56 protein-coding genes and 1 tRNA gene (1 of these 57 running past the window's edge) are annotated in these 56,555 nt (G+C 59.6%); 36 read left to right on the top strand and 21 right to left on the bottom strand.

From position 1 onward, the window contains the following. Positions 1-2,443 carry the 3' portion of a PAS-domain containing protein gene (locus C8265_RS09080; protein WP_108483692.1) on the top strand. The gene continues 5 nt to the left of window position 1, outside the view, so the window shows 2,443 of its 2,448 coding nt (coding positions 6-2,448); its start codon lies beyond the left edge, outside the window; its stop codon occupies positions 2,441-2,443. 20 nt (positions 2,444-2,463) lie between these two features. Here C8265_RS09080 and C8265_RS09075 read toward each other — a convergent pair whose 3' ends face one another. The 3 genes from C8265_RS09075 to C8265_RS09065 all read right to left on the bottom strand — a co-directional run bounded on the left by C8265_RS09075 (position 2,464) and on the right by C8265_RS09065 (position 5,790). Further along, complete coding sequence (locus C8265_RS09075; RefSeq protein WP_108483691.1) at positions 2,464-3,222, bottom strand: YaaA family protein; 759 nt, start codon at positions 3,220-3,222, stop codon at positions 2,464-2,466. A gap of 122 nt (positions 3,223-3,344) precedes the next feature. Further along, complete coding sequence (gene recQ, locus C8265_RS09070; protein WP_108483690.1) at positions 3,345-5,393, bottom strand: DNA helicase RecQ; 2,049 nt, start codon at positions 5,391-5,393, stop codon at positions 3,345-3,347. A gap of 109 nt (positions 5,394-5,502) precedes the next feature. Next, positions 5,503-5,790 carry a YggT family protein gene (locus C8265_RS09065; RefSeq protein WP_108483689.1) on the bottom strand — a complete coding sequence of 96 codons (288 nt, stop codon included), beginning with the start codon at positions 5,788-5,790 and terminating at the stop codon, positions 5,503-5,505. 127 nt (positions 5,791-5,917) lie between these two features. Here C8265_RS09065 and C8265_RS09060 point away from each other — a divergent pair, with 127 nt between their 5' ends. From C8265_RS09060 to C8265_RS09025, 8 genes are all read left to right on the top strand, one after another. Further along, complete coding sequence (locus tag C8265_RS09060; RefSeq protein ID WP_108483688.1) at positions 5,918-6,448, top strand: thioesterase family protein; 531 nt, start codon at positions 5,918-5,920, stop codon at positions 6,446-6,448. Between the two features lie 71 nt (positions 6,449-6,519). After that, positions 6,520-7,857 carry an MFS transporter gene (locus C8265_RS09055; protein WP_108483687.1) on the top strand — a complete coding sequence of 446 codons (1,338 nt, stop codon included), beginning with the start codon at positions 6,520-6,522 and terminating at the stop codon, positions 7,855-7,857. After that, positions 7,854-8,765: a penicillin-insensitive murein endopeptidase gene (gene mepA, locus C8265_RS09050; protein WP_108483686.1), complete on the top strand. Its 912-nt coding sequence runs from the start codon at positions 7,854-7,856 to the stop codon at positions 8,763-8,765. The genes C8265_RS09055 and mepA overlap by 4 nt, the downstream gene beginning before the upstream one ends. Continuing rightward, positions 8,741-9,643, top strand: a complete 903-nt coding sequence (locus C8265_RS09045; protein ID WP_240611031.1) for an esterase-like activity of phytase family protein — start codon at positions 8,741-8,743, stop codon at positions 9,641-9,643. The genes mepA and C8265_RS09045 overlap by 25 nt, the downstream gene beginning before the upstream one ends. Positions 9,644-9,733: 90 nt before the next feature. Beyond that, a complete protein-coding gene (locus tag C8265_RS09040; RefSeq protein ID WP_108483685.1) occupies positions 9,734-10,354 on the top strand; it encodes a queuosine precursor transporter in 621 nt (206 codons plus the stop codon). Between the two features lie 268 nt (positions 10,355-10,622). Further along, positions 10,623-11,099, top strand: a complete 477-nt coding sequence (gene smpB / locus C8265_RS09035; protein ID WP_108483684.1) for an SsrA-binding protein SmpB — start codon at positions 10,623-10,625, stop codon at positions 11,097-11,099. Positions 11,100-11,328: 229 nt separating this feature from the next. Continuing rightward, positions 11,329-12,186, top strand: coding sequence for a 3-mercaptopyruvate sulfurtransferase (gene sseA, locus C8265_RS09030; protein ID WP_108483683.1), 858 nt, complete (start codon positions 11,329-11,331; stop codon positions 12,184-12,186). Then, positions 12,186-13,370, top strand: coding sequence for an amino acid aminotransferase (locus tag C8265_RS09025; RefSeq protein ID WP_108483682.1), 1,185 nt, complete (start codon positions 12,186-12,188; stop codon positions 13,368-13,370). The genes sseA and C8265_RS09025 overlap by 1 nt, the downstream gene beginning before the upstream one ends. Before the next feature lie 109 nt (positions 13,371-13,479). Here C8265_RS09025 and C8265_RS09020 read toward each other — a convergent pair whose 3' ends face one another. The 4 genes from C8265_RS09020 to rbfA are packed head-to-tail and all read right to left on the bottom strand — an operon-like array spanning position 13,480 to position 16,090. Then, a complete protein-coding gene (locus tag C8265_RS09020; protein WP_108483681.1) occupies positions 13,480-13,986 on the bottom strand; it encodes a DUF1643 domain-containing protein in 507 nt (168 codons plus the stop codon). After that, the gene (truB, locus tag C8265_RS09015; protein WP_108483680.1) at positions 13,983-14,885 is read right to left on the bottom strand and encodes a tRNA pseudouridine(55) synthase TruB; all 903 of its coding nucleotides are present in this window, start codon (positions 14,883-14,885) and stop codon (positions 13,983-13,985) included. The genes C8265_RS09020 and truB overlap by 4 nt, the downstream gene beginning before the upstream one ends. A gap of 54 nt (positions 14,886-14,939) precedes the next feature. Then, a complete protein-coding gene (locus C8265_RS09010) occupies positions 14,940-15,677 on the bottom strand; it encodes a phosphodiester glycosidase family protein (RefSeq protein WP_420818855.1) in 738 nt (245 codons plus the stop codon). After that, entirely contained in the window at positions 15,674-16,090 is a 417-nt protein-coding gene (gene rbfA / locus C8265_RS09005) for a 30S ribosome-binding factor RbfA (protein ID WP_108483679.1), read from the bottom strand. Before rbfA ends, C8265_RS09010 begins: the two co-directional genes overlap by 4 nt. A 100-nt stretch (positions 16,091-16,190) precedes the next feature. Between rbfA and dapB the strand changes: the two genes are divergently transcribed. Further along, positions 16,191-17,003: a 4-hydroxy-tetrahydrodipicolinate reductase gene (dapB, locus tag C8265_RS09000; RefSeq protein ID WP_108483896.1), complete on the top strand. Its 813-nt coding sequence runs from the start codon at positions 16,191-16,193 to the stop codon at positions 17,001-17,003. A gap of 62 nt (positions 17,004-17,065) precedes the next feature. Continuing rightward, the gene (locus C8265_RS08995) at positions 17,066-17,431 is read left to right on the top strand and encodes a dihydrodipicolinate reductase (protein WP_240611030.1); all 366 of its coding nucleotides are present in this window, start codon (positions 17,066-17,068) and stop codon (positions 17,429-17,431) included. 23 nt (positions 17,432-17,454) lie between these two features. Here C8265_RS08995 and C8265_RS08990 read toward each other — a convergent pair whose 3' ends face one another. Continuing rightward, complete coding sequence (locus C8265_RS08990; protein ID WP_108483677.1) at positions 17,455-17,631, bottom strand: DUF1674 domain-containing protein; 177 nt, start codon at positions 17,629-17,631, stop codon at positions 17,455-17,457. A 94-nt stretch (positions 17,632-17,725) separates the two neighbouring features. On the opposite strand from C8265_RS08990, the gene C8265_RS08985 reads away from it, so the two are divergent. The 9 genes from C8265_RS08985 (at position 17,726) to C8265_RS08945 (ending at position 29,516) form a co-directional block, all read left to right on the top strand. Further along, positions 17,726-18,991 (top strand): RsmB/NOP family class I SAM-dependent RNA methyltransferase, encoded by a 1,266-nt coding sequence (locus C8265_RS08985; protein WP_108483676.1) that lies wholly within the window; start codon positions 17,726-17,728, stop codon positions 18,989-18,991. A gap of 199 nt (positions 18,992-19,190) precedes the next feature. After that, positions 19,191-20,900: a heparinase II/III family protein gene (locus C8265_RS08980; RefSeq protein ID WP_108483675.1), complete on the top strand. Its 1,710-nt coding sequence runs from the start codon at positions 19,191-19,193 to the stop codon at positions 20,898-20,900. Between the two features lie 22 nt (positions 20,901-20,922). Next, positions 20,923-22,506 carry a bifunctional phosphoribosylaminoimidazolecarboxamide formyltransferase/IMP cyclohydrolase gene (purH, locus tag C8265_RS08975; RefSeq protein ID WP_108483674.1) on the top strand — a complete coding sequence of 528 codons (1,584 nt, stop codon included), beginning with the start codon at positions 20,923-20,925 and terminating at the stop codon, positions 22,504-22,506. 1 nt (position 22,507) lies between these two features. Beyond that, positions 22,508-22,996, top strand: coding sequence for a signal peptidase II (lspA, locus tag C8265_RS08970; RefSeq protein ID WP_108483673.1), 489 nt, complete (start codon positions 22,508-22,510; stop codon positions 22,994-22,996). 72 nt (positions 22,997-23,068) lie between these two features. After that, positions 23,069-23,599, top strand: coding sequence for a DUF3035 domain-containing protein (locus C8265_RS08965; RefSeq protein WP_108483672.1), 531 nt, complete (start codon positions 23,069-23,071; stop codon positions 23,597-23,599). Positions 23,600-23,691: 92 nt separating this feature from the next. Next, positions 23,692-25,056 carry a M16 family metallopeptidase gene (locus C8265_RS08960; RefSeq protein ID WP_108483671.1) on the top strand — a complete coding sequence of 455 codons (1,365 nt, stop codon included), beginning with the start codon at positions 23,692-23,694 and terminating at the stop codon, positions 25,054-25,056. After that, positions 25,053-26,363: a M16 family metallopeptidase gene (locus C8265_RS08955; protein ID WP_108483670.1), complete on the top strand. Its 1,311-nt coding sequence runs from the start codon at positions 25,053-25,055 to the stop codon at positions 26,361-26,363. The genes C8265_RS08960 and C8265_RS08955 overlap by 4 nt, the downstream gene beginning before the upstream one ends. Before the next feature lie 91 nt (positions 26,364-26,454). Then, positions 26,455-28,287, top strand: a complete 1,833-nt coding sequence (gene mutL / locus C8265_RS08950; RefSeq protein ID WP_108483895.1) for a DNA mismatch repair endonuclease MutL — start codon at positions 26,455-26,457, stop codon at positions 28,285-28,287. Further along, positions 28,284-29,516: a DNA recombination protein RmuC gene (locus C8265_RS08945; RefSeq protein ID WP_108483669.1), complete on the top strand. Its 1,233-nt coding sequence runs from the start codon at positions 28,284-28,286 to the stop codon at positions 29,514-29,516. Before mutL ends, C8265_RS08945 begins: the two co-directional genes overlap by 4 nt. A 135-nt stretch (positions 29,517-29,651) precedes the next feature. Here the strand turns inward: C8265_RS08945 and C8265_RS08940 are convergent, their stop codons facing one another. Together C8265_RS08940 and C8265_RS08935 are read right to left on the bottom strand one after the other, a co-directional pair. Continuing rightward, positions 29,652-30,317 carry a ChrR family anti-sigma-E factor gene (locus tag C8265_RS08940; RefSeq protein ID WP_240611029.1) on the bottom strand — a complete coding sequence of 222 codons (666 nt, stop codon included), beginning with the start codon at positions 30,315-30,317 and terminating at the stop codon, positions 29,652-29,654. Next, the gene (locus C8265_RS08935; RefSeq protein ID WP_108483893.1) at positions 30,318-30,863 is read right to left on the bottom strand and encodes a sigma-70 family RNA polymerase sigma factor; all 546 of its coding nucleotides are present in this window, start codon (positions 30,861-30,863) and stop codon (positions 30,318-30,320) included. 214 nt (positions 30,864-31,077) lie between these two features. Here C8265_RS08935 and C8265_RS08930 point away from each other — a divergent pair, with 214 nt between their 5' ends. Genes C8265_RS08930 through C8265_RS08910 form a run of 5 tightly spaced genes read left to right on the top strand, consistent with a single transcriptional unit; the run spans position 31,078 to position 35,631 of the window. Further along, a complete protein-coding gene (locus tag C8265_RS08930) occupies positions 31,078-32,367 on the top strand; it encodes an NAD(P)/FAD-dependent oxidoreductase (RefSeq protein WP_108483668.1) in 1,290 nt (429 codons plus the stop codon). After that, positions 32,364-33,119 carry a DUF1365 domain-containing protein gene (locus C8265_RS08925; RefSeq protein ID WP_108483667.1) on the top strand — a complete coding sequence of 252 codons (756 nt, stop codon included), beginning with the start codon at positions 32,364-32,366 and terminating at the stop codon, positions 33,117-33,119. The genes C8265_RS08930 and C8265_RS08925 overlap by 4 nt, the downstream gene beginning before the upstream one ends. Before the next feature lie 35 nt (positions 33,120-33,154). Continuing rightward, the gene (locus tag C8265_RS08920) at positions 33,155-34,336 is read left to right on the top strand and encodes an MFS transporter (RefSeq protein ID WP_108483892.1); all 1,182 of its coding nucleotides are present in this window, start codon (positions 33,155-33,157) and stop codon (positions 34,334-34,336) included. 3 nt (positions 34,337-34,339) lie between these two features. Next, entirely contained in the window at positions 34,340-34,903 is a 564-nt protein-coding gene (locus C8265_RS08915; protein ID WP_108483666.1) for a DUF3833 domain-containing protein, read from the top strand. Continuing rightward, entirely contained in the window at positions 34,900-35,631 is a 732-nt protein-coding gene (locus tag C8265_RS08910) for an SDR family NAD(P)-dependent oxidoreductase (RefSeq protein WP_108483665.1), read from the top strand. The genes C8265_RS08915 and C8265_RS08910 overlap by 4 nt, the downstream gene beginning before the upstream one ends. Here C8265_RS08910 and C8265_RS08905 read toward each other — a convergent pair. From C8265_RS08905 to C8265_RS08895, 3 genes are all read right to left on the bottom strand, one after another. Next, complete coding sequence (locus C8265_RS08905) at positions 35,628-36,947, bottom strand: TrkH family potassium uptake protein (protein ID WP_108483664.1); 1,320 nt, start codon at positions 36,945-36,947, stop codon at positions 35,628-35,630. The two genes, C8265_RS08910 and C8265_RS08905, sit on opposite strands and share 4 nt — an antisense overlap. A gap of 3 nt (positions 36,948-36,950) precedes the next feature. Beyond that, complete coding sequence (locus tag C8265_RS08900; RefSeq protein WP_108483663.1) at positions 36,951-37,616, bottom strand: potassium channel family protein; 666 nt, start codon at positions 37,614-37,616, stop codon at positions 36,951-36,953. An 87-nt stretch (positions 37,617-37,703) separates the two neighbouring features. Continuing rightward, positions 37,704-38,363 carry a histidine phosphatase family protein gene (locus C8265_RS08895; RefSeq protein ID WP_108483662.1) on the bottom strand — a complete coding sequence of 220 codons (660 nt, stop codon included), beginning with the start codon at positions 38,361-38,363 and terminating at the stop codon, positions 37,704-37,706. Between the two features lie 173 nt (positions 38,364-38,536). Between C8265_RS08895 and fdhF the strand changes: the two genes are divergently transcribed. Next, positions 38,537-41,317 carry a formate dehydrogenase subunit alpha gene (gene fdhF, locus C8265_RS08890; RefSeq protein WP_108483661.1) on the top strand — a complete coding sequence of 927 codons (2,781 nt, stop codon included), beginning with the start codon at positions 38,537-38,539 and terminating at the stop codon, positions 41,315-41,317. 6 nt (positions 41,318-41,323) lie between these two features. Here fdhF and C8265_RS08885 read toward each other — a convergent pair whose 3' ends face one another. Beyond that, complete coding sequence (locus C8265_RS08885; RefSeq protein WP_108483660.1) at positions 41,324-41,623, bottom strand: SHOCT domain-containing protein; 300 nt, start codon at positions 41,621-41,623, stop codon at positions 41,324-41,326. A gap of 449 nt (positions 41,624-42,072) precedes the next feature. Between C8265_RS08885 and C8265_RS08875 the strand changes: the two genes are divergently transcribed. After that, the gene (locus C8265_RS08875) at positions 42,073-44,136 is read left to right on the top strand and encodes a peptidoglycan-binding protein (protein WP_108483658.1); all 2,064 of its coding nucleotides are present in this window, start codon (positions 42,073-42,075) and stop codon (positions 44,134-44,136) included. A gap of 62 nt (positions 44,137-44,198) precedes the next feature. Here the strand turns inward: C8265_RS08875 and ykgO are convergent, their stop codons facing one another. Next, positions 44,199-44,324 (bottom strand): type B 50S ribosomal protein L36, encoded by a 126-nt coding sequence (gene ykgO, locus C8265_RS08870; RefSeq protein WP_005850168.1) that lies wholly within the window; start codon positions 44,322-44,324, stop codon positions 44,199-44,201. 68 nt (positions 44,325-44,392) lie between these two features. Further along, positions 44,393-44,467: transfer RNA gene (locus C8265_RS08865), tRNA-Val, on the bottom strand. Between the two features lie 174 nt (positions 44,468-44,641). Between C8265_RS08865 and C8265_RS08860 the strand changes: the two genes are divergently transcribed. Beyond that, positions 44,642-45,475 carry an N-formylglutamate amidohydrolase gene (locus tag C8265_RS08860; protein WP_108483657.1) on the top strand — a complete coding sequence of 278 codons (834 nt, stop codon included), beginning with the start codon at positions 44,642-44,644 and terminating at the stop codon, positions 45,473-45,475. 23 nt (positions 45,476-45,498) lie between these two features. Here the strand turns inward: C8265_RS08860 and C8265_RS08855 are convergent, their stop codons facing one another. After that, positions 45,499-46,752 (bottom strand): DNA polymerase IV, encoded by a 1,254-nt coding sequence (locus tag C8265_RS08855; RefSeq protein WP_108483656.1) that lies wholly within the window; start codon positions 46,750-46,752, stop codon positions 45,499-45,501. Between the two features lie 30 nt (positions 46,753-46,782). Here C8265_RS08855 and C8265_RS08850 point away from each other — a divergent pair, with 30 nt between their 5' ends. The 3 genes from C8265_RS08850 to C8265_RS08840 are packed head-to-tail and all read left to right on the top strand — an operon-like array spanning position 46,783 to position 48,436. Beyond that, positions 46,783-47,235, top strand: a complete 453-nt coding sequence (locus C8265_RS08850) for an NUDIX hydrolase (RefSeq protein WP_240611028.1) — start codon at positions 46,783-46,785, stop codon at positions 47,233-47,235. A 23-nt stretch (positions 47,236-47,258) separates the two neighbouring features. Next, positions 47,259-48,155 (top strand): SPFH domain-containing protein, encoded by an 897-nt coding sequence (locus C8265_RS08845; RefSeq protein WP_108483654.1) that lies wholly within the window; start codon positions 47,259-47,261, stop codon positions 48,153-48,155. Beyond that, positions 48,152-48,436: an NfeD family protein gene (locus tag C8265_RS08840; protein ID WP_108483653.1), complete on the top strand. Its 285-nt coding sequence runs from the start codon at positions 48,152-48,154 to the stop codon at positions 48,434-48,436. Before C8265_RS08845 ends, C8265_RS08840 begins: the two co-directional genes overlap by 4 nt. 16 nt (positions 48,437-48,452) lie before the next feature. On the opposite strand, the gene pyrF is transcribed toward C8265_RS08840, so the two are convergent. The 3 genes from pyrF to C8265_RS08825 form a co-directional block, all read right to left on the bottom strand. Beyond that, positions 48,453-49,148, bottom strand: a complete 696-nt coding sequence (pyrF, locus tag C8265_RS08835; protein ID WP_108483652.1) for an orotidine-5'-phosphate decarboxylase — start codon at positions 49,146-49,148, stop codon at positions 48,453-48,455. Between the two features lie 66 nt (positions 49,149-49,214). Beyond that, positions 49,215-49,457, bottom strand: a complete 243-nt coding sequence (locus C8265_RS08830) for a hypothetical protein (RefSeq protein ID WP_108483651.1) — start codon at positions 49,455-49,457, stop codon at positions 49,215-49,217. A gap of 134 nt (positions 49,458-49,591) precedes the next feature. Further along, positions 49,592-49,933 carry a hypothetical protein gene (locus C8265_RS08825; protein ID WP_126623160.1) on the bottom strand — a complete coding sequence of 114 codons (342 nt, stop codon included), beginning with the start codon at positions 49,931-49,933 and terminating at the stop codon, positions 49,592-49,594. A 152-nt stretch (positions 49,934-50,085) separates the two neighbouring features. On the opposite strand from C8265_RS08825, the gene clpB reads away from it, so the two are divergent. Then, on the top strand, positions 50,086-52,701 hold the full coding sequence (gene clpB / locus C8265_RS08820) for an ATP-dependent chaperone ClpB (protein ID WP_108483649.1): 2,616 nt from the start codon (positions 50,086-50,088) through the stop codon (positions 52,699-52,701). 189 nt (positions 52,702-52,890) lie between these two features. Further along, positions 52,891-53,523, top strand: a complete 633-nt coding sequence (locus C8265_RS08815) for a hypothetical protein (protein WP_126623159.1) — start codon at positions 52,891-52,893, stop codon at positions 53,521-53,523. Between the two features lie 105 nt (positions 53,524-53,628). Here the strand turns inward: C8265_RS08815 and C8265_RS08810 are convergent, their stop codons facing one another. Further along, on the bottom strand, positions 53,629-54,111 hold the full coding sequence (locus tag C8265_RS08810) for a fasciclin domain-containing protein (protein ID WP_108483647.1): 483 nt from the start codon (positions 54,109-54,111) through the stop codon (positions 53,629-53,631). Positions 54,112-54,443: 332 nt separating this feature from the next. Here C8265_RS08810 and msrP point away from each other — a divergent pair, with 332 nt between their 5' ends. From msrP to C8265_RS19650, 3 genes are all read left to right on the top strand, one after another. Beyond that, a complete protein-coding gene (gene msrP / locus C8265_RS08805; protein WP_108483891.1) occupies positions 54,444-55,373 on the top strand; it encodes a protein-methionine-sulfoxide reductase catalytic subunit MsrP in 930 nt (309 codons plus the stop codon). 51 nt (positions 55,374-55,424) lie between these two features. Beyond that, positions 55,425-56,033, top strand: a complete 609-nt coding sequence (gene msrQ, locus C8265_RS08800; protein ID WP_108483646.1) for a protein-methionine-sulfoxide reductase heme-binding subunit MsrQ — start codon at positions 55,425-55,427, stop codon at positions 56,031-56,033. 195 nt (positions 56,034-56,228) lie between these two features. Continuing rightward, positions 56,229-56,555 (top strand): hypothetical protein (locus C8265_RS19650; RefSeq protein WP_206050317.1); only part of this gene is annotated, 327 nt, incomplete at its 3' end.

Below are 56,555 nucleotides of genomic sequence, written 5' to 3'. Positions count from 1 at the left end.
TACTGCAACGCTTCTTGCAAATGAACGGCGCGCCCGGTTGGCGGCCGAACGATTGCTGGAAATGCGCCAGCGGGAATTGAAGTCGGCCAATAAGAAGCTGGCCGATCACGCCCGCGCCCTGACCGGGCAGATTGTGGCCAAACGCGAAGAAATGGAGATGATTCAAACCCAGACCGAAGACCTGCACGCGGAATACGATCAGGTTCGCACGGATCTGGCCCGTGCAAATAGCGAGGCCGAGTTGGCGCAGGGGCGATTATGGTCGGCCCTGCAATCCGTGCGCGATGGATTTGCGGTGTTTGACGATGCGGATAAACTGGTGGTGGCGAACAAGGCGTATCTGGCGATTTTTGATGGGCTGGACTGCGTGCGCCCCGGCATAAGTTACCGTGAAATCACTCATATTCTGGTGGAAGAAGGCATCATCGACCCCCAGGGCCCCGCCGATGCGTGGATCGATGCAATGTTGCGGCGGTGGCAAGACGATCAACCGGAATCGATGATCTTGCGGCTTTGGAATGGTCAGTTCGTCAAATTGATGGATCGGCGCACCCCCGAAGGCGGCACCGTGACCCTGGGCATCAACCAGACCGATCAGTTGCGCATGTGGGCCGCGGTTGAAACGATTCCCGATGGTTTTGTGCTGTTTGATCAAGAGGATCGGATGGTAATGTGCAATGCGCAATACCGCACCATGTATGATATGTCAGACTCTGACGTGCCCTATGGCACAACGTTCGAGGCGATTTTGCGGTTCAGCATGGCGCGCGGCCAGATTGCCGATGCGTTGGGCCGCGAAGAACAATGGCTTGAAGAGCGGATGAGCGAACATCGCCGCGCGGATGGCGTGGTCGAACAGCAATTGGCCGATGGCCGTTGGTTGCGGATTCTGGAACAGGCAACGCCCGATGGCGGGCGCGTCGGTCTGCGCATGGACATCACCGAAATCAAGAAACAGCACGCCGCCCTTGAGGCCGAGCGTCAGCGCGCCGAGGCGGCAAACCGGGCCAAATCGGCGTTTCTGGCCAATATGAGCCATGAAATCCGCACGCCGATGAATGGTGTGGTCGGCATGGCCGATCTGCTGAGCGGCAGCGCCCTGACCCCAGAACAAACCCTTTATGTCGATACAATCCGCACGTCTGGCGCAACACTGCTGGCCACCCTGAACGACATCCTGGATTTTTCAAAGATCGAGGCAAACCACACAGAAATGCTCAGCGCGCCTTTCAACCTTGAGGACTGTCTGTTGGATGTGGTGCGCCTGTTGAAGCCCACAATTTCCGGTCAACCGATCAAATTATTGGCGTCCTTCCATCCGGATCAGCCAATCATGGTAAACGGCGATGGTGGGCGGGTGCGGCAGATTCTGACCAATCTTTTGGGAAATGCGTTAAAGTTTACCGAGGCCGGGCGCGTTGCAATCCGCGTAACGCCGGCCCCCGGCACCACCGTTCGGATTGAGGTCAGCGATACAGGCATCGGCATCCCCGAAGACAAGCTTGAGCATATATTTGGCGAGTTCAATCAGGTTGAAGACGACAGAAACCGCAGTTTCGATGGCACCGGTCTGGGCCTGGCGATTTGCCGACAGTTGGTCGCGCTGATGGGCGGGACAATCGCGGTGACATCCACCCTGGGGAAAGGCAGCTGTTTCACAGTCGATCTGCCGCTCGGCCCCGCCGACAAACAGCCTGAGGCAGTGAAACTGCACGATCATCTGGAACAGGTTCATATCTGCGGGCCCAAGGGCGAGATACGCGATGATCTGGCGGCACATCTTGCACATTTGGGGCTGACCGTCCGCATTGATGAAACGCCGCCCCGGTCCATGCCTGCCGACAGTATCGTTCTTTCGCTGTCCGATGGCCAAGGGCCGAGCGGGCAGGGCGCATCAGTGCTGATCACCTGTGATCCCGCCCTCAACGTGACGGGCCAGGATGGGTTTGCCAAACGGTTGGTCTATCCGGTGCCCCGCGGCGTTCTGGTTGAAACGTTGAACGCCCTGGCCGATCTGGCCCAGCCCGCAGCGGCAAAACAGGCCGCGCCGGGCCCGATTCATGTTCTTGCGGCCGAGGATAATCGCACCAATCAACTGGTTCTTGAAAAAATGCTGAAAACCGCGAATATCGATCTGCAGATCGTATCCAATGGCGCTGATGCGGTTGAGGCGTTCATCGCACGACAGCCACAGTTAATTTTCATGGATATTTCAATGCCGGGCATGGATGGCCGCGAGGCGGCGCGCCGCATTCGCGCCCATGAGGCGGAACAGGGTCTGCCCCACACCCCCATCGTCGCGATGACGGCCCATGCCATGGACAGCGACAAAAAAGAGATTGCCGCCGCAGGGATTGATCATCACCTGTCAAAACCGCTTAGCCGGGCGGCGTTGGTGGGCCATATCGAAACCGTGCGCGGCGCCGGTCAGGGCGTGACCTGACGGCGCAAATACCGCATCGGTTACCGCACGAAAACCGGACACTCCGACGTCGAGGTGTCCGTATCAAACGCATACCCGCCCATTTCAAACTGCGCCAGTTCGCGTGGGTCCGTATGCCGGTTCTCAAGAACCCAGCGCGCCATCGCCCCCCTGGCGCGTTTTGCGGAAAACGCGATGACTTTGCGCCGCCCCTGTCGCTCTTCCTCGAACCGGGGCGAAACCCAGCGCAAGCCCCCCAAGGCAGTCCGGTCAACGGATTTGGAATATTCATCCGATGCAAGGTTCAAGATCGTGTCAGTCTGAAGTGTGGCCGCGTCTTTTACCAAAGCGTCGGCAATTTTCGTTCCCCAGAATTTGTACAGCGTCCCGGCCGGATGCCCGGGCAGTTTGCGCCCCATTTCCAACCGATAGGGGCAGATATCATCGCCGGGGCGCAACAACCCATAAAGCCCCGACAAAATGCGCAGTCTCAGCGCCGCCTCGGCGCGCCCATCCTCGCCCAAGGTGGCCATTTCCAGATGTCGATACACATCGCCATCAAACATATCGGCGGCGGCCTGTGCTGCCCCGGAATCGCGCGACCACTGTGAAATACGCTCGGCATTCAGACGCGCGATTTTCGGGGAAACCTTCATCAGATCCGCAATCTGGTCCTCTGACCAGGTCAGCATCACCTTGTGCAGCTCCTCGGCCTGGTCAAGAAATCGTGGAACGGTGGTTGCGCGCCCTGCGGCCTGAACCTCATTCAAATTCTTGGCCGGGGATAGCAAAATCAACATTTCAGGCTCTCACTTTTCTTTCGCGGTGATCGGTCGGGGGGATGATAATGTGGCAACCAAGGCAGATAGCCCGCGCGCGGCCCTTTATCAATAATTTATGAAAATCCGTGCCTTCGGGTCCGCTATTCCGTCAAAAGCACCTCGAGAAATGCATCGCCGAACCGTTCGACCTTCAAGGCACCCATGCCCGGAACCCGCCCAAGATCATCCAAGGTGCCGGGCCGCTTTTCGGCGATCCATTTCAGCGTTGTATTCGTGCATGACAACGGTTTGTCGATCCCGTCTGGCCCCCGCGCCAGGCGCAATTGCACATCGTTCAACGCATCAAACAGCGCCCCGGCATCACGCCCGGCCAATTTGCGCCGCGTGGGGTGCATGACGGCGGGGGCGGCGCCGGTGATCACCTCCAGAAATGTCGCGCCGTAGCGTTCCAGCTTTTTCGCGCCCACGCCAGTGATGCCCGCCATCTGATCCAGGGTCTTGGGCCGCTGTTCGGCCATCTCCACAAGGGTGCGATCGGCAAAAATCACATAGGCGGGTACGCGCTGTGCCTCGGCCAGGGCGCGGCGTTTCGCCTTCAGCGCCGACAAAAGCGGCGCATCTTCATCGCTGACCATGGCCTTGACCGCGGGGCGGGCCGATTGTGCCGCCTTGATCACATCGCGGCGCAGATCAATCTGCGCCTCACCACGCAGGATCGGGCGCGCGCCTTCGGTCATGCGCAATGCCCCATGGCGTTCGGGGTCGGGGCGCACCAGATCGCGGCCCATCATCTGCCGGAAAATCGCTTGCCACTGACCTTTAGAATACTCTTTGCCAACGCCAAAGGTTGGCAGATGTTCGTGGCCGCGCTGTTTCACCTTGGCCGTGGCATTGCCCATCACAATGTCAATCAGATGCCCGGCCCCGAAATACTCATCAGTGCGCAGGATCGCCGAAAGCGCCATGCGCACGGCGGTGGTGCCGTCAAACACATCGGGCGCGGTATCGCACAGATCGCAATTGCCACAGGGGCCCGAGGTTTCGCCAAAATACCCCAGCAATTGCTGCCGTCGACACCCCAATGCCTCGGCCAATCCCAACAGCGCGTTCAACCGCCCATGATCGGCGGTCTTGCGGTCATTGGGGGCCAGCCCTTCGTCAATCTGGGTGCGGCGCAGGCGGATGTCTTCGGGGCCATACAGCGTCATGGTTTCCGCAGGCGCGCCGTCGCGTCCGGCCCGGCCGATCTCCTGATAATAACTTTCGATGCTTTTGGGCAGGTCGGCATGGGCCACCCAGCGGATGTCGGGCTTGTCCACCCCCATGCCAAAGGCCACCGTGGCGGTCACGATCAACCCGTCCTCTTGCGAAAACCGCCGCTCAACCTCGCGCCGCTCGGCCGGGTCCATTGCTCCATGATAGTGGCAGGCATTGTGCCCCTCATCGCGCAGGGCCTTGGCCAGATCGGCGGTTTTGGCCCGGGATGAGCAATAAACGATGCCCGATTGCCCCCGGCGCGCCGCCGCATAGGTCAGGATCTGCTTGCGCGGCCCGTCCTTGGGCGCAAAGGCCAGGTGAATGTTGGGCCGGTCAAATCCGCCCATGAACAGGCGCGGCGCCACCCCATCAAACAGCCGTTGCACGATTTCGCAACGGGTTTCTTCATCGGCGGTGGCGGTAAAGGCGGCCAAAGGCACATCAAGGGTGCGGCGCAAATCCCCGATGGCCAGGTAATCAGGCCTGAAATCATGGCCCCATTGCGAAACACAATGGGCTTCGTCCACGGCAATCAACCCCACTCCGATCCGGCGCAACATCCCGACCGTATTGCCCAGCGCCAGCCGTTCGGGTGCCATATACAACAGCTTCATCTCGCCCGCATTCAAGGCGGCGAACACCTCATCGGTTTCTTCCTCGGTATTGCCCGAGGTCAGCGCCCCCGCCATAACCCCTGCTTCGCGCAATCCCCGCACCTGATCACGCATCAGCGCGATCAGTGGTGAAATCACCACCGTCACCCCGTCCCGGCACAGGGCAGGCAGTTGAAAACACAGTGATTTTCCACCCCCCGTGGGCATGATCGCCAACGTGTTCTCGCCCGCCGTGACCGCGTCAACGATTTCGGCCTGACCGGGGCGAAATGCCGGAAATCCAAAGACGGATGACAAAAGGTCGGTGGCTTGGGTCATGAATTACGCTTGTTTCTTGTGAAACGAACACAGCTTGACACGCCCGTGTTCATTTTCGTTTTAAAAATATCCCGGGGAGCGCGAGGGGCCGGCCCCTCGCATCGTCGCGTTAATAAAACGCCGCCGCATTGTTAGACAGAATGATCTGCGCCGCATAAATTCCGATCAGTGTGACCAAGGGCGCCAGATCCAGGCCCCCCATGTCCGGCAAAACCCGCCGGATCGGGCCGTAAATCGGCTCAAGCAACCGGTTCAGCCCATACCAGATTTGCGCGACAAGAGGTTGCCCGAGGTTGAGCACCTGAAAGTTGATCAGCCATGACATGATGATATGCGCGATCATGATAAACCACACCACATCAAGGATCAGCATCAGGATTTGAAAAATCGAAGTCATGGGCCACCCGCCTGGTTTCAGTTGCCAAACACCTAGCCATCCGGCACGCCGGGGGCAAGCATGTGCCGCCACGTCGCGCCTTGACGTTTGCGTCACCCGGCCCGAAACCACCGCAAAAGGAGCCCTGATGTATCCCGTCATCCGCCTGGCCAAAGAGCTGTTGGTTCATCGCAACGCGCCGCCCCTGGGTTTGTTTGAAACCCATGTGTCGCACCACATCTGTTGGCCGCAAGACATTGATGTCTGGCGGGAAATGAACAATGGCCGCACTCTGACCCTGTATGATCTGGGCCGCTTTGCGCTGTTTCAACGGACCGGCGCAATCAAGGTGATGCGCGCCGAACGCTGGGCGGGCACGGTGGCGGGCAGTTCCGTGCGCTATCGTCGCAGGGTGCGGATGTTTCACCGGTTTGAAATGCGCACCCGCATTCTGGGCTGGGATGCGCGGTTCCTGTATATGGAGCAATCCATGTGGCGCAACGGTGATTGCACCAGCAACGCCTTGTTTCGCACGGCGGTGACGGGGCAACAGGGCCTTGTTCCCATGGCCGAGGCCGCCGCCGCTTTGGGCGTTGATCCGGTCAGCCCGCCCTTGCCCGATTGGGTTGCCGCCTGGACCATGGCCGAGGCACAGCGCCCCTGGCCGCCCCTGACCTGACCCAAGGCAACCTTTGCCATTGCTTCACCCCTGCGATGCGGGTTTTATCCGCATGAATCCGGGGGGCATGAATGGCCGATATTTCAAACCGCAAAAAGATATGGGGCTGGTTCTTTTTCGACTGGGCTTCACAGCCTTATAACACGCTGTTGCTGACGTTCATCTTTGGCCCCTATATCAATGAAATTCTGGGCGATGGCACGGCGGCGCAATCGGCCTGGGGGTTTGGCATTGGCGCGGCAGGCATTCTGATTGCCCTAATGGCCCCGGTTCTGGGCGCGTTGGCCGATACATCGGGGCGGCGGTTGCCTTGGATCTGGGTGTTTTCAGGGTTTTACGTGGTGGGGGCGGGCGGGCTTTGGTTTGCCGCGCCGGATGATTTCAACCTGATCACCACCATGATGTTTTTCGCGGTTGGTCTGATCGGGATGGAGTTTGCAACGATTTTCACCAATTCGATCCTGCCCGAACTTGGCCCGAAGGAACGGCTGGGCCGGATTTCGGGCAATGGCTGGGCCTTTGGATATGTTGGCGGGCTGGTCACTTTGGTGATCATGTTGGTGTTTTTTGCCGAAAGTGGGGCGACGGGCAAAACCTTTGCCGGGTTTACGCCGCCCTTTGGGTTGGACCCGGACGCGCGCGAAGGCACGCGGTTTGTCGGCCCGCTGACGGCAATCTGGTTTGCGGTCTTCATGATCCCGTTCTTTTTATGGGTGCGCGAACCGCGCCGCCCCCCCGCGCCCCCGGGGGCAGTAATGCTGGCGCTCAGGGGTCTGAAAGGCACCCTGCGCGCCTTGCCGAGAACCCCCAGCCTGTTTGCCTATCTTGCCTCGTCGATGTTTTATCGTGACGCGCTGAACGGGATTTATACGTTCGGCGGCATTTATGCCGCCGGCGTCATGGGGTGGAGCGTGGTGGACACGGGCATGTTCGGCATTCTGGCGATTGTCGCGGGGGCGGTTTTTGCCTTTGTCGGGGGCTGGGCCGACAGCGCGTTTGGCCCCAAACCGGTAATTGTGTTATGTATTCTGGTGCTGATCGTCATGGCCATCACTGTGGTCACGATCACGCCGCTCACCGTGTTGTGGATCACGGTCGCGCCCGAATCGAACCTGCCCGATCAGGCATTTCTGGCGGTGGGTGTGGGCATTGGCGCGGCGGGCGGGGCGTTGCAATCGGCCAGCCGTACGATGTTGGTGCGGCAGGCAAACCCGGCCCGCATGACCGAGGCATTCGGCCTGTTCGCTCTTGCGGGCAAGGCCACATCTTTCATGGCGCCATTGGCCATTGGCGCGGCCACCTATTTCAGTGGCAGCCAACAGATTGGCGTTTCCCCCCTGATTGGGCTTTTCGCATTGGGGCTTGTTCTGTTACTCTGGGTGAAACCCGACGGAGATCGAGCAGTATGAAACCCATTTTCGCCCTGGCAGTTCTTTGCCTTCTTGCGGCCTGTGGCGGGGGCGAGCGCCCCGGCACCGCCCTTCCTACCCCGGCGTTTCAGGCCGATGTCGCCACGCGCAACGCCTTGGCCAAACAGATGTTTGGCGCCGAACAGTTTGGATCAAATCAGGCACCCGCCCCCTATGGTTCCTATGCCAAGGGGTGTTTGGCGGGCGGCGTGCAATTGGCCGAAACCGGCCCGACATGGCAGGCCATGCGCCTGAGCCGCAATCGCAATTGGGGGCACCCTGAAACCGTCGATTACCTGCAGACCCTGTCGCGCAAGGCCGCCCAGCAGCCCGGCTGGAACGGGATTTATGTGGGTGACATCAGCCAGCCGCGCGGTGGGCCGATGTTGACCGGCCATGCCAGCCATCAAATTGGCCTGGATGCCGATATCTGGCTGTTGCCTGCCAATCGGTTGAATCTGTCGCGCGATGAGCGAGAAAAGATTTCGTCAATTTCTATGCGCCGTTCGAACGGGGCCTATACCAACGGCAATTGGACCCGGGCGCATCATGAAATCGTCAAGGCGGCGGCATCCGATCCCCGCGTGGCGCGGATTTTCATCTTTCCCGGTGCCAAAGTGCAGATGTGCAATGACGAGCGTGGCTCAAAGGCGTGGTTGAACAAGGTGCGCCCGTGGTATGGGCATCACTATCACTTCCATGTGCGTCTGAAATGCCCCAGCGGCGCGCGCGGTTGTGTTGATCAGGCACCACAGCCCGCGGGCGACGGATGTGCCGATGCACAGGCCTGGGTGAATAACATTCTCAACCCACCGCCGCCCGACCCGAACTATAAGGCACCCCCGAAAAAAGGCCCCATTCGCGTCGCTGATTTACCGAACCAGTGCCAAGCCGTCTTGTCGCGCTGATCCTGGCGGGAACGCTTTGTTCGGCCTCGATGGCATATGCCGCCGGGGCCGAATTTTTGTCGCGTTTCATCTGGGAAACAGCCAACGCCAATCACGGTGGCTTTTCAGGTCTGGAATTGGGCGCGGATGGAAACAGCTTTGTTGCAATTACCGACCGGGGCTATGTAGCGCAGGGAACGCTGCGCCGAACCAACGGCGAAATCACGGGCGTGGAAACACAGCGGTTTCATAGGCTGCGCGCCAAGAATGGCGCGCCACTTGCCGCCCATCTAAAGGGCGATTCGAACAGCTTTCAGGATGCCGAAGGCTTGGCGCAGGCGGCGGATGGCACGTTGTACGTGTCGTTTGAGGGCGTGCACCGGGTGTGGCGCTATGCCGGTGTTGATGCAACAGCGCAAAACATCCCGCCCCATCCGGATTTTGCAAACTTGCAAGGCAATTCGGGCCTTGAGGCATTGGCAATTGATGCCCAAGGCGCGCTTTACACCCTGCCGGAACGGTCAGGGCAGTTAAGCCAACCCTTTCCGCTGTATCGGTTCGAGAATGGCGCATGGTCGATTCCCTATGTTCTGCCGCGCAGGGGCGAATATTTGCCCGTGGGCGCGGATTTTGGCCCCGATGGCAAATTGTACCTGTTGGAGCGGCAATTCAGCGGGCTTTTAGGCTTTTCAAGCAGGGTGCGCCGGTTTTCCCTGGGACCGAAAGGCACGATTGGCGAAGAACAGCTGTTGGTCACGCCAAACCTGCGCCACGGCAACCTTGAGGGGCTGTCGGTGTGGCGCGACGGGGCGGGACATATCAGGCTGACAATGATCGAAGACGATAATTTCAGCATATTTCAGAACACCCAGTTCGTGGAATACCGGGTGGGCGAATAGCTTGCGCATATGCTGTTGGGGCGGTAAATGGCGATGTCGCCCCGTGGGACGGCCAAGTGTCCGAACCCCTTGTCAAAACGGAACAACCTTATGACACGCATTCTTCCCGGCATTCTTGCCATGGCCGCCATCGTGTTGGCCAGCAATATCCTTGTGCAATTCCTGTGGGGCGAATGGCTGACGCTTGGGGCGTTTACATACCCGTTGGCATTTTTGATCACCGATGTGATGAACCGGGTGTACGGCGCGGCAACCGCGCGCCGGGTGGTGTTTGCCGGGTTTTTGACCGGCGTGGTCTGTTCGGTGGTCGGCACACAGATCATCGGCGAATTCGGCCCCTTGGTGACATGGCGCATTGCACTGGCATCGGGCGTTGCGTTCTTGACGGCACAACTGGTGGATATCGCGGTGTTCAACCGGTTGCGCGCGGGGCGATGGTGGCGCGCGCCGCTGGCGTCGTCGCTGGTGGGATCGGCGTTGGATACGGCGCTGTTTTTCAGCATCGCGTTTTCGGCCACACTGATTTTTATCGAGCCGGGCAACGATGTATCTTGGGCCGGTTCGGCGGTGCCGCTGTTGGGGCTTGGGCCGACGGCCCCATTGTGGGTCAGTCTGGCCGTGGCCGATTGGGGCGTGAAACTGGCGCTGGCACTGATTGCTTTGGTGCCATTCCGGATGATCGTGGCGTGGTTGACGCCACGGGCCGTGTAAAAAGATTTGACTTACCCCGGATCTGTGCCACCTTCGCCTTATCGGCAATTTTTGAAAGGAGGTGGTCTAGTGTCTAGAATGAACCAGGAGTTTGTGGTCGGAACAGTCATGGGGGCCGTCGCCCAAGGGCAATCCTGAGGGTAGAACATCCATGATTGGGTCATCCTAACCGGACCCATCTCTGTAACATTCGAAGGGCCACCGATATCCGGTGGCCCTTTTCGTTTGATGTGTTGAAGAAGCGCGGTTTGACCGCTATTTGAATGCCATGGCCAAAGATAAAGAAAAAACAAATTACAAAGTCATCGCCGAAAACCGGCGGGCGCGGCATGATTATGCCATCGAATACGATATCGAAGTGGGGATCATCCTGCAGGGGTCCGAAGTGAAATCCCTGCGCGTGAACAGCGCCAATATCGCCGAAAGCTATGCCGAGGTGAAAGATGGCGAGCTGTGGCTGGTCAACAGCTATATCGCGCCCTATCTGCCGGCGAAAACCTGGGGCCATGAAGACCGGCGGCGGCGCAAACTGTTGGCCAAGAACAAAGAACTGTCGCGGATGTGGAACGACACCCAGCGCAAGGGCATGACCATCGTGCCACTGGTGATGTATTTCAATCACAAGGGCCTGGTGAAAATGAAACTTGGCGTCGCCAAGGGCAAGCAGAACCACGACAAGCGCGCCGATGCGGCCAAGGCCGATTGGAACCGCCAAAAAGCCCGGCTGTTGCGCCATAGCGGCTGACGCCTGACCAAACGGAGGCGCTGCCGCGCCACGATATTTTTGTTTGGTGGCTGTGGTTCAGGGTGTTTGCAAATTTTTGCTGGCGCGATTTGCTGCGCTGACGGGTTTTGGATATTTATAGCAAGAAAAAACCCAAGCGCGGTTTTCGTTTGCAGCGGCGCGCCCTTGTCATGGGGGCGTGTCGGGAGTAGGCAGATTGCGGTATTTCACAGCCTTTGGGGTGCGCAGTATGGCCTATGACGATCCGACGACTTTGGTATCGACCCAGTGGTTGGGCGATCATCTGAAAGACCCTGATTTACGGATTTTGGATTGCAGTTGGTATCTGCCGGACATGGGACGTGATCCGCGCGCCGAATACGATGCGGCGCATATTCCCGGGGCGCGGTTTCTGGCGCTGGACGATGTGTCAGACAGTCGGTCGGATTTGCCCCATATGGCACCGCCACCCGAGAAATTCATCAGTCGGATGCGCGGAATGGGGGTGGGGGATGGCCATCAGGTGGTTGTCTATGACGGCATTGGCATGTTTTCAGCGGCACGTATCTGGTGGCTGTTTCGGTTGATGGGCAAGACGGATGTTGCCGTGTTGGACGGTGGGTTTGCCAAGTGGCAGGCCGAGGGGCGCCCGGAAGAGGATATGCCGCCGATCATGCGTGACCGTCATATCACCGTGGCGCGCCAGAACCATCTGGTGCGCGATGTGACCCAGGTGGCGGCGGCGGCCAAATTGGGCGATCATCAGATTGTCGATGCGCGTGGCGCCGAGCGGTTTGCCGGAACCGCACCTGAGCCGCGCGAAGGGTTGCGCGCGGGGCATATTCCGGGATCGCGGAACGTTCCTTATAAATCGTTGCTGAATGGTGATGGCACGATGAAAGGCCCCGATGATTTGCGCCGGGTCTTTACCGAGGCGGGGATTGATTTGAACCGGCCTGTGATCACCACCTGTGGATCGGGGGTGACGGCGGCGATCCTGTCATTGGGGTTAGAGATTTTGGGGCATCGGGATCACGGTCTGTATGACGGATCCTGGGCCGAATGGGGCATGTATAACGACCTGAAGGTCGCGACCGGAGACGCATAATGTTAGAGAATTTGAAACCGCAACCTGCCGATAAGATCCTGGCGCTTGGGCAGGCCTATCGCGCTGATCCGCGCGCCGACAAGATTGATTTGGGCATTGGTGTTTACAAGGATGCCAGTGGCAAGACCCCGGTGATGCGCGCCGTCAAAGAGGCCGAGCGTCGGTTGGTGGCCGAGCAGGACAGCAAGGCCTATACCGGACTGCTGGGTGATCCGGCCTATACTGACGCGTTGCGCGATATGATCCTGGGCGATGCTGTGCCGGGCGATCGGGTGTCGTGTGCCGCGACGCCGGGGGGCACCGGGGCGATTCGCCAGGCTTTGGAGCTGATCAAGATGGCGTCCCCCGGCGCCACGGTTTGGCTGTCGGCCCCGACCTGGCCCAACCATCCGTCGATCATTAAATATCTGGGCATGTCGATGGCCGAGTATCGGTATTTTGACGCGGCCACGCGCGGCGTTGATTTTGCCGGGATGATGGCCGATCTGGATCAGATCAAATCAGGCGACGTGGTGTTGTTGCACGGCTGTTGCCACAACCCCACCGGTGCCAATCTCACGCTTGAGCAGTGGCAGGCGGTGTCGGACCATTTGAACGCCAAGGGCGCTGTGCCGTTTATTGATATTGCCTATCAGGGGTTTGGTGACGGGCTGGAGGCCGATGCCGCCGGCACACGGTTGATGGCCGCCAATGCGCCGCAGATGTTGATTGCCGCGAGTTGTTCGAAAAACTTTGGCATTTACCGCGAACGCACCGGAATGGTCATGGCCATCGCCCCCGAGGCGGGGATGAAGACCGTGACACAAGGCACCCTGGCTTATCTCAACCGGCAGAATTACAGTTTTCCGCCCGATCACGGGGCGCGGGTTGTCACCATGATTTTGACCGATCCGGAGCTTAAGGCCGATTGGATGGCCGAACTGGAGGCGGTGCGCCTGGGCATGTTGGAGCTGCGCAAGCAGTTGGCGGATGAGTTGCGCAAGCGGTCAAATTCGGACCGGTTTGATTTTATCGCCGATCATCGCGGCATGTTTTCGCGGCTGGGGGCGACGCCCGAACAGGTGGAAAAGATGCGCGTCGATAACGGGATTTACATGATTGGCGACAGTCGGATCAACATTGCCGGGTTGAACGCCAAAACCATTCCGGTACTGGCACAGGCGATCATCGACGCTGGAGTTTAGAGCCTGTCGCGCTCACATGAATTCACCTATCCGAGTGAACGCGCTTGCGTTGCAAGCACTGCCTCGCTCGGACAGGTAAATGTCTGAATCAGATTAAGCGCGGCACGCTTTAGACCCAAAGGCGGGGCTGTTCGGCATATCCGATATACAGCGGATGTTTCGGATGCCCTGCCTTGGACAGCCCCAGATGCGACAGGGGTTTGCCGGTGGCGCGCAGCAGGGTTTCAACCTGTGCGCCCCGGCCCAAATGCGCGCCATGGGTGCCCCAGGCGCAGAGCACCGTTTCGGCCCAATCTGCCGCCGCCAGAATCGCCGCATCATTGGCCGGGCCAACCGGATCGGGGGCGGCGCGCATTTTCTTTGGGTCAGTATCGCGCCAGGCGAAAATGTTGGTGACGCTGAACGCCCCATAGCCCAGTGCGCGGGCGCGGCGTTCGCAACGTTCCACCGTCGGGTCATTTTGCACCTCGGTCGCGGTGGAGGGGTTTAGCATGACAAAGGCGATCCTGCGCCCGGTGTCATCCCAGGTGCGGGTCAGATCGTAGCGGTAGAATTCGCAATCGGAATAGGTGGCGATGCTGGCGGCATCGCCCTTTAGATGCTGCCGGGTGATCACGGCACGAACACCCGGTTGGGGTGCAATTCGCCCGCGCGGTAAATGCCAACGGCCACGGCGCGGCCTTCAAAGCTGGCCCAAGCCTCATCGCCATATTCGGCGTCTGAAGATATCACCATGCCCGGATTGCCATTGCGCAGCTTTGCCGCCCCTTCGGGGGTGCAGCGCACCTCGGGCAGATCGTCCAAACCCTGCTCTAGCGGGCGCAGCCATTCATCCAACGCAGGGGTGCGGGCCAATTGTTCGACCAACTCAAGGCTCATCGCCTCGTCCGCCTCAAACGGGCCTGACCAGACCCGGCGCAGCGATACGACATAGCCAAAACAGCCCAGCGCCGCGCCCAGATCCCGCGCGATCGAGCGGACATAGCCGCCCTTGCCACAGACCATTTCCAATTCAACATGGTCGGGGTCTGGGCGCGACACCATGTTCAATTCTTCCACGAACAGGGGCCGCGCGGCGATTTCCATGGTTTCACCGTCACGGGCGCGTTTATAGGCGCGTTCGCCGTCAATTTTCACCGCCGAAAATTGTGGCGGCACCTGCATGATATCGCCGGTCAGGGGCAACAGCGCCTGACGAATATCATCATCGGTGGGGCGCAGATCGGAGGTTTCAATCACCTCTCCTTCGGCGTCGTCGGTATTGGTGGCCTGGCCCAAACGCACGGTGAACCGGTATGCTTTCATCGCGTCGGTGATATAGGGCACGGTTTTTGTCGCCTCACCCAAAGCAATGGCCAAAACGCCGGTTGCTTCGGGGTCAAGCGTGCCGGCATGACCGGCCTTTTTGGCATCAAAGGCCCAGCGCACCTTGTTCACCACGGCGGTTGAGGTGAGGCCGGCAGGTTTGTCGATGATCACCCAGCCGGATATGTCACGCCCTTTGCGTCGGCCCATTGTCTGCTCCTATGAAATATGTGTGCGCCCGGTTATCTGCCGGCGCGGCCCGGGTCAATCAAGCGGGCGCACGGTGCCCAGAATCGGCCCCATGGGAAACCCGCCATCGGATCGGTTTAACGAAGGCGCGTGAAGCCGCGAAATATTGCCATCAAGAAACAGCGCATTGGGGGTTTGCAATTCGTCACGAAACAGCCGCCCAAATTGATGAAAATTCACCGGTCGGTCGGAAATGGCAAACACCACCTCGTGCCCATTTTCTGACACGCCCACACCGTTGCGGATGTATTTCGATGTGCCGTCTTCCAGAAACCTTGGGTGCAATTCGCCGTCAATCACCAACATTGGCCCCGATTGGGTGGCAAATTCGCACGGTTCGGGTTTTTCGGCAAAACTGCGGCTTTCCACCACTGCGGCGCGGTTGCCCATGGCGCAGAATACCCCGTTGGGCAAAAGGCCAAAGTTGCCCGGCCCTTCGCTGGTGATCACGCGCATTTCTTCCTTACCGTTTTCGATATAGAGGCCGACCGGCGCGCGATCTGCGTGATACATGCCGCCATTCATCGCCACGCCAAGGGTTAGGCCCTGATCGGCCAAGGCACGGTTGATCTGGCGAAAACTGCCATAGGGCGCGCCGGTTTCATCGCGCAGCCACAAGCGCAGCGGATCATCGGCCAGGGTGATTCGGCAGGTGGTGAACGGCGTCCCGTCGAATTCGACACGCCCACAGGCCGGATCTGCCTGTGCCGGTATCGGCCACAGCACAATCAGTGCCAGCAGCCGCCACATCATTCGCTCTCGTCTGAATCGGGCGTGTCCAGATCGCGGCGCACCTCTTCGCGGGCCAACAATTCGCGCGTGGCATCCATGCGATCAAACGTATCGTCGATCAGGAACCGCAGCTCGGGCGAATGTTTCAAGGTCATTTCCTTGTTCAGGCCCCGGCGCAATTCATAGGTGTTGCGCGCCAATGCCTTGATCGCGCCTTCCTTGTCCTTCCCGCCCAAAGGCAGGACAAACACGGTGGCGATGCGCAAATCGGGCGACACCCGTACCTCGGATACGGTGATCGACATGCGGTTCAGATCGGGGTCATGGATCGCGCCCTGCATCAACAGATCAGACAGGGTGCGGCGGATCAATTCCCCCACACGAAGCTGACGTTGCGACGGGCCTGCGCCACTTGAAAAACGGTTCTTTGCCATACCCCCGATTTAGGCATGAACGCCGCCCGGTGCAACAAGGGGTTTGCGTTGTCCGTTTGGCGCGCTAGACCAAGGCGCAATGTCGCGCATGGGGGATAATATGGCACAGACACCGGGAATCGTGATCACAGGCGTATCAGGGCGCATGGGCCAGATGTTGGCGCGCATGGTAACCGACAGCGATGCGATGTATCTGGCCGGCGCGTTGGAACGGTCGGGCCACCCCTGGATCGGTCAGGATCTCGGCCTGGCCATGGGGGGCGTCGAATCTGGCATCCCGGTCGAAGACGATCCAACCGCCGCCTTTGCGCGCGGCGATGTGGTGATTGATTTCACCGCGCCTGCCGCCACGGTTGCCTTTGCCCGCGCGGCAGGTGAGTCAGGCATTGCCCATGTGATCGGCACCACCGGATTCAGCGATGAAGACATCGCCGCCATCGACAAAGCGTCACAAAACACCGTGATCGTGCGCGCGGGCAACATGAGCCTGGGCGTCAACCTGTTGACCCAACTGGTAAAACAGGTCGCCGCCGCGCTTGATCCCTCATACGATATCGAGGTGATCGAATATCATCACCGTCACAAGGTTGACGCGCCATCCGGCACCGCGCTGATGCTGGGCGAAGCGGCGGCTGAGGGGCGCGGCGTTGCCCTGCCCGATGTGGCGGATCGGGGCCGCGATGGCATAACCGGTGCGCGCACACCGGGTGACATCGGGTTCAGTGCCATTCGCGGCGGTGATATTATCGGCGAACATGATGTGATGTTCGCGGCTGAGGGTGAACAGATCATCCTGTCGCACAAGGCCACCGACCGGTCCCTGTTTGCGCGCGGCGCGCTGAAGGCGGCGCTTTGGACCAAGGGAAAAAACCCCGGTGCCTATGATATGTTGGATGTTCTGGGTCTGAAGTGATCTGAAGCCCGGAATTGGCCGTATTATTCCCGTGCAAGGCGAAGAACCGCGGGAGAATGCCAATGATTGTTCGAACCTTCTTAACCCTGATTTTTGCCGTATCGGCAACGTTTGGGGCACCTGCAATGGCCGAAACACTTCAAACCGTCACCAGCAAATCCCAATTCGTGAACCTGGTCAGCGGACGAGAGCTAAGCCGCTTCGGCATCCGCCTGTCGGTGTCGCCAGGCGGTTCAATCAAAGGCCGGGCGTTCGGTCAGCCGGTGACCGGCGCGTGGACCTGGAAAGGCAATTATTTCTGCCGTGATCTAACCTATGGCGCCACGACATTGCCCACCAATTGCCAATTGGTTCAGGTGGGTGGTGGCACAATCCGGTTTACCTCTGATCAGGGCGCAGGCGAATCTGCCGATTTGCGCCTGCGCTAAGCCACAGTTGGCAAAGGGTGCGATCAGAAATCGATCGCGATGCCTTTTTTCTCCCAATCGCCATAACGCACCGGCTCGGGGCCATCGCGCCCGCCCAATTCCACGGGCAATTCCACCACTTTCGCCTTGGCGCGGCGCTCTTGCGCCTCGGCCAGTGCGCGCTGTGCTGCGGGGGGCAGATCTCTGGTTTCTTCGGTCATTGGGTGTCCTTTCGGTGCGGGCCGCTTGTTCCTGCGTTCTGCATGATATACGTCGCGCCAAGTTTGTCTCAAGTCTTGCAAAAGGATAATCGCCATGGCGCAGCCTGTCGATGCCCCCCGCCGTGCGGCGCTGACCCTGCTGATGGGTGTGACCGAAGAGGGCGCGCTGCTGTCCGAATTGCTGCCCAAGGTGATGGCGCCCTTGGCCCCTGCGGATCGTGCGCGCGCGCAACGTCTGGCCACCGGCACCCTGCGCTGGGCCGACCGCGCCGACCGCGCCCTGGGGCCGTTTTTGCGGATGAAACCCTGGCCGCGCACCCATAACGCGATGCGCTTGGCGCTTTATGAAATCTACGTCGAAGGCGCGGCAGAACACGGCGCAGTCAACGCCGCAGTTGAATCGGTGCGCAGCCTGCCCGACACTGCACATCAGGCAGGGCTGACCAATGCCGTATTGCGCAACGTGATCCGCAAAGGCGGGTGGGATGCCTTGCCAATGCCACAGCTGCCGAAATGGTTGCGCAAACCGCTGATTGCTGATTTCGGCAAGGCGCGGATCGCCGAAATGGAACGTGCCTTTGCCAAAGGCGCGCCGCTTGATCTGACGGCGCGGGGTGGCGATGGTGCCGCGTTGGCTGAACGGCTGGGCGGAACCTTGCTACCCACCGGATCGGTGCGGCTGACCAACCCGGGCCAGGTGTCTGCCCTGCCCGGATACGACACCGGCGATTGGTGGGTGCAGGATGCCGCGGCCGCCTTGCCCGCGCAAATCCTGAATGCGCAGCCCGGCGAACGGGTGCTGGACATGTGCGCCGCGCCGGGCGGCAAAACCATGCAGCTGGCCGCCACCGGGGCTACGGTCACTGCCATTGACAGCTCCGAAACCCGCATGGCCCGACTGCGCGCCAATCTGACCCGGACACAGCTAACGGCAGACACAATCGTCGCCGACGCGCTGGCCTTCACTTCCGAAACACCCTTCGATGCGATCCTGCTCGATGCGCCCTGTTCGGCCACAGGCACCCTGCGCCGCCACCCCGATCTGCCCTATGCCAAGGATGGCAGCAATTTTCCCGATCTGTTTTTGCTGCAAGAACAAATGATCGACGCCGCGCTGGCTCTTCTGAAACCCGGTGGCAGGCTGATCTATTGCACCTGCTCGCTGCTTATCGACGAAGGCGAAGAGCAGGTGCGCGACACGCTCGAACGTCACCCGACCCTCACGATCGAACCCATCAGTCATCCGGCCATTCCGCCTGAGTGGCACACGCCCGAAGGCATCCGCATCACCCCGGAATACTGGCCCGATCTGGGCCATCTCGATGGTTTCTTCATCACCATCCTGCGCCGCCCTACCTGACATACTCATTTCTGTTTCGGTAAATATCCCGGGGGTCCGGGGGCTGGCCCCCGGAACGCCAGACACAATGCAAACACATTTGCGATGACAGCGCGCCGATACGTGCGTATAGTCAAGCCAAAGCAGACCCCGCACCACAGCGAGGCTAAACAGGCACGTGTCCACATCTGAACCCTGGAAAGTGCGAAAAACGCGCTGGATGAACCGTTTGCGCGCGCGCCTCAGCACCCTGAGCGCGCCGGCCACCGGGCTGGTCAGCCAGCCCGAGCCGCGCACCATCGGCAGTTTCGCCCGGGGGCGGCAAATTTCCGCCGGAAATTTCCTGTTTGCCGGATATCTGGTCGAGGCGCCGGACACCGCGATCTGGGATTTGCCGATGCCCGATCTGTCGTTCGAACAGGAATTGCATGGGTTCACCTGGGTTGATGATCTGGCCGCCGTGTCCGATGGCGCGGCCAATCTGCGGATGCGCAACTGGACCCATGCCTGGGTCACGCGGTATGGCCGGGGCACCGGGCCGGGCTGGACGCCCGATCTGACCGGTCGCCGTCTGATCCGGTGGATCCACCATGCGATGGTTTTGCTGAACGGGGCCGATAAGGCGACAAGCGATGCCTTTTACCGCTCGCTTGCGCAACAGACGAATTTCCTGTCGCATCGCTGGAGCGCGGCCTCGCCGGGACTGGCGCGGTTTGAGGCGCTGACCGGGCTGATTTACGCCGGAATCGCCCTGACCGGCATGGAAAAACACATCGCCCCGGCGGTCAAGGCATTGGGGCGCGAATGTACCAGCCAGATTGATGAACAGGGCGGCATTCCCACCCGCAACCCCGAAGAATTGATGGAGGTCTTTACCCTTTTGTCCTGGGCGGCGGCGGGGCTGCGCGAAACTGACCGGGTGCCGGGCGCGGCGCATTTGGCCGCACTGGCGCGGATCGCGCCCAGTTTGCGCGCCCTGCGCCATTCCGATGGCGGTCTGGCGCGGTTTCACGGCGGCGGGCGCGGTGCCGAAGGACGGTTGGACCACGCCCTTGCCGCGTCTGAGGTGAAGGGGGCCAAACGCGCCGGGTTGGCGATGGGGTTTGCCCGGCTCAGCCATGGGCGCACCACGATGATCGTCGATGTCTCGCCCCCGCCCGTGCGCGAGGCCAGCGCCCAGGGCCATGCCAGCACCCTGGCGTTTGAACTGACCTCGGGGCGGCGGCCCCTGATCGTGAATTGCGGGTCCGGGCGCACCTTTGGCGAAAAATGGCGTCGGGCCGGGCGCGCCACCCCGTCCCATTCAACCCTGGCGATTGAGGGGTATTCATCGGCGCGCCTTGGGGTTTCGGGGTTGATGTCGGGGGAGAATGCCGAACTTCTGGTCGATGCGCCGCGCGATGTGCGGATGGAAACCCGCGAAAGCGATCTGGCAAATGGGTTGATCGCTGGGCATGACGGATATCTGGCCACCCACGGTTTGACCCATGTGCGCCAATTGTATCTGTCAAACGATGGGCGCGGTGTGCGCGGCGAAGACGTGTTGGCCACTGTCGAAAAATCCGACGAGCGGCAATTTGACCGCGCGCTGGATCGCTCGGCGCTGAAAGGGATACCGTTCAAGGTGCGGTTTCATCTGCATGCCGATGTGGATGGCGAACTGGATATGGGCGGTGCGGCGGTGTCGATGGCGCTGAAAAGCGGTGAAATCTGGGTATTTCGCCACTCCGGCGATGCCAAGCTGACACTGGAGCCTTCGGTTTATCTGGAACGTGGTCGATTGGCGCCGCGTGCGACAAAACAGATCGTTTTGTCGGCAATTGCCGTTGATTATGCCACGCGCCTGTCCTGGACGCTTGCCAAGGCGCAAGATACCCCCGATACGATCCGCGACCTTGAGCGTGAGGATCTTGCGCTTCAGGCCCGATAAGATCGCAAAAAGGACACCTGCCATGACCCAGACCCACCCCATTCGCCGCGCCCTGCTTTCCGTATCTGACAAGACGGGGCTGGTGGATCTGGCCCGCGCCCTGGCCGACCGGGGGGTTGAATTGCTGTCAACCGGCGGGTCTGCGGCGGCGTTACGCGGCGCGGGGCTGGATGTGCGCGATGTGGCGGATGTGACCGGATTTCCCGAAATGATGGATGGCCGGGTGAAAACACTGCATCCGATGGTGCATGGCGGGCTGTTGGCCCTGCGCGATGACCCAAACCATGTGGCCGCGATGGAGCAACACGGAATCGGCGGCATCGATCTGTTGGTGGTCAACCTCTATCCGTTTGAGGAAACCGTGGCCAAGGGCGCCGATTACGCCACCTGTATTGAAAATATCGACATCGGCGGCCCGGCAATGATCCGCGCGGCGGCCAAAAACCATGGGTTTGTGACCACTGTGGTGGATGTGGAAGATTACGACGCGTTGTTGGCGGAACTGGCCGAACATGGCGGCACCACCTATGGTTTTCGCCAGAAGATGGCGCAAATCGCCTATGCCCGTACGGCGGCCTATGATGCGGCAGTCAGCACATGGATGGCGGATGCGTTGGGCGATCCGGCACCGCGCCGCCGCGCCGTGGCGGGCACCCTGGCGCAAACCATGCGCTATGGCGAAAACCCGCACCAGAACGCGGCGTTTTACACCGATGGATCGGCGCGGCCCGGCGTGGCCACGGCGGTGCAACATCAGGGCAAGGCGCTGTCGTATAACAATATCAACGATACCGATGCGGCGTTTGAGCTGATCTCGGAATTTGCCGGCCAGGGCCCGGCCTGTGCAATCATCAAACACGCCAACCCTTGCGGTGTGGCGACGGGCGCGACATTAGCCGAGGCCTATCAAAAGGCGTTCGATTGCGACCGCACCAGCGCGTTTGGCGGGATTGTCGCGCTGAACCAACCTTTGGACGTTGAAACCGCCGAATTGATCAGCGGTATTTTTACCGAAGTTGTGATTGCGCCCGGCGCTGATGCCGGTGCAATGGATATTTTCAGCAAGAAAAAGAACCTTCGCCTGCTCACCACCACCGGTCTGGCCGATGCGGCGGCGGCGGGGCGAGTGATTAAACAGGTGTCGGGCGGGTATCTGGTGCAGGACAAGGATTGTGGCCGGGTATCGCGCGATGATCTGCGGGTGGTGACCAAGCGCCAGCCAAGCGAGGCGGAAATGGACGATCTGCTGTTTGCCTGGACCGTCGCCAAACATGTGAAATCCAACGCCATCGTTTATACCAACGGCGGCGCGACAGTGGGCGTTGGTGCGGGGCAGATGAGCCGCGTTGACAGCACCCGGATTGCCGCGCGCAAGGCGGAGGATATGGCCGAGGCTTTGGGGTTGGATGCCCCTTTAACCCAAGGGTCGGTCGCGGCATCGGATGCGTTTTTCCCGTTTCCCGATGGCGTGCTGACTGTGGCCGAGGCCGGCGCGACGGCGGTGATCCAGCCCGGCGGATCGATGCGTGATGACGAAGTGATCGCCGCCGCCGATGCGGCGGGTCTGGCGATGGTATTTACCGGCATGCGGCATTTCCGGCACTGATATGGGGATGATGTTCAAAACCGCGGGATTCGTTTTCATTCTGGACCAGATCAGCAAATATGTTGTCGTGCATATGATGAATCTGGCGTCGGTCGGCGAGATCGACGTTTGGCCGCCCTATCTGAATCTGCGCATGGCGTGGAACCGGGGGGTGAATTTTGGCCTGTTTGCCAGTGATGTGAACATCATGCGCTGGGTGTTGATCGCCGTTGCGCTGGCAATCACGGTTTGGGTGATTTGGTGGATGCGCGCCGAACGCCCGGGCCGGTGGGGCATGATTTCGGCCGGATTGCTGATTGGTGGTGCGTTGGGCAATGTGGTCGACCGCCTGTTTTACGGCGCTGTGGCGGATTTTTTGAATATGTCCTGTTGTGGCATCGAAAACCCCTATGCCTTCAATGTGGCCGATATTTCGATCTTCATCGGTGCGGTGGGGTTGGTTTTATTCACCGGCAACGGCAAGAAGCGCAAATCGGCCCGTGCGAGATAAGCCCCGGAAATTCGTCGTGACGCGGGTTCGGCGATGGGGTAAACCAAAGATCAAAGAGTGAGGGAGGCGCAGATGTCAGGCGCAACGCTGGGCAAAATCGGAGCAGGACTTGTGGCGCTTGGGCTGCTGGCCGCCTGTGGTGGCGCAAATGAGCCGCAGCTGATGAACCTGAAATCGCCGGGCAACGGGCCGGATGAATTTGCCATTCTGCCCACCAAACCGCTGCAGGCGCCGGAAAGTTACGCCAGCCTGCCCGCGCCAACGCCGGGTTCGGCCAACCGCACAGACCCCACGCCAAAGGCCGATGCGGTTGCCGCGCTGGGCGGAAACCCCGGGCGCCTGTCGGGGGGCGGCGTGCAAGACCCTGCCTTGATCGGTCACACCACGCGGTTCGGGGTGCAACCCACGATTCGTCAGGAATTGGCAGCGCTTGATCTGCAATATCGCCGTGACAACGATGGCCGTCTGTTGGAGCGGTTGTTCAATGTCAGCGTTTATTTCAAGGCGTACCGCAAATTCGAGCTGGACCAGTACCGCGAGTTGGAGCGGTTCCGCCGGGCCGGTGTGCGCACCCCTGCCGTTCCGCCCGAACAGAAACGCTGAATCACTTCCCTGTCACCGAGGCCAGAGATGGGTTGATCCGGGCGCGGGGTCGCACACATATGATACGATGTACCCCGCCTGAAGGAGCCTTTATGCGCCGCCTGTCCCGTTTTCTGTCTTCGCTTGCGTTGATCTTGGCCCCCCTTGGCGCAATCGCCGCCAGTGCCGATGATACCGTCACCACCTATACGCTGGACAACGGCATGGATGTGGTGGTGATCGAAGACCCCCGCGCGCCGGTTGTCGTGCATATGGTGTGGTACAAGGTCGGCGCGGCGGATGAGCCGCCGGGGGCCTCGGGCATTGCCCATTATCTGGAACATCTGCTGTTCAAAGGCACCGATAAATTGGCCCCCGGTGAATTTTCGCAAGTGGTGGCCGACAATGGCGGGTCGGACAATGCGTTTACCAGTCAGGATTATACTGCCTATTTCCAACGGGTTGCATCCAACCGGTTGGAATTGATGATGGAAATGGAATCTGACCGGATGCGCAATCTGCAACTGGATGGCACCGACATTCTGACCGAACGCCAAGTGGTGTTGGAAGAGCGCAATCAGCGCACCGAAAGCGATCCGGGCGCATTGTTTGGCGAACAGCGCAATGCGGCGCAGTACCAAAATCACCCCTACGGCACCCCGATCATCGGCTGGAAACATGAAATGGCATCCCTGACGCTGGATGATGCCCTGTCGTTTTACCGCACCTATTACGCGCCCAATAATGCGATCCTGATCGTGGCGGGTGATGTGAACCCCGATGAGGTGCATGAATTGGCGAAACAATATTACGGCGTGTTGGAGCCCACCGCCGATCTGCCCGACCGGGTGCGCCCGCAAGAACCGCCGCAATTGGCCGAACGCCGGTTGGTGTTTGAGGATCCGCGCGTCGCGCAGCCCTATGTCATTCGAACCTATCTTGCGCCCGAACGTGACCCCGGCGCACAGGAAAAGGCCGCCGCGCTGACCCTGTTGGCCGAGGTTCTGGGCGGATCTTCGCAAACCAGCGAACTGGGCCGCCGGTTGCAATTTGAAGAACAGACCGCGCTTTATACTTCGGCGTTTTACAGTGGCACGTCATACGACACGACAACCTTTGGTTGGATCATCGTGCCCGCACCGGGCGTGACCCTGCAACAGGCCGAGGATGCGATGGACCGCGAAATCGCCGCGTTTCTTGATCGCGGTGTCGACGCAGCACAGCTTGAGCGGATCAAAATGCAACTGCGCGCCGCACAAATCTATGCGCTGGATTCCACCCAAGGGCGCGCGCGCAATTACGGCGTGGCGCTGACCAGCGGTCTGACGCTGGAGGATATCGCCACCTGGCCTGACCTTCTTCAGGCGGTAACGGCCGAAGATATCATCGCCGCCGCGCGCGAAGTGTTTAACCGCAACGCTGCCGTCACCGGCTGGTTGACCGCCCCCGAAACCGTCACTGAGGAGGCGATTCAATGATCCGTTTTGCATTTATCCTGGCCGCGGCGGTGATGGTTTCATTGCCCGCACGCGCCGCTGTTGAAATTCAAGAGGTGACATCGCCCGGCGGTATCACCGCGTGGTTGGTGCAAGAGGATTCGATTCCGTTCACCGCCTTGGAAATCCGGTTCAAAGGCGGCGCAAACGTCGAAGCGCCCGATAAACGCGGCGCGGTCAATCTGATGATGGCCACGCTTGAGGAAGGCGCCGCCGATCTCAACGCTCAGGAATTTGCCGCCGCGCGCGAAGCGTTGGCTGCCAGTTTCGGGTTTGAGGCATGGAATGACAGCGTTTCAATCTCGGCGCGGTTTCTGAGTGAAAACCGCGATGCGGCGATGGCGCTGTTGCGCACCGCGATCATTGACCCGACGTTTGAACAATCGGCCATCGACCGGGTGCGCGAACAGGTGTTGTCGGGCCTGCGCTCGGACGCGACCGATCCGGGCACCATTGCATCAAAGACCATGGCACGCCTTGCCTGGGGCGATCACCCCTATGGGTCCGATGCCAGCGGCACGATTGAAACCGTAACCGCCCTGACGCGTGACGACATCGTGCAGGCGCGGCGCGATGTGTTGGTGCGTGATCGGATGTTTGTGGGCGCTGTGGGCGATATCACCCCCGAAGAATTGGGCGTATTGCTTGACCGATTGCTGAGCGATCTGCCCGAAGAGGGCGCGCCATTGCCGGTTGAGGCCCAGTATCAACAGGGTGGCGGGCTGACCGTTGTGCCGTTTGACACGCCGCAATCGGTGATCGTGTTTGGCCATGATGGCATTGATCGTGACGATCCTGAATTTTTCCCGGCCTTTGTCGCCAACCATATCTTTGGGGCGGGCGGATTCAGTTCGCGCCTGATGACCGAAGTGCGCGAAAAGCGCGGGCTGACCTATGGCATCGGCACCTATCTGGCCACCTATGATTTTGGCGAGGCGGTGATGGGCCAAGCCTCGACCGAAAACGCCCGGGTGGGTGAAACAGTGGATGTGGTGCGGGCGGAATGGGCGAAAATCGCCCAAGGCGTCACGGCGGACGAGTTGGAAGCGGCGAAAACCTTTTTGACCGGGGCGTATCCATTGCGCTTTGATGGCAACGGGCAGATCGCCGGGCAACTGGTCGGGATGCAGGCGCAAGGGCTGCCGATTGATTATATCGATACCCGCAATGACAAGGTGAACGCCGTAACATTGGACGATGTGAACCAGGTGGTGAAGCGGGTGTATCGCCCCGAAGATCTGCATTTTGTCATTGTTGGGCAACCGGTTGGGGTTGAGCCGACCAACTGATCCTGCCGCGGCACGTTCACCCCGAAAAATTATGATTTCCGCCATTGGCCCCCATGGCGGAATCAAACCTGACTATGCTATCCATTGTGGCATGGCACAGAACTCCCCCCAGATAAGCGAAACACAGCCGGTGATCCGGCAGCTTGACGATACGGCGATCAACCGGATCGCGGCGGGCGAGGTGGTGGAACGCCCCGCCTCGGCCGTTAAGGAACTGGTTGAAAACGCGCTGGATGCGGGGGCGCGGCGGGTTGAAATTGCCTATGCCGATGGCGGTAAAACTCTGATCCGCGTTACCGACGATGGCTGTGGTATTGCGACCGATGCGCTGACCCTTGCGTTATCACGCCATGCCACGTCGAAAATCGACGGATCGGATTTGTTGAACATCCACACCTTTGGGTTTCGCGGTGAGGCGTTGCCCTCCCTTGCGGCGGTGGGGCGGTTGACCCTGACATCGCGGGTCGCCGGGGGTGAGGGCGCGTGTTTGCGGGTGTCGGGGGGCGTGGCCGATCCGGTGCGCCCGGCGGCGATCACCGGCGGCACCGTGGCCGAATTGCGTGATCTGTTTCATGCCACGCCCGCGCGGTTGAAATTCATGCGCACCGACCGCGCCGAGGCCCAGGCCATTGGCGATGTGGTGAAACGTCTGGCCATGGCCGAACCGTTCGTCAGCTTCACCTTGCGCGATGTATCGGGCGGGGGCGAGGGGCGCGTGGTGCTGCGCGCCGATTCGGGCACGGGCGATTTGTTTGATGCGCTGCATGGCCGTTTGGCGCGGATCATCGGCGCGGATTTTGCCGAAAATGCCCTGCGGATCGAAGCCGAGCGTGAGGGCCTGATCCTGACCGGATATGCCGCCTTGCCAACCTATTCGCGCGGATCGGCCACCACGCAATACCTGTTCGTCAATGGCCGCCCGGTGCGTGATAAATTGATCTATGGGGCGCTGCGCGGGGCCTATAACGATTTTCTGTCGCGTGACCGGCACCCGGCGGCGGTGCTGTTTTTGGAATGCGATCCGCAATTGGTGGATGTGAATGTGCATCCGGCGAAATCCGAGGTGCGGTTTCGCGATCCGGGCATCCCGCGCGGTTTGATCGTTTCGGCCCTGCGCCATGCCCTGGCGAATGCGGGGCATCGCGCGTCAACCACCGTGGCGGATGCAACATTGGGCGCGATGCGGCCCGAGGTGCCACAAGGCCGGGTGTACCAAATGGATCGCCCCGCGCCCGGTATTCTGCGTGCCGCCCACACCGCCCAGGCCCCCGGTTTTGACGAAGCGATGCCGGTGATGGCCCGCGCACCCGAAACGCCGGCCCCGACCGAAGAGGAACGGCGCGACTATCCATTGGGCGCGGCGCGCGGTCAGGTGCATGAAAACTATATCATCGCGCAAACCGCCGATGGCATGGTGATTGTCGATCAACACGCCGCCCATGAACGGTTGGTCTATGAAAAACTCAAACGGCAGATGGCGGCGGGCGGGGTTGCGGCGCAAGCGCTGTTGATTCCTGAAATCATTGATCTTTCCGAGGGCGATACCGCCCGGCTGATGGAGATTGCCCCCGACCTTGCCCGCCTTGGCCTGACGATTGAGCCGTTTGGCGGCGGCGCGGTGGCGGTGCGTGAAACCCCCGCGATCCTGGGCACCGTCAACGCCGAAGCGATGGTGCGCGATATTCTCGACGAACTCGATGATCTGGGCGACAGCACCACGGTGCAAACCCGGATCGAGGCGGTGCTGAGCCGCGTCGCCTGTCATGGCTCGGTCCGGTCGGGGCGCTGGATGCGGGGCGAAGAAATGAACGCCCTGTTGCGCGAAATGGAGGCAACCCCCCATTCCGGCCAATGCAACCACGGGCGGCCCACCTATGTTGAACTGAAACTGGCCGATATCGAACGGTTGTTCGGGCGCACATGATCACGATTGGCGCGACGGTTCTTGATTTCAACGATCCGGCGGTTTTGGCGGGCGCGGTGGCTTTGGCGCTGGCATTGCTGTTTCTGGTCCTGATGATTGTGGCTTTGCGCCGGGCCGGGCGCACGGCAAATATGATCGCGCCCTTGGCGCAACAGGTGCAGTATATGAACCAACGGGTGCAGGCCTTGGGCGATGGCCAGCAACAATTGTCGGGCGGGCTGACCGGAGTGGCCGAAAGTCAGGCGGCGGCGCAGGCGCGCACATTGCAATTGATGGAGGCCCGGTTGGCCGAAGTTTCGGGGCGGATGGATGCCAATCTGCGCGAGTCGGCCGCGCGCACGGCACAGGTGATGGCCGACCTGTCGGAAAAAATGAATCAAAACCTGGCCGGATCGGCCACCAAAACCGCGCAATCCTTGGGCGAATTACAGCAGCGCTTGCAAACAATTGACAAGGCTCAGGCGAATATCGAAAAACTGTCGGGCAATGTATTGAGCCTGCAGGACATTCTAAGCAACAAGCAGACGCGCGGGGCGTTTGGCGAAATCCAACTGCATGATATCGTTGGCAAGGCGCTGCCGAAAGACAGCTTTACCTGGCAGGCGACGTTAAGCAACGGCAGGCGCGCCGATTGCCTTATTCACCTGCCCAATCCGCCTGGCCCCATCGTGATCGACAGCAAATTCCCACTTGAGGCTTATGAGGCCCTGCGCCGCGCCAGCACCGATCACGAAATGCGCACGGCGGTGGCGGGGATGCGCACGGCGGTGCGCGCCCATATCCGGGCGATTTCGGAAAAGTATATTCTGGAAGGCGAAACCGCCGATGGCGCGCTGATGTTTCTGCCGTCTGAGGCGGTCTATGCCGAATTACACGCCAATTTCCCCGAACTGGTGCGCGACGGGTTTGCGGCGCGGGTATGGATCGTATCGCCCACCACCTGCATGGCGACGCTGAACACCATGCGCGCGATCCTGAAAGATGCGCGGATGCGCGAACAGACCGGCGCAATTCGCAAAACGTTGAAACACCTGCACCGGGATGTGGAAATTGTGGTGGAACGGGTGGCAAAGCTGGATCTGCATTTCACCCAGGCGCGCGCCGATCTGGATGGTATCGGCACCGCCGCCGAACGGGCCGGCAAACGCGCCGCCCGGTTGGATAATTTCGACTTTGAGGAACTGGAGGCCGACGTTTCGTCAGTGGCCGCAATCGGCGGGCCGGAATAACCGTGAGTCGTTGGGCGGCGAATGCGGAACTTTGGATATTTGAAGCAAGAAAAAACCAGGGCCGGGATGCGGCCATGGGGTCTATAATGTTTGGCGCTCACTCGGATAGGTGAGTTCGATTGAGCGCGACACGCTTTAGATCCGCAGGAACGGTTGCGCGAGCCTTTGAAGAAGGCCGTTGAACACAAGCGGCGCATCGGTTGCGGCCAAGCAAATGCAATCGGCCCCGTCTTCGGCGATGGGTGTGTGATGGGTGTCTTCATTGGCCAGATCGATATCGCCCCGGGCAAAGCGGTCATGTTCGTCGTGAAACGCCCCTTGCAATACCAATGTCATTTCAAGGCCCCGGTGGCCGTGATCGGGCAGGTGGGTGCCTGCCGGAATATACAACAGGCGCGCGGTTGCGTCTTTTGAGGTGGGCAGGCGGGCATCGCGCACGCCCCCACCAAGGGAACGCCATTTGACCCCCGATGGATCGGCACCGGCGTAATCGCGCAAGGGGGCGGGAAATACCGCCTTGGCAACGGCGCGCGGTTTCATCGGTTCCTGCGGCTGCTGGTGGATCAATGCCATGGTTTTGGCCAAGGCATCATCGCCTACGGGGGCCGCCGCACATGCGTTCATCAACGCGCCGCCCACTGCCTCAAATTCGCCCAGACGGGCGCGGCATTCATCACACAGCGAAATATGGGTCGCCACCACAAGGCTGAATGCCTCGGGCAGGGTGGCGGCGGCATATCCAATCAGAAGTTGATCGGACAGGTGGTGATTGATCTGTGCCATTTCGGTTCGGTCTTTCATTCACTGCATGGCATGGCGCAACCGTTCCAGCGCCAACCGTATTCTTGATTTGATCGTGCCAAGGGGCAGGCCGGTCTGTGCCGCGATCTCAGAATGGCTGAGATCGGAAAAATACGCCTGTTCTATCAATGATCGTTGTTTTTCGGGCAGTTGTGCCATGGCCTGAGTCAACAACTCGGTTTCCTGTTGCAAGGCCAGAACATCGCCCTGATCGGGTTCTTGTTCGGGGCCCCATGTCACCTCTTCGGGTTCGGGGCGGCGTTGTTTGCGCAGGGCATCAATGCGTTTGTTGCGCGCGATCGTAAAGATCCAGGTGGACACGCCGGCGCGCGATCCGTCAAACAGATGCGCCTTGTGCCAGACGGTTGCCATCACTTCTTGCACGCATTCTTCGGCCAGGGTTTGCGAGGCGCCCGACCGGATCAAAAATCCTTTTACCCGGGGGGCAAAGTGGCCAAACAGCGCGGCGAACGCGGCCTCATCGCGCATCTTGTGGATGCGGCGCATATGGTCGGCCCAGTCTGGCGTGTTGCTGGGATCGGTCATGGTTGTGTCGCACACTCCGGCTGGGCTGAAATCACCAAAGGTCGGCCCCTGCCCCGGGAGGGGCGGTGCCACATATGTGATATGATGTACATTTTCAGTCAGCATGTATCAATTACGCAGGACGCGAAAGGTTGGATCACATGACTGTGGAACTTTGATTTGATCTGGTGTCTGGGGGCTGCCGTATATACTGCGACATAACTTCGGAGACACCATGCCATTTGAACTACTTAACGCCGCGCCCCAACGGATTGCCGTGATTGGTGCAGGGATTTCGGGCATGGGCGCCGCGCATTATCTGGCCGATCACAATCACGTCGTGATGTTTGAGGCGGCGCCGCGATTGGGCGGCCATGCCCGCACGGTGATGGCAGGCAAGCGCGACGATCAGCCGGTCGATACCGGGTTTATCGTATTTAACCGGGTGAATTACCCCCATTTGGTGAAACTGTTCGAAACCCTGGATGTGCCGATTGCCGACAGCAACATGAGCTTTGGCGCGTCAATCAATGGCGGGGCTTTGGAATATGGGTTGCGCAGTTTCAATTCGGTGTTCGCGCAAAAGAAAAACATGGCCAACCCCAAATTCCTGCGGATGCTGTGGGATATCAACACGTTCAACCGTCGCGCGGTCGACGTGGCCAATGATCCGGAAATGACCATCGGTGATTTCCTGCGCAAGCTGGGCACCGGGGCGTGGTTTCGTGATTTTTATATCCTGCCGCTGTCTGGTGCGATCTGGTCAACCCCGACCCATGGCATTCTGGATTTTCCGGCGCAGACAATGGTGCAGTTTTTCAAGAATCACGCATTGTTGTCGGCCACGGGGCAACACCCCTGGTTCACGGTAAAGGGTGGATCGGTTGAATATGTGCGCCGCTTGGCCGCATCATTGGAGCAGCGCGGCGTGGATATTCGCCTGTCGGCCCCGATACAGCAGATCACGCGCGATGGTGTCGGTGTGACAATAAAGGCCAAAGGCGGCGTGCCCGAACGGTTTGATCAGGTGATTCTGGCCACCCATTCCGATGACAGCCTGGCGATGCTGGGCGATCCATCGCCCGAGGAAACCGCCGCCCTGGGCGCGGTGCGGTATCAACCCAATCAGGTGGTGCTGCATTGCGATGACACGATGATGCCGCGCAGCCGGCAGGCCTGGGCCAGCTGGGCCTATACCGAACCGGCAGGCCCGCGAAACGACCGAATCGATCTAACCTATTGGATGAACTCCTTGCAACCGATCCCACATGATGATCCGTTGTTTGTGACGCTAAACAGCAAGCGGCCCATCGACCCGGCCAAGATTTACGATCAGGTGGAGTTTCGCCATCCGGTATATGATCTGGCGGCGTTGCAGGGCCAAAAGGATGTGCGTCGGTTCAATGGCGCCAACAACACCTGGTATTGCGGGGCCTGGATGCGCAACGGATTTCACGAAGATGGATTGGCCAGTGCCTATGACGTGGCCGAGCGGATCGCGCGCGCCGGGGTCGCCGTGGCGTGAGCGGGCGCGTCGATCATATCGACGGGGTTACCTATCACGGGCGGCGGGGCGCTGTGGAAAACGCGTTTCGCTATAGCATCGACTATGTGTTGTTTGAGCCTGAGGCAAAGCCCGCCTGGCCCAGTCTGTTTCGCCGCAATCGCCGCGGGCTGGCGGGGTTTTATGATGCCGATCATGGCGGCGCGCCGGGCAAGGGGCGCGGTGCGCCATGGGTGCGCGATGTGTTGGCGGCTCACAACCTGCACGATATGGGGCGGATCGAATTGCTGACCCAGCCGCGTGTTTTGGGCCATGTGTTCAACCCGGTTTCGTTCTGGCTGATTTATCAGGGGGATGCGTTAACCGTGGTGATTGCCGAGGTCACGAATACTTTTGGCGACCGCCACTCATACCTGTGCCATCATCCCGATCTGCGCCCGATCACGGCGCAGGACACGTTGGAGGCGCAAAAGATCTTTCATGTCTCGCCGTTTCAGGATGTGACCGGCAGTTACAGCTTTCGCTTTGATATAAGGCCCGACAAGATCGGCGTCTGGATCGATTATCGCGCCGGTAATGGCGGGATGCTGGCCACCCTGACCGGGCCGCGACGCCCGCTGAGCAATGCCACGATCCTGCGCAGTTGCCTGCGCCGCCCATTTGGGTCGCGCCGGGTGTTGGCGTTGATCCATTGGCAGGCGCTGAAGCTGTGGATCAAACGTGCCGGATACCGCCCGCGCCCCGAACCGCCCCAAGATGAGGTCAGCCGGTGACCTTTGGGTTGCCCCGCTATTCGATCTTTGCGGCGATGTTGGCGATGGCGGGTTTGCCGATCTATATTCACGCGCCAAAATTCTATGTCGATAGTTACGGTGTCGGTCTTGCGGCGCTGGGCGCTGTGCTGGCCGGGCTCCGGTTGATTGATGTGGTGCAAGACCCGGTGTTGGGCTGGTTGGCGCAACGTGTGCGGCGGTATCGCGGAGCATCCGTCATGGTTGGCGGGGTGTTGATGGCGGTGTCGATGGTGGGGCTGTTTGCCGTGCCCCCACCGTTGCCGCCGGTGGTTTGGTTTGGGCTGACGTTGACGGGCCTGTTTTCGGGGTTCAGTTTTCTGACCATCACGTTTTACGCCCAAGGGGTGCAGAAAGCGGATGTCATCGGCGCAGGCGGCCATGTGCGCCTAGCCACATGGCGCGAAACCGGGGCGTTGTTGGGCGTGTGCATTGCCGCCGTGGCCCCCACGGTTTTGATCGGAACAGGCGCGCCCTTTGCGCTGTTTGCCTGGGGCTTTGTCGGGTTGGCCGCGCTGGCGGTGTTTGCCATGGCGCGCGAATGGCAGGGCGCGCCGGTGGCGCAGATGGAAACCGGGCTGGCGCATATTCTGCGCGACAGGCTGGCGCGCCGCCTGTTGTTGATTGCGCTGGTCAATGCCACGCCGGTTGCCGTCACCTCGACCCTGTTTTTGTTTTTCGTCGAAAGCAGGCTGGCGGCACCCGGGGCCGAGGGGCCGCTTTTGTTGCTGTTTTTCCTGTCGGCGGCGGTGTCTGCGCCGCTGTGGGGGCGGATCGCGGTGCGAATCGGGGCCAAACGGGCACTATTGGCAGGCATGGGGCTGGCCATTTTATCCTTTGGCTACGCCGCGTTTCTGGGTGCGGGGGATGTGGCGGCGTTTGCGGTGATTTGTTTCGCCTCGGGCGTGGCTTTGGGCGCGGATCTGACCCTGCTTCCTGCGATTTTTGCAACACGCATGGCGCAAATTGCCCCGAACCCGGAACAAGGGTTCGGGTTGTGGTCTTTTGTAACCAAGGTGACACTGGCGATTGCTGCGCTTACGTTGTTACCTGTTCTTGAATTTTCCGGATTTCAGCCCGGTCAACCCAATGCAGAGCCCGCGCTTTTTATGCTGACGGCGCTCTATGCCGTGTTGCCCTGTGTGTTGAAATTTCTTGCGCTTGCGCTCTTTGCAGGCACGACGATCGAAAGAGGCTGAGTTATGGACGCGGTAATGTTGGTTTTTGTCGGAGGTTTTCTGACCCTGTTGGTATGTTGGGGGCGCCGCCGTTTTGCGGCCTTTCCGGCGCAGACCCCCGGTGATTACGATGATATCGGGCCAGAATTCGACATTCGCACACATCTAAGCGGCCCGTTGCAATGCGAAGGCGTGATTTACGGCCCGTTTGGGCGCGTCACCTCGCGGTTTACCGTCGACATGGACGGCACATGGGACGGTGATACAGGCACCTTGGCCGAAACGTTTCGGTATGATGATGGATCGGTGCAAAAACGCGCCTGGCATCTGACCGTTGGCGAAGATGGGCATTTCACGGCCTTGGCCGATGATGTAAACGGCGCGGGACGGGGGCGGCAAATGGGGCCGACTGTGCAGCTTTTGTATCAAATTCGTCTGGCAGAGGATGCCGGCGGCCACGTCTTGCGCGTGGTGGATTGGATGTATCTGGTGGGGGAAAAAACCATCATCAACCGCAGCCAATTTCGCAAATTCGGAATAAAGGTGGCCGAACTGGTGGCCACAATCAGACCAAAGGACATGTCATGAGAGAGTGGAGCGGGAAACGGTATTGGTTGGTGGGTGCGTCCGAAGGGCTGGGCGCGGCCTTGGCCCATAAACTGAGCCGGGTCGGGGTTGAGCTGATTCTCAGCGCGCGATCCGAGGATAAGTTGAATGCATTGGTGGCCGATCTGCCGGGCAAGGCGCGCGCCGTCGTGTGCGATGTGTCCAGCGATGAAAGCGTGGCACAGGCCGCCGCGGACGTTGGTGAGGTGGACGGCGTGGTTTACATGGCCGGCGTCTATTGGCCCCAGGGCCCGGCCGATTGGACTGCTGATCAGGTGACGGCCATGTGCGACATCAATTTCACCGGCTGCGCGCGGGTGTTGGGCCAGGTTGTGCCGGGCATGGTGGCGCGCGACGCGGGGCATATCGTGTTGACCGGGTCATTGTCGGGCTTTCGCGGCTTGCCCGGCGCCATCGGATATGGCGCGTCAAAGGCCGGTGTGATGTATCTGGCCGAATCCATGTATGGTGAACTGCGCAAATCGGGTGTGGATGTGCAATTGGTCAACCCCGGTTTCATCAAGACCCGCCTGACCGACAAGAACGATTTCACCATGCCGTTCATCATGTCGCCCGAAAAGGCCGCGCAGGAGATCATCGACCATATGTCGACCGACCGGTTCAAGAAAAGTTTCCCGTTCGCCTTTGGGGCCATGTTCCGCCTGTCGCAGTTTTTGCCCGACTGGCTGTATTACCGGATTGCCGGTTAACCCAGATAAATCTGGCCCTCGGGGAAACGCACTTGGGGGCGGCTGCGGGTGGCCAGGAAAAAGCCCAGGGTCAATGGCCCGACCCGGCCCAGAAACATCACGATGATGATCACGATCTGACCGCCCATGGTCAGATTGCCGGTGGCGCCCATCGACATGCCCACGGTGCCAAAGGCCGATGCCACCTCAAACGCCAACACGATGAATTCATCGTCTTGCAGGATGGTCAGCACAAACAGCGAAACCATCACCAACACCAGGCTGATCATGGTCAGGGCCAGCACCTTCATCACCTCTTCGGGGCCGATGCTGCGCCCAAAGGCGCGCAATTCGCTGTGGCGGCGGAAAAATGCGATGGTGGCCAGAATAAGCACGATGAATGTTGTCACCTTGATCCCGCCCGCGGTTGACGTGCTGCCGCCCCCGATCACCATCAGCGTCATTGTGGCCAGTGCGGTTTCATCGCGCATGGCTGTGGTGTCGATCGTATTGAATCCGGCGGTGCGGGGGGTAACCCCCTGAAACCACGCGGCGATCAAACGCTCCCACGCCTGATCGAATTGGCCCAGGGTGCCGGGGTTTGTCCATTCAAGCACTGCGAACATCGCCCAGCCCCACAGGATCAACCCGAATGTGCCGACGATCATCAGCTTGGAATGCAGCGTCAGCCGGTGCCACCGCCGCCGTTGCAACACATCGGCAATCACCACGAACCCCAGACCGCTGAGGATAAAATTGAACGGAATCACCAGATTGATGACCGGATTCGTGGCCCATTGTGACAAACTGTCGGGAAACAGGGCGAAACCGGCGTTGTTGAAGGCAGAAATGGTGTGAAACACCGCGTGCCACGCGCCCTGTGCCCAGCCAAATTCAGGCACGAACACAATCGCCAGCACTGCGGCACTGATCACCTCGACCACGATGGCGACCTTCAGCACCGTGCGCGCCAGTGGGCCAAGATTGGCCAGGCTGGATTGGTTCAGTTCCTGGCGCAACACCATCCGCTGTGGCAATCCGATGGGCAGGCCCAGGGCCGATAATAACAGCACGGCAAACACCATCAGCCCCAATCCGCCAAATTGAATCAACCCCGCCACGACCATTTGGCCAAACAGGGTAAAGGCGGTGCCGGTATCGACCACGATCAACCCCGTTACCGTCACCGCCGAGGTTGAGGTGAACAGCGCCTCCATCCACCCCACGGTGCCGTCATTGGCCATCGGCAGGCGCAAAAGCCCGGCGCCAAGCACGATAAACATGAAATACAGCAGCGCCAGAACGGCCGGTGGCGACAGATGGGGAAGGCGGGGCATGGGTTATACGGTATCGGCAAAGCGGCGCAGATTTGTCCTCTCGCCCAGTATCATCAGCCTGTCATTTTGTTCCAAGGTCGCGTCATCCCCATCGCGCCCCTTGAATTGACTGCCCTGCATCAGGCCGACACAGCGCAGTTCGAACCGTTCGAACAGATCCAGTTCTTTCAGCGTTTTCCCGGCCATTCGTTCGGGCACCACGATATTGACCAGATGAAATCCGTTTCCCAAACTGACATAATCGCGCACCAACGGATTGTGCAGCATTTGCGCGATATGCAGGCCGATTTCCTGTTCCGGGTGAATCACCCGTTCCACCCCGACCTTGGTTAAAATCCGGTGGTGCATCTTGGTTGTTGCCTTGGCCCAAACGGTGGGCACGCCGGCCATTTTAACGGTGATTGCCGAAACGATGCTGGATTCCAGATCATCGCCCATTGCAATTACCGCCACGTCATAGCCATCAAGCCCCAGTTCGCGCAGCGCCGCCTCGTTCGTGGCATCGGCGACCACCGCTTGCGACAGATCGTTGGCCAGCCGGTTCACCACGACCGGATCACGGTCAATGCCCAGAACGTAATTGCCAAACCGTGACAGTTCCTTGGCGACGGTGGTGCCAAAGGTGCCCAAACCGATGATAACGAAATTGCGGGTTTTCAGTTTTGGCATCGGGCGCTTTCGGGCTGGGAGCAGGGCGCGTGACGGTCTGCCCTGACGGTACAATCATCACAGGCGGCCCGTGGTTCCGATCAGACGTCAAATATGGGTGCGGGCATGGGCGCGATCGGCGCGTTCAAGATGGGGCAGGGAATTGAATGTATCCAACAGCAGGGAATTGCCGCCTTTGACATAGCGATGCACCGACGTGTTGTTGATTTGCAGCAGAACATTGGCATAACTTGCCACCTCAAGGCGCAGCAAGACGCGCATTGCCATCCCGATCAGCCCACCGGATGTCACCAGCATCACCCGCCCGCCCAACGTTTCGGCATGGGCGATGATGGCGCGCACGCGGCCCTCAAAGTCGGCGAAACTTTCCAGATTGCTGTGCAGGCGCCCGGCCTCCCAGGCGGTCATCAGTTGCGGCATATGATGCAGAAACTCATCGCGGTCTTGCGGCATGGCAATCGAGTGATCATCACGCAGCGATGTGGCCAGCCCGTAATAATCCAGTTCGTTCAGGCGCGGATCTTCGGTAAAGCCCATATCGATCCGGGGCGCGATTTCGGCGGCGGTGTCACGTTGGCGATTCAGTGTGCCACAGATCATGTGGTCGTATCGCGCGCCCAGATCCTGCAGGTGTTCGCCCAGCCATACCGCCTGTTGCCGCCCCAGATCCGACAGGTTGTCATATCCGGCCTCGTCGGTTGCGGCGGCGTTGGCCTGACCGTGGCGCACCAATGTGATTTCGACCATTTCGCGTCTCCTTTGATCTGTGCGATGTGGCGCAACTGCCGTGCATGTGCAACACAGGTTTCCGATGTTGGCCCGTGATGGCGCAAATGATCGCCTGCTTGTCGCGGCTATCCATCGCCAGAGCCGTTTTGATTGGTTAGAGTTGGGGCAACCATCACTGCGGAGCCTGTGCCATGTCCGATCCCCTGCGTTTTACACTGGATGGAAAAGAGGTTGAAGCCGCGCCCGGTGAAACCATCTGGGCTGTGGCCAAACGGGTTGGCACGCTGATTCCGCACCTGTGCCACCGGGATGAGCCGGGGTATCGCGCCGATGGCAACTGCCGCGCCTGCATGGTTGCGATTGATGGCGAACGGGTGTTGGCCGCGTCATGCATCCGCGAACCGGCCGAAGGCATGGTCGTGTCATCCCAAGGCGCGCGCGAGGTGAAGGCGCGCAAAATGGTGATGGAAATGTTGGTGGCAGATCAGCCTGCGCCGGATCTGGCCCATGATAAATCGGCGCATTTGTGGGATATGGCCGCGCAGCAGGGCGTTTGTGACAGCCGTTTCCCCCCGCTGGAAAAACCGCGCATTCCGCTGTTGGACGATTCGCATATCGCCATGGCGGTGAATATGGATGCCTGTATTCAGTGCGGGTTGTGCGTGCGCGCCTGCCGCGAGGTACAGGTAAACGATGTGATCGGCATGGCCGGGCGCGGCCACGATAGCTGGCCGGTGTTTGATTTCAACGATCCCATGGGCGACTCCACCTGTGTGGCTTGCGGCGAATGCGTGCAGGCCTGTCCGACGGGCGCATTGATGCCCGCAACCGTGGTGAACGCGGCGCAGGTGGGCGACCGCGCCGATTTTGACAGCGAAACCCAAAGCATTTGCCCGTTTTGCGGTGTCGGTTGCCAAGTGTCGGTCAAGGTAAAGGATGGCCGGGTCAAATATGTCGAAGGTATCAACGGCCCGGCGAACGAGGGGCGGTTATGCGTAAAGGGGCGGTTTGGCTTTGATTATATTCACCACCCGCACCGGTTGACCAAACCCCTGATCCGCCGCGATGATGCGCCAGAAAAGGGGCTGAATGTTGATCCCAACAATCCCTGGACCCATTTTCGCGAGGCGACATGGGATGAAGCACTGGAAAAGGCCGGTGCCGGTCTGGTCGATCTGCGCAGCTATTTCGGCGGCAAATCGGTGGCGGGATTCGGCAGCGCAAAATGCACCAACGAAGAGGCGTATCTGTTCCAGAAACTGATCCGTCAGGGATTTGGGCATAACAACGTCGATCACTGCACGCGGCTGTGCCATGCCAGTTCGGTGGCGGCATTGATGGAAAACGTCGGCTCGGGCGCTGTGACCGCCACGTTTAACGAAATCGAAAATGCCGATGTGGCGATTGTGATTGGCGCCAATCCGACCGAAAATCACCCGGTCGCGGCGACATTTTTCAAACAATTCGCCAAACGCGGTGGGCAATTGATGGTGATGGACCCGCGCGGTCAGGCGTTGAAACGCCATGCCTCGCACATGTTGCAATTTCGCCCCGGCACCGATGTGGCGCTGTTGAACGCAATCATGAACGTGATTGTCGAAGAAAAACTGTATGATCGCCAGTATATAGAAGGGTTTACCGAAGGGTTCTTTGAATTTCGCGATCACATTCGCGCCTTTACCCCCGAACGCATGTCTGAACTGTGCGGTGTCACGCCGGAAACCATCCGCGATGTCGCGCGCACCTATGCAGGTGCGCAGCGGGCGATGATATTTTGGGGCATGGGCGTATCGCAACACATTCATGGCACCGATAATTCGCGCTGTCTGATTTCGCTGGCGTTATTGTGCGGGCAGGTGGGCCGCCCGGGCACGGGTTTGCATCCGCTGCGCGGGCAAAACAACGTGCAAGGGGCCAGCGACGCCGGGCTGATCCCGCAATTCCTGCCTGATTATCAGGCGGTGGGCGATGTTGAGGTGCGCGAACTGTTTCGCCACATCTGGAAGGGCACAGCCATTCAGGAAACCCCGGGCCTGACCGTGGTGGAAATTATCGATGCGATATATCGCGGCGAAATCAAGGGCATGTATATTGTGGGTGAAAACCCGGCAATGTCCGACCCCGATGTGGAACATGCCCGCGATGCCTTGGCGAAACTGGATCATCTGGTGGTGCAGGATATTTTCCTGACCGAAACGGCGAACTTTGCCGATGTGATTTTGCCCGCCAGTGCGTTTCCGGAAAAAACCGGCACAGTCACCAACACCAACCGTCAGGTGCAAATGGGCCGCGCCGCCCTGGACCCGCCGGGCGAGGCACGCCAGGATTTGGCGGTCATTGTCGATCTGGCGCGCCGGATTGGGCTGGATTGGGATTATGACAGCCCGCGGTCGGTGTTTGACGAGATGAAAATGTCGATGCGCAGCTTGCACCATATCACCTGGAACCGATTGGAAAATGAGGGGGCGGTGACCTATCCCTGTCTGTCGCCCGAAGATCCGGGGCAGGCCGTGGTGTTTGGCGATGGTTTTCCGCGCCGCGCCGGACGGGCAAAATTCACCCCCGCCCGGGTGACACCGCCCGCCGAGGTGCCAAACGAAGAATACCCGATGATCCTGACGACAGGGCGGCAATTGGAGCATTGGCACACCGGATCGATGACACGGCGCGCAACGGTTCTGGATGCGATGGAACCCGAGGCAAACTGTTCACTGCACCCCAAAACCCTGCGCAAACTGGGTGTGGCACCGGGCGATCATGTGCGCCTGACCACACGGCGCGGCACGATCGAGGTGATGGCCCGGGCAGACCGCGCGGTGGCCGAAGATATGGTTTTTCTGCCCTTTGCCTATGTCGAGGCGGCGGCGAATATCCTGACCAATTCGGCGTTGGACCCGTTCGGAAAAATACCGGAATTCAAATATTCGGCGGTGCGGGTGGAAAACCCCAAAGGGGAAATTGCCGCGCAGTGATTGCGCCTAACCTTCGGTTTGGCGAAATTCGGCGACAAGGATTGCTGCCAACACCGTTACCCCAAGGGTCAGGGCAAGCATCGCCGGGATGCCAAGGGCGTATACCACACCCCCGATCAGCAATGGGGGCAGGATGCACCGCGCGCCCATGGCGATGGCTTCACCAAGGGGGGTGGAGCCGGTGAATTCTTCTGCCTCGGGCACCTCGTCCAGGATCGCTTTTTTGGCGGCCTGAAATTCCGAGTCTGACAGGGTGCCATCCGCACGCAGCCGCGACAGGGTTTCGATTTCTTTGACAAGAGGCATGGTGGCATCTTTCCGGTTATGGTGTGGTCAGGATGCGCGGGAATCGGGGCGGAATCGGGGCGGCATGTTGTCAAAATCGTCACTGGTTAATATCCGGTTAACGGTGCCGGGTGGGCGACTGCGCCGCGCTTTGCTTGGCGACACCCGCCCACCCGGCGCCTTCGTGAAACCCCATAAATCCTGCGTTTGGAGCGCGTTCTGATCGCGTGTTATGCAATAACCGACCCCGGTTTTTGCATGACAGCAAGGCAGTGCGATACCCAAGCTGTGCTACGGTGTTTTGGCACCCCCGGACCGTGCCGCGTAACATTTGGGAAAATTGTGAGTGTTGGGCGGCACCGCGTTCTTTCTGTTCGGGGGAACAGGATCTGTTGGTTGGGTGTTTTACAGGTACCGTACGTTATTTTGGCTTAGCCAGGGTGGAATGAGAAACAAGGGGTTTTTTGAATATGGGACGTTGGACAAGACGAACATGGGCGGCCTTGGTCGTGGTCGGGTTGGCCGCACCCGTCTGGGCCGAAGACATCGCATTGGTCATCGGTAACAGCGATTACCGCGATCTGGGCCGGGTTGCGGGGGCAAATCGGGTTGTCACTGCTGCGGCCGCATTACGCGACGAAGACGTGGCCGTGATTGCCGGGCAGGATGTTTCCCTGATCGATATGCGCGATCTGGTAAGCCAGTTTGAACAGATGGCCACCCAGGCTGACGCGCTTTTGGTCGTTTTGGCGGGGCAATTCGTGACTGGCGGGAATGAGACATTCTATCTGCCGATCGACAGCGATCTGCCCGGTCTGACCGCCCTGCCGGGGCAATCTTTGCCGTTGTCGTTGGTGATGCAACTGTTGGCATCGGCGCCGGGGCAGGCATTTCTGGTGCTGGCCGAAGATGGGCGTGACGAAGAGCGCGGCCCGTTCCTGCGCGATGGTATCGGTGATCTGGCGATCCCGCAGGGCGTGACCGTTTTGCGCGGTGAATCTGCTGAGGTGGCGGATCTGTTGCGTGATCAATTGGCGATGCGTGGTGGGGTGGTGAACCGGGTCAAAGACATTCAGGTTTCGGGGTTTCTGCCCGACAATCATGGGTTTTTGCGTGATGAAACAGGCGTCAACAGTGCCGCCCTGGCCGAGGCCCGTACAGCCCAGGCCCAAGCCGAACAAAGGGCATTGACCGCAGAGCGCGCGCTGCGCGCATTACGCAGTCAGTTGGACCGTATCGATGACGCCGCCTGGACCGCAGCACAAAAGCAGGACGATGCCGATGGCTATGTGCGCTATGTTGAGATGTTTCCCCAAGGTGCGCATGCCGACGAAGCAGGGCGTTTGATTGACCAAATCAGCGGTGATCCGTTTCGCAATGCCCGCATGGCCGAAGAGGCATTGAATCTGACGCGGGCGCAGCGGCGCAGTGTTCAGCAGGACCTGACCGCGCTGGGGTTCAATACCCGTGGGATTGATGGAATTTTCGGTCAGGGCACCCGCACGGCAATCAGGAATTGGCAGGCGCGCATCGGGCGCGAGCAGTCCGGTTATCTTGACAGCGCCCTTTTGCGCACATTGGACAACGAAGCGCGCGCCGCCGAAGCGGCAAAGCGGGCCGAGGAGGAAGCGCGCAAAGCCGAGCAGGAACGGGAAGACCGGGCATTCTGGCGGCGTTTGGGTTCGGGGGCCACGGAATCAGGTTTGCGCGCCTATCTTGACCGATATCCCAAAGGGCTGTTTGCCGCAGAGGCGCGCAGTCAACTGGCACGGATCGACCGGGATCGTCGCGCCGAAGAAGAGGCGCGCCAAGAACAAGAGCGCCGCCGTCAGGATATCGCGTTCTGGCGCGCCCAGGGTGAAGGCGGGAGCGAGTCCGGTTTGCGGGCCTATCTGAACCGTTTCCCACGGGGCGAGTTCGCTAAAGAAGCCCGGGCGCGGCTGAACCGGATTGAAAAGGCCCGAGAGGAAGAGGAAAACCGCAATAACGCCGAAGAGGCCCGTCAGCGGGAAGCGTTGTTTTGGAAATCGCGCGGGTCGGGCGCCAGTGAAAAGGGTGTGCGCGAATATTTGTCGCAATATCCCAACGGACGCTGGGCCGACGAGGCGCGCCGCCGCCTGGCGGAATTCGAGGCCGACCGTGAACCTGTTGCCAAGGGCGAAAGCGTGGCCTGGGCAATGGCGCGAAAGACCGACAGCGTGTCGGGCTATCGCAATTTCCTGAATAACTATCCCAACAGCACCAACGTCGAAACGGCGCGGGCCCGCATTGCGGAGTTGCAAGGTAACAATGATCAGGCGCGAGAGACGGAAGAGGCGCTGGGCCTGAATCAGTTGACGCGCACCGCCGTTGAAGCACAACTGGCAAAGCTGGGTCATGATCCCGGGCCGGTGGATGGCACGTTCGATGGCCAGACGCGGCAAGCGATTCGCGCCTATCAGCGGGCCAATCGCATGGTGGAAACCGGATTTCTGACCAAATCCATGGTTGTCGGCATGACAATCGGATCGGTTTTTGACCGTATCGGCCGCTAAGATGGAAAAAGCCGCTTTGGAGGTATCCAAAGCGGCTTTTAATCTGTCTCAGTCAAAGCTGATCAGCCCTGGCGGGCTTTGAACCGGCGCTGAGTCTTGTTGATCACGTAAACGCGACCTTTCCGACGGACCACACGGCAATCCCGGTGGCGGTTCTTCAGCGAGCGGAGCGAGTTGCGGACTTTCATCGGCCGTATCCCTCATATCGCGGCGCTGGCGCGCCAGTTTCATTTACCGGTTTCCCGGGTCGAATTCATGGTGGGCGATACTGGGATCGAACCAGTGACCCCTTCGATGTCAACGAAGTGCTCTACCGCTGAGCTAATCACCCCTATGGCCCCGTTTCCGGCCCATTCTAACAGAATGAGGGCGCAGACAACCTGCACCGGTGAGCGGTCTATAAAAGGAGTTGCAGAAGTGTTCAAGGGCTTTTGGCATTGTGAGATTTAAGTCTATACTCTGTGGCAACCGGAGTAGTCGCTTGCCACGTCCTTACAAATTATTCATGCCCCGCAATCGTGACACCAGCGTGGTGTTTGCATCGCCCCATTCTGGCGCTGAATACCCCCATTCAATGTTGCATAAAACGCTGTTGGATGGCACCGCGATCCGATCATCAGAGGATGCGTTCGTCGATCATCTGTTTGATCTGGCCCCGGCGGTGGGGGCGCCGCTTTTGGCGGCACGCGCGCCACGGGCCTATGTGGATCTGAACCGCGCCTGCGATGAATTGGACCCCGCCTTGATCGCGGGCGTGCGGCGCGGTGTCAATAATCCGCGGGTGGCGTCGGGGCTGGGGGTGATTCCCCGGGTCGTGGCCGGGGGGCGGGCGATTTATCGGGGCAAGCTGAGCCTGGACGAGGCCCACGGGCGAATCCGCGATGTCTGGCGCCCCTATCATGACGCGCTGTATGATCTGTTGCACAGTAACATCGCCGAATTTGGTCAGGCGATTTTGATCGATTGCCATTCGATGCCGCACGAAGCGATCGAATCACTTTCTCATCACCCCGGCGGGCGGCCCGATGTGGTGTTGGGGGATCGCTTCGGGGCCTCGGCCAGCCGTGATGTGATCGAACAGGTCGAATCGGCGTTCACCGCGGCCGGGCTGAAGGTGGCGCGCAACGCGCCGTTTGCCGGGGCCTATATCGCCCAGACCTATGGCCATCCGACCCGGGGTCAGCATGTGGTTCAGATTGAAATTGACCGCGCCCTGTATATGGATGAGCAAAACATCACGCCCCATCCCGGCTTTGCCGATTTCAAGCGGGTGATTGATGGCATCGTTGCACAGCTTGCCGGGATCGGCCGGGTCGAAATGCCGCTGGCGGCGGAATAGCCGGCCAAGGGCACACCAGATCACTAGCGCAGGGCGCGCCCCTTGAGGATTGCCTTGTCGCCAAACCGCGCCCGAATCTTGTCGGCGGCACGCTCGGCCTTTTCGCGCTGTTCGGCCTGAGGATCGAGCAGATCGGCGGATGTGGCGTCGATATCGGCCTGTTCCAGAGCAGACAGCCCCACCCCCAACAGGCGAAACGGGCCTTCGCTGGCGACCGGGTCATACAGGGCCCGCGCGGTGCGATAAATCTTGTCGGCGAATTGGGTGGGGGCGTGCAATGTGGTGCGGCGTGTCAGGCTGGTATGATTGGCACGCTTCAGTTTCAGGGTGACGATCCGGCCGGAAATGCCTTTGGCCTTGGCGCGGGCCGAAACCTTTTCCGACAGGCGCCACATATGACCATCCAGAATGTCACCATCGGCGGTATCGTCGTGAAACGTGGTTTCGTTTGAAATGCCTTTGACCGGTGTGTGAGCCGAGACGCGCCGCGCGTCCTGACCCCGCGCCAGATGCCACAGGCGTTCGCCCATGCCGCCAAACCGGGCGATCAGATCCTGCTGATCCCAGCGCAGCAAATCGGCAAAGGTGCGGATGCCGGCCTTTTCCAGCGCGGCCTTGGACACCGCGCCGATGCCCCAGATCAGGCTGACGGGTTTGGGGCGCAGAAATTCCATGGTTTCGGCCTGGCCAATCACCGAAAATCCGTTGGGTTTATCCAAGTCTGATGCGACCTTGGCCAGAAATTTATTGTGCGACAGCCCGATTGACCCGGTGATGCCGATTTCATCGCGGATGCGTTTGGTCAGCCGCGCCAACATTACGGCAGGTGGCGCGCCGTGCAAACGGGCGGTGCCGGTGAGATCCATGAAGGCCTCGTCCAGCGACAGGGGTTCGACCACCGGCGTCAGTTCATCCATCAACGCGCGCACCTGTTTCGAAACCTCGACGTAAACATCCATGCGGCCCCGCACGACCACCGCTTCGGGGCACAGCTTCAGCGCCTGAAACATCGGCATCGCGCTGCGCACCCCTTTGATGCGGGCAATGTAACAGGCGGTGGACACAACGCCGCGTCGCCCGCCGCCAATAATGACCGGTTTGTCGCGCAGCGCCGGGTTGTCGCGTTTTTCGACGCTTGCGTAAAATGCATCACAGTCCATATGTGCTATGGAGAGATGCCAAAGCTCGGGGTGTACCACCGTGCGCGGGCTGGCACAGGCGGGGCAACGGGGGCCAGTTTCGAACTGACACAGGCAGTCGCGGCAAAGGACAGGCATAGGTATGAGTTTACGACAAGGAGCGATGGGTTGACCATAAGAGGTTTCACATCTGACGTACCAGAGCGGTTCACCGGCGCAAAGCTGGCATTGCTGATTGGCGATTCGATCATTTCGATCCTGCGGGACAACAAACCGGATATTCCGTTTCCTGCCTGCTGGGATTTTCCGGGCGGGGGGCGCGAGGGCGATGAAACCCCCGCCGCCTGTGCCCTGCGCGAAACCCAGGAGGAATTGAACCTGCGGTTGCCCGAATCGGCGCTGATCTGGCAGCGGGCCTTTGTTTCCACCATCGATGACGACGCGGCGGCGTGGTTTTTCGTGGCTGAAATCGCGCCTGACCAGGTGGCGCGCATTCGTCTGGGCAGTGAGGGGCAGCGTTGGCGACAGATGGGCGTGGCGCAATATCTGCGGCTCAGTGATGCCGTGCCCTATTTGCAAGACCGCCTGAGGGTGTATCTGGAAGATGTCGAATATGGGTGACGGCCCAGATTTTGGAGTAGGTGATGGATATTGAAACGGCGCTGATCGATCTGATCGGTGGGAATATCGTGCTGATCATGTTGGCGCTGTTCATTCTGTTGTGTGTTTTGCTGGGCGTGCGAATCGTACCCCAGTCGGATAAATTCGTGGTCGAACGGTTTGGCCGATTGCGCAGTGTTCTGGGCCCGGGAATCAATCTGATCGTGCCGTTTCTGGATAAGGTGGCGCACAAGGTGTCCGTTCTGGAACGGCAATTGCCCAATGCCGAACAAGACGCGATCACCCGTGACAACGTGTTGGTGCGGGTCGAAACATCGGTGTTTTACCGGATTTTGCACCCGGAAAAAACGGTGTACCGAATCCGCGATGTGGATGCGGCGATTGCCACGGTGGTGGCGGGGATCGTGCGCGCCGAAATCGGCATGATGGAGCTGGACGAGGTGCAATCCAACCGCGCCGAATTGATTGGCAAGATCAAAATACAGGTTGAATCAGCGGTGGATGATTGGGGCATTGAGGTGACGCGCGCCGAATTGTTGGATGTGAATCTTGATCAATCCACCCGCGAGGCGATGTTGCAACAGCTGAATGCCGAACGCGCCCGCCGTGCGCAAGTGACCGAGGCCGAAGGCGCCAAACGCTCGGTCGAATTGAACGCCGATGCGCAATTGTATCAGGCGCAAAAGGTCGCCGAAGCACGCCGCATTCAGGCCGACGCCGAAGCTTATGCAACCGCCGTGGTGGCCCAGGCCATTCGCGAAAACGGCATGGAGGCGGCGCAATACAACGTCGCCCTGAAACAGGTCGAGGCCCTTGGCAAAGTCGCGGAAAAGCCCGGCAATCAAACCATCGTTCTGCCATCGGATGCGGTCGACGCCTTTGGTGATGCGTTCAAGATGATGTTCGGGCGCAAACCATGATCTGGTCAGATTGGTGGATCTGGGGCGCCGCCGCGTTGGTGCTGGGGTGTCTGGAAATGTTGCTGCCGGGATTTATTCTGTTGGGCTTTGCCATTGGGGCGGGGATCGTGGCGGTGCTGTTTCTGGTTGGCGGTCCGGTTGCCCTGTGGATGGCGGGATCATTGCCGATCACGCTGGTGATATTTGCGGTGCTGTCTTTGCTGGCGTGGGTCGCGCTGCGCCGGATCGTGGGTTTGCGCCATGGTCAGGTGAAACTGTTTGACCATGACGTTAACGACTGAATGGCAGGCCCCGCCCTTACGGCAGTGACGACAGCATCGCCTGTGCGGCCTGTGCCGGATCGGGCGCGCGCCAGATCGGGCGACCGACCACGATATGATCGGCACCATTGGAAATTGCCTCGGCGGCCGAGGCGGTGCGTTTCTGATCGTCTTGCGCGACGCTGCCCAATCGCACACCGGGCGTAACGATCAGCCTGCCTGCGGCTTCGGGCAAGGCGCGGATCGCCGCCGCCTCTTGTGGTGAGGCGACCACACCATGCGCCCCGGCCTCAAACGCGCGGGCGGCGCGGTCGATCACCATTTGTGGCACCGCACCATCGCGCAGCAGGCATTCATCCAGATCGGGCCGTTCAAGCGACGTGAGAATGGTGATGCCAAGTATTTTAAGGTTGCTGTTTTCGGCACCGATCCGGGCGGCGCGTATCACGTGGGGGTCGCCATGCACGGTGAGGAAATCCAGATCAAACTGGGCCAATCCGCGCACTGCAGCCTCGATCGTGGCGCTGATATCGAACAGTTTCATATCCAGAAAGATACGTTTCTGGTGCTTTTCCTTTAGTTCAATCGCCAATGCCATGCCGCCGCCCGTCAGCATCCCAAGCCCGATCTTATAAAAACCGACGGCGGGTCCGATTTTTTCGACCAATTCCAGCCCTGCAACGGCATTTGGCACATCCAGTGCAACGATCAGGCGGTTGTCGGGGGGTGTCATGGCGTGTCCTTGTGTTGGAGGCGGTCCGGCCTGTTGATGGGCAAGGCCGCGCCATATTGCAAGGGGTTACGCCGCCCGGTGCAGCGGGGTTGTTTTGGGCTGTTGCATCAAATACCGGGCCATCAGGCTGGCATCGGCCACCAAACGCGCGCGCAGATTGCCACCGCGGGCCGGGACATGGGTATGTACCGAGATGGGCCGTGGCGGTTGCCCGGTCCGGGTTTTGGCGTACAGGGTGACGCGCGCTTCGATCATGCCAAAATCGCGGTCACGGGTGATATTGCTGATATTTGCCTCAAGAATGATCATCTGCTTGATCCTTTAGGGTAATGTTATCGCCGTGTCTTATGGTTGGGGGAAACGATGAACGTGACACCGCCTACCTCGGGTCTTGCGCTGTTGTGCGCTCTTGCAAATACAATGCCGGAACCTGTGGATAAGTTTCACGGGCCATAGGGGAAATTCGATTTTGCAGGCATAAAATTTGCCGGTGTCGCGGCAGTGCGAAAGGTAAGCTGTGCCTCACCCAGCCACATTTCGGGCATGCGGCGCAGTTGCCCGATGGCGTTGTCGATCAAGGCGTCGCGCACCTGTTCGGGGGCGGCGTTTATCGGCAAATCGGAATGACACAGGCAGTCTGTGGTGCCGGTTTCTTCGGTATCGGTCAGATCATAACGAAATTGCACCCGGGCGCGGTGCCGTCCCGGTGCCGCCTCAAACCGCAGATCATCAATGTTGATTCCGATGATTTGCATTTCTTTCGGTGGTTTAGCCTGTCTTCTCATCTTGAAAAGCCCCCTTGCCATTGGCCCAAAATGGGCCTGTTGCGATCTTGACACAGGCGCGACGGCTTCCCATTTCTTGGTAACAAGGCCCAAACGATCACATGCCGCCAAAGCGGGTGTTTTCATCGGGCGCTTAACCAAAGGAGAGACCCATGAACCTTGATAAGTTCACCGAGCGGTCGCGCGGATTCATTCAGGCCGCCCAGACGATCGCAATGCGCGAAAGCCATCAGCGGCTTGCGCCCGAGCATCTGCTAAAAGCGTTGCTTGATGATGAACAGGGATTAGCCACAAACCTTATTTCTTCGGCGGGCGGCGCGCCTGCGCGGGTGGTTGAGGCGGTTGAACTGGCCATGGGCAAGATGCCCAAGGTGACAGGTGATGCCGGACAAACCTATATGGATCAAAGCACCGGAAAGGTGTTGGCCGAGGCTGAAAAACTGGCGACCAAGGCAGGCGATGCCTTTGTTCCTGTTGAACGAATCCTGATGGCGCTGACCATGGTGAAATCCAATGCCAAAGATGCATTGGACGCGGGCGGCGTGACCGCCCAGGGGTTGAACACCGCAATCAACGACATTCGCAAGGGCCGCACGGCGGATTCCGCCAGCGCCGAAGACAGCTATGATGCATTGAAGAAATATGCGTCGGATTTGACTCAACGTGCCGAGGAAGGGAAGATCGACCCGATCATCGGCCGTGACGAAGAAATCCGCCGCACGATGCAGGTGCTGTCGCGCCGGACCAAAAACAACCCGGTGCTGATTGGTGAACCCGGCGTGGGTAAGACCGCGATTGCCGAAGGTCTGGCCCTGCGCATCATAAATGGCGATGTGCCTGAATCCCTGCGCAACAAACGCCTTTTGGCGCTGGATATGGGCGCGCTGATTGCGGGCGCGAAATATCGTGGTGAGTTTGAAGAGCGGCTGAAGGCGGTTCTGAACGAAGTCACTGCCGCTGCGGGTGAGATCATTCTGTTCATTGACGAAATGCATACATTGGTTGGCGCCGGTAAGGGCGACGGCGCGATGGATGCCGCGAACCTGATCAAACCGTCGCTTGCGCGGGGTGAATTGCACTGTGTTGGCGCGACCACGTTGAATGAATACCGTAAATACGTTGAAAAAGACGCGGCTTTGGCGCGGCGGTTCCAACCGGTGATGGTTGAGGAACCAACGGTTGAAGACACCATTTCAATTCTGCGCGGGATCAAGGAAAAATACGAACTGCACCATGGTGTGCGGATTTCCGACAGTGCCCTGGTGGCAGCGGCGACGCTTTCGCACCGTTACATCACCGACCGGTTTTTGCCGGACAAGGCGATTGACCTGATGGATGAGGCCGCCAGCCGGTTGCGCATGGAAGTCGATTCAAAACCCGAAGCCCTGGATGCGCTTGACCGCGACATTCTGCAAAAACAGATCGAGGCAGAGGCGCTTAAGAAAGAAGACGATCAGGCATCGAAAGATCGTCTGGACGCGTTGGAAAAGGATCTTGCCGAATTGCAGGAACGCTCAAGCGAGCTGACCGCGAAATGGCAGGCCGAGCGTGACAAGCTGGAAGGTGCGCGTGGGCTGAAGGAACAGTTGGATCGCGCCCGTGCCGAATTGGACATCGCCAAACGCGAGGGCAATTTGGCCAAGGCTGGCGAGCTTTCGTATGGTGTGATTCCGCAGTTGGAAAAGCAGCTTGAGCTGGCCGAAGACAGCGAAGCCGACATCATGGTCGAAGAGGCCGTGCGCCCCGAACAGATTGCCGGGGTCGTCGAACGCTGGACCGGGATTCCGACATCCAAGATGTTGGAGGGCGAGCGGGACAAGCTGTTGCGCATGGAAGAGCAGATCGGCAAGCGGGTGATCGGACAGTGCACGGCGGTCAAGGCTGTGGCAAATGCGGTGCGCCGGGCGCGTGCGGGCCTGAACGACGAAGCGCGGCCTTTGGGCAGCTTCCTGTTTCTTGGGCCAACGGGTGTGGGTAAAACCGAGCTGACCAAGGCATTGGCCGAATATCTGTTTGATGACGACAGCGCCATGGTGCGGATCGACATGAGTGAGTTCATGGAGAAACACGCCGTGTCCCGTCTGATCGGTGCCCCACCCGGCTATGTCGGATATGACGAAGGTGGCGTGTTGACCGAGGCCGTACGCCGCCGCCCTTATCAGGTGGTTTTGTTTGACGAGGTCGAAAAAGCGCACCCCGATGTGTTCAACGTGCTGTTGCAGGTGCTGGATGATGGGATCCTGACCGATGGTCAGGGGCGGACCGTGGATTTCAAGCAAACGTTGATTATCCTGACCAGCAACCTTGGCGCGCAGGCGCTGAGCCAGTTGCCAGAGGGGGCCGATGCGAGTGCCGCCAAACGCGATGTGATGGAGGCGGTGCGCGCCCATTTCCGGCCCGAATTCCTGAACCGGCTGGATGAAACGATCATCTTTGATCGGTTGGGCCGCGAGGATATGGGCGGAATCGTCGATATTCAGCTTGGTCTGCTGGAAAAGCGCCTGATTGGGCGCAAGATCACGCTGGATCTGGACGACGGTGCCAAGAAATGGCTGGCGGATGAGGGGTACGACCCCGTGTTCGGCGCCCGCCCGTTGAAACGGGTGATCCAGCGCGCGCTGCAGGATCAGTTGGCCGAAATGATCCTGGCCGGTGATGTCCGCGATGGCCAGACGGTGCATGTCAGCGCCGGGGCCGATGGGTTGATGGTGGGCGACCGCGTATCCACCAGCAACCGCACACCGCCCGAAGATGCGGTTGTGCATTAAGCGGATCAGTTGAAAAAAATGGGGCGCCCTAGATTGGGGCGCCCCTGTAACTTTTGAGTTTCGTGTGGTGTTTTATCCGAAAAACCATAAAGGTGGGTAGTATGTTGACCCTACTGATTTATAGTGGTTGCTTCGGTCGGTGCATATTGCATGAAGGAGTTTCGATTCCAATTTGTTAGGGAGATCACGATGAAAATTGGATTGGTTTCAACTTTGGTTGTGGCTTCAATTGCATTTGCAAGCGGTGCATGTGCCGGGGTATGTGACTACAAACCCTCGAGTCTTGTCGGGAAAACAACAGCATCGGTCGGGACAGCCATCGCAGGGGGTGGTGCCGCCGCCGGTATCGGCATGAAAGCTGCGGGTTACTATACGCTCGTGCATGCCGGCTCCGGCCTTACTATGCTAGGATCGACCGCTGCAGGAGTTTCCGGCGCGGGAACTGTGGGTATCATAGCAGGAACTGCCGGTGCAGCAGGCACCATAGGGGCCATTTTAATGGCTCCGGTAACTGTAATAGTTGGTGGAATTACTCTGGTTGGCGTCGGCGCTTTTGAAGGCGCTTGTTATTTCTCGATAGAGCGCGTTACGGACCCCTATAAAGTTCGTGAAATCACTGAAAATATCGCGCTGCAAGATGACACGGTGTCAATAGTCGCATCAGATGATGGCGACGCATTGGCGCTAACCATTGCAGATGAAACCGAATTATATCTTCTTCGCAATTTATACATCGCGGATGGGTACCTTATGCATCGGGATTTTGGGCCAAATACAAATCTTGGACAGGTATTGTTTTCATCTGAGCCTGAGGAAAAGTAATTTTCTGATCGCCTATAAAGATCCAATTGTTCAGGGTCACCCACATGGCCAGCAAAAAAGGCGCCCCTTTGCGGGGGCGCCTGATGTGTTGGGTGAAAACCGATCTTACATCGGGGGCATGATCACCGCGTCGATGACGTGGATCACACCGTTGGAGGCTTCGATATCGGCGGATGTTACGTTGGCGCCGTTCACGGTTACGCCGCCTTCGGTCATGATGGTGACATCGCTGCCTTGTACGGTCGTGGCCATCATGTTGTTGGACAGGTCGCCCGACATCACCTTGCCCGGCACAACGTGATAGGTCAGGATCGCGGTCAGCTGATCCTTGTTCTCGGGCTTGAGCAATTCTTCGACGGTGCCTTCGGGCAGGGCGGCGAATGCGTCATCGGTGGGCGCGAAAACGGTAAAGGGGCCGTCGCCCTTCAGGGTGTCCACCAGGCCGGCGGCGCCCAATGCGGCGGCCAGCGTGCTGAACGAACCGGCATCAACGGCGGTATCGACGATATCTTTTGAATGACCGGCGGCAAACACCGGGGCGGCAAGGGTGGCGGCGGCGGTCAGTGCTACAAAGGTTCTGCGAAACATCGTGTTCTCCAATTTTAAGCTCTGCCAGATGCGGCATTGAAAGGGATACGGGGGAACGGGGTTTTGGTTCACCCGGGGAAACCTGCCGATGGCAAAAGCGGGGCATTGATTTTTGCCCGCCGCCGCCTAAGCCAGCGGCGTGCGATTTGACCACTCACAATAAAGTCAACGAACCGGGGCGTGTTGGTGAAACTTTTTGCGCTCTGACGCGTGGATTTACAAAAGAATGTTACAACGTCTGAACGGCAACGTGACTGCTGAATATTTGGCGCATGGCCCTGCCCGCGCTACATATAACCAAAGCAACCGCACAACAGATCAAGGAGAACAGGATGGCCGGACGATACAAAAGCGATTTGAAATGGTCGGATGTCACCCCAAAGGCCGCATTCATGGATCGGCGGCAATTGATGGTTGGGGCGGGCGCGTTGGCCATGGGCAGCATCGCGGCACCGGCGCTGGCAAAGCTGAACGCCGCACCGTCGAAATTTTCGACCGATGCCACGCCAAACAGCCTGGAAGAGATCACCAGCTATAACAACTATTACGAATTTGGTGTCGGCAAGGAAGATCCGGCGCGCAATGCCGGTGCGATGTCCACTGATCCCTGGTCGGTCAAAATTGACGGTCTGGTCGACAAACCGGGCGATTATTCCTTTGACGACATCATGAAAGGTGTCGATCTGGAAGAGCGGATTTACCGGTTTCGCTGTGTCGAGGCATGGTCGATGGTCATTCCGTGGGTCGGATTTGAACTGGCCGATCTTTTGAACCGCGTCGGCGTACAGCCGGGTGGTAAATATGTGGCCTTTGAAACCGCAGTGCTGCCGGATGTGATGCCGGGGATCAGCCGTGGATATCTGGAATGGCCCTACCGCGAAGGGTTGCGCATGGATGAGGCGATGAATCCGCTGACGATTATCGCGACCGGCCTGTACGACGACCCGATCCCAAACCAGAACGGCGCGCCTTTGCGGTTGGTGGTGCCATGGAAATACGGGTTCAAATCCATCAAAAGCATCGTGCGCATTTCGGTCATGGATAAAGAGCCGCCCACCAGCTGGAACATGGCCAACGCCCGTGAATACGGATTTTATAGCAACGTAAACCCCGAGGTCGATCACCCCCGGTGGAGCCAGGCCAGCGAACGTATGGTTGGCGGTGGATTTTTTGCCAAACGTATCCCGACGCTGAAGTTCAACGGATACGAAGAACAAGTGGCATCGTTGTATACCGGCATGGACCTGAGCAAGAACTTTTAACCCAAGGGGCGCCACGTGCGCCCCTTACTATATACATGCAGCGAGAATTTCATGCCCCTGGCAAGCACGATCAACCAATTCCAACGCAAAGTGCCCACCTGGCCTTTTTATCTGGTGCTGGGCGCCATTCCTTTCTGGTGGCTCTATCTCGGGTTTACCGGGGGTCTGGGTGTTGAGCCGATCAAAGAGTTGGAGCATCGGTTGGGCGAGCTTGGCCTGCAGGTTCTGATCGCGTCCCTTGCGGTGACGCCGCTGCGCAAATTTGCGGGCGTCAACCTGATCCGGTTTCGCCGGATGTTGGGATTGATGACGTTTTACCTCATCTCGCTGCATTTGTTGGTTTGGTTGGTGCTGGATGTGCAGATCGTCAGCCAGATCTGGGCCGACATTCTCAAACGGCCCTATATCACGGTCGGGATGGTGGGTTTTGTGTTGATGATCCCGCTTGCACTGACGTCGAACAACTGGTCGATCCGTCGGCTTGGGCCGGTGCGTTGGCGGCGGCTGCATCAACTGGTGTATATAACGGCGATCCTGGGGGCCGTGCATTTCGTACTTTTGGTAAAGGGCTGGCAGATCGAGCCTTTGATTTACCTTGGCGTGATTCTGGCATTGCTGGCCACGCGCCTGCGCCTGCCCCGCGCATTGGTCCGGGCCTGACCCGGCACGATACCCCACAGACTGGCGGCGCCCTTCGTAAAGAGGGCGCCGTTTTTCGTTGGTGGCGCAGAATCACATCCCTGACGGTTGAAGGCGCCGGCCAACAGGGGGGGCGATTCTGAAAAATTACCGGCCAATCCGGGGAATCGGCTGGAAAAGCGAGTCGGAGAACCGAGTCGGCAGCGGGATTCGCGATTGATTCTGGCAGAATCGCCCGGCGTTTCGGTAAAAATTGACCGTTTGGACAAACCGACTCGGCAAAAACCAGACGCACCCCGTTGTGCGGCGCGTTCTGCGGGAACGAAAGCTGCGCAAACTGGCCCGTATTCATTTCAAAAATTGCGCGAAACCGTTGTTTTCATAGAAAAAACAGAGAATGTCATAAAAAGTGCAAGTTTCCCAAAAAAGGGGTTGCGGGTATGTGCTACTAACCGTAGAACCCCTCTCACCGGCGGCGCAGAGATGCAGCGGCGGGGCGCACGGGACGGACGGAAGCGGAGACGCGGAGGTTGGTTCTGGGGC

Source organism: Oceaniglobus ichthyenteri, assembly GCF_003057885.1.
Taxonomy (GTDB): domain Bacteria; phylum Pseudomonadota; class Alphaproteobacteria; order Rhodobacterales; family Rhodobacteraceae; genus Oceaniglobus; species Oceaniglobus ichthyenteri.
This window is presented reverse-complemented; position numbering and strand designations above follow the sequence as displayed.

Excerpts from the sequence above, each read along its gene's own strand:
- C8265_RS09075 (WP_108483691.1), bottom strand. The coding sequence starts at position 3,222 with ATGTTGATTTTGCTATCCCCGGCCAAGAATTTGAATGAGGTTCAGGCC.
- recQ (WP_108483690.1), bottom strand. The coding sequence starts at position 5,393 with ATGACCCAAGCCACCGACCTTTTGTCATCCGTCTTTGGATTTCCGGCA.
- C8265_RS09065 (WP_108483689.1), bottom strand. The coding sequence starts at position 5,790 with ATGACTTCGATTTTTCAAATCCTGATGCTGATCCTTGATGTGGTGTGG.
- C8265_RS09060 (WP_108483688.1), top strand. The coding sequence starts at position 5,918 with ATGTATCCCGTCATCCGCCTGGCCAAAGAGCTGTTGGTTCATCGCAAC.
- C8265_RS09055 (WP_108483687.1), top strand. The coding sequence starts at position 6,520 with ATGGCCGATATTTCAAACCGCAAAAAGATATGGGGCTGGTTCTTTTTC.
- mepA (WP_108483686.1), top strand. The coding sequence starts at position 7,854 with ATGAAACCCATTTTCGCCCTGGCAGTTCTTTGCCTTCTTGCGGCCTGT.
- C8265_RS09040 (WP_108483685.1), top strand. The coding sequence starts at position 9,734 with ATGACACGCATTCTTCCCGGCATTCTTGCCATGGCCGCCATCGTGTTG.
- smpB (WP_108483684.1), top strand. The coding sequence starts at position 10,623 with ATGGCCAAAGATAAAGAAAAAACAAATTACAAAGTCATCGCCGAAAAC.
- sseA (WP_108483683.1), top strand. The coding sequence starts at position 11,329 with ATGGCCTATGACGATCCGACGACTTTGGTATCGACCCAGTGGTTGGGC.
- C8265_RS09025 (WP_108483682.1), top strand. The coding sequence starts at position 12,186 with ATGTTAGAGAATTTGAAACCGCAACCTGCCGATAAGATCCTGGCGCTT.
- truB (WP_108483680.1), bottom strand. The coding sequence starts at position 14,885 with ATGGGCCGACGCAAAGGGCGTGACATATCCGGCTGGGTGATCATCGAC.
- C8265_RS09010 (WP_420818855.1), bottom strand. The coding sequence starts at position 15,677 with ATGATGTGGCGGCTGCTGGCACTGATTGTGCTGTGGCCGATACCGGCA.
- rbfA (WP_108483679.1), bottom strand. The coding sequence starts at position 16,090 with ATGGCAAAGAACCGTTTTTCAAGTGGCGCAGGCCCGTCGCAACGTCAG.
- dapB (WP_108483896.1), top strand. The coding sequence starts at position 16,191 with ATGGCACAGACACCGGGAATCGTGATCACAGGCGTATCAGGGCGCATG.
- C8265_RS08995 (WP_240611030.1), top strand. The coding sequence starts at position 17,066 with ATGATTGTTCGAACCTTCTTAACCCTGATTTTTGCCGTATCGGCAACG.
- C8265_RS08990 (WP_108483677.1), bottom strand. The coding sequence starts at position 17,631 with ATGACCGAAGAAACCAGAGATCTGCCCCCCGCAGCACAGCGCGCACTG.
- C8265_RS08985 (WP_108483676.1), top strand. The coding sequence starts at position 17,726 with ATGGCGCAGCCTGTCGATGCCCCCCGCCGTGCGGCGCTGACCCTGCTG.
- C8265_RS08980 (WP_108483675.1), top strand. The coding sequence starts at position 19,191 with ATGAACCGTTTGCGCGCGCGCCTCAGCACCCTGAGCGCGCCGGCCACC.
- purH (WP_108483674.1), top strand. The coding sequence starts at position 20,923 with ATGACCCAGACCCACCCCATTCGCCGCGCCCTGCTTTCCGTATCTGAC.
- lspA (WP_108483673.1), top strand. The coding sequence starts at position 22,508 with ATGGGGATGATGTTCAAAACCGCGGGATTCGTTTTCATTCTGGACCAG.
- C8265_RS08965 (WP_108483672.1), top strand. The coding sequence starts at position 23,069 with ATGTCAGGCGCAACGCTGGGCAAAATCGGAGCAGGACTTGTGGCGCTT.
- C8265_RS08960 (WP_108483671.1), top strand. The coding sequence starts at position 23,692 with ATGCGCCGCCTGTCCCGTTTTCTGTCTTCGCTTGCGTTGATCTTGGCC.
- C8265_RS08955 (WP_108483670.1), top strand. The coding sequence starts at position 25,053 with ATGATCCGTTTTGCATTTATCCTGGCCGCGGCGGTGATGGTTTCATTG.
- mutL (WP_108483895.1), top strand. The coding sequence starts at position 26,455 with ATGGCACAGAACTCCCCCCAGATAAGCGAAACACAGCCGGTGATCCGG.
- C8265_RS08945 (WP_108483669.1), top strand. The coding sequence starts at position 28,284 with ATGATCACGATTGGCGCGACGGTTCTTGATTTCAACGATCCGGCGGTT.
- C8265_RS08940 (WP_240611029.1), bottom strand. The coding sequence starts at position 30,317 with ATGAAAGACCGAACCGAAATGGCACAGATCAATCACCACCTGTCCGAT.
- C8265_RS08935 (WP_108483893.1), bottom strand. The coding sequence starts at position 30,863 with ATGACCGATCCCAGCAACACGCCAGACTGGGCCGACCATATGCGCCGC.
- C8265_RS08930 (WP_108483668.1), top strand. The coding sequence starts at position 31,078 with ATGCCATTTGAACTACTTAACGCCGCGCCCCAACGGATTGCCGTGATT.
- C8265_RS08920 (WP_108483892.1), top strand. The coding sequence starts at position 33,155 with ATGTTGGCGATGGCGGGTTTGCCGATCTATATTCACGCGCCAAAATTC.
- C8265_RS08915 (WP_108483666.1), top strand. The coding sequence starts at position 34,340 with ATGGACGCGGTAATGTTGGTTTTTGTCGGAGGTTTTCTGACCCTGTTG.
- C8265_RS08910 (WP_108483665.1), top strand. The coding sequence starts at position 34,900 with ATGAGAGAGTGGAGCGGGAAACGGTATTGGTTGGTGGGTGCGTCCGAA.
- C8265_RS08905 (WP_108483664.1), bottom strand. The coding sequence starts at position 36,947 with ATGCCCCGCCTTCCCCATCTGTCGCCACCGGCCGTTCTGGCGCTGCTG.
- C8265_RS08900 (WP_108483663.1), bottom strand. The coding sequence starts at position 37,616 with ATGCCAAAACTGAAAACCCGCAATTTCGTTATCATCGGTTTGGGCACC.
- C8265_RS08895 (WP_108483662.1), bottom strand. The coding sequence starts at position 38,363 with ATGGTCGAAATCACATTGGTGCGCCACGGTCAGGCCAACGCCGCCGCA.
- fdhF (WP_108483661.1), top strand. The coding sequence starts at position 38,537 with ATGTCCGATCCCCTGCGTTTTACACTGGATGGAAAAGAGGTTGAAGCC.
- C8265_RS08885 (WP_108483660.1), bottom strand. The coding sequence starts at position 41,623 with ATGCCTCTTGTCAAAGAAATCGAAACCCTGTCGCGGCTGCGTGCGGAT.
- C8265_RS08875 (WP_108483658.1), top strand. The coding sequence starts at position 42,073 with ATGGGACGTTGGACAAGACGAACATGGGCGGCCTTGGTCGTGGTCGGG.
- ykgO (WP_005850168.1), bottom strand. The coding sequence starts at position 44,324 with ATGAAAGTCCGCAACTCGCTCCGCTCGCTGAAGAACCGCCACCGGGAT.
- C8265_RS08860 (WP_108483657.1), top strand. The coding sequence starts at position 44,642 with ATGCCCCGCAATCGTGACACCAGCGTGGTGTTTGCATCGCCCCATTCT.
- C8265_RS08855 (WP_108483656.1), bottom strand. The coding sequence starts at position 46,752 with ATGCCTGTCCTTTGCCGCGACTGCCTGTGTCAGTTCGAAACTGGCCCC.
- C8265_RS08845 (WP_108483654.1), top strand. The coding sequence starts at position 47,259 with ATGGATATTGAAACGGCGCTGATCGATCTGATCGGTGGGAATATCGTG.
- C8265_RS08840 (WP_108483653.1), top strand. The coding sequence starts at position 48,152 with ATGATCTGGTCAGATTGGTGGATCTGGGGCGCCGCCGCGTTGGTGCTG.
- pyrF (WP_108483652.1), bottom strand. The coding sequence starts at position 49,148 with ATGACACCCCCCGACAACCGCCTGATCGTTGCACTGGATGTGCCAAAT.
- C8265_RS08830 (WP_108483651.1), bottom strand. The coding sequence starts at position 49,457 with ATGATCATTCTTGAGGCAAATATCAGCAATATCACCCGTGACCGCGAT.
- C8265_RS08825 (WP_126623160.1), bottom strand. The coding sequence starts at position 49,933 with ATGAGAAGACAGGCTAAACCACCGAAAGAAATGCAAATCATCGGAATC.
- clpB (WP_108483649.1), top strand. The coding sequence starts at position 50,086 with ATGAACCTTGATAAGTTCACCGAGCGGTCGCGCGGATTCATTCAGGCC.
- C8265_RS08815 (WP_126623159.1), top strand. The coding sequence starts at position 52,891 with ATGAAAATTGGATTGGTTTCAACTTTGGTTGTGGCTTCAATTGCATTT.
- C8265_RS08810 (WP_108483647.1), bottom strand. The coding sequence starts at position 54,111 with ATGTTTCGCAGAACCTTTGTAGCACTGACCGCCGCCGCCACCCTTGCC.
- msrP (WP_108483891.1), top strand. The coding sequence starts at position 54,444 with ATGGCCGGACGATACAAAAGCGATTTGAAATGGTCGGATGTCACCCCA.
- msrQ (WP_108483646.1), top strand. The coding sequence starts at position 55,425 with ATGCCCCTGGCAAGCACGATCAACCAATTCCAACGCAAAGTGCCCACC.